This is a genomic window from Myxococcus hansupus (genome assembly GCF_000280925.3).
Lineage (GTDB): Bacteria > Myxococcota > Myxococcia > Myxococcales > Myxococcaceae > Myxococcus > Myxococcus hansupus.
In genome coordinates, this window is the sequence record NZ_CP012109.1 from 8,617,128 (window position 1) to 8,674,798 (window position 57,671).

The 57,671-nt window shown below is 68.1% G+C and carries 43 protein-coding genes; 24 read left to right on the plus strand and 19 right to left on the minus strand.

Annotation, left to right across the window (positions count from 1 at the left end; all coding sequences use genetic code 11):
* Nucleotides 1–17: 17 nt before the first annotated feature.
* Complete coding sequence (locus A176_RS33985; RefSeq protein WP_002637818.1) at nt 18–1,919, plus strand: extracellular catalytic domain type 1 short-chain-length polyhydroxyalkanoate depolymerase; 1,902 nt, start codon at nt 18–20, stop codon at nt 1,917–1,919.
* A gap of 22 nt (nt 1,920–1,941) precedes the next feature.
* Here the strand turns inward: A176_RS33985 and yjjJ are convergent, their stop codons facing one another.
* Nucleotides 1,942–3,252: a type II toxin-antitoxin system HipA family toxin YjjJ gene (gene yjjJ, locus A176_RS33990; protein WP_002637819.1), complete on the minus strand. Its 1,311-nt coding sequence runs from the start codon at nt 3,250–3,252 to the stop codon at nt 1,942–1,944.
* Nucleotides 3,253–3,480: 228 nt separating this feature from the next.
* Between yjjJ and A176_RS33995 the strand changes: the two genes are divergently transcribed.
* Nucleotides 3,481–4,284: a tRNA1(Val) (adenine(37)-N6)-methyltransferase gene (locus A176_RS33995; protein WP_002637820.1), complete on the plus strand. Its 804-nt coding sequence runs from the start codon at nt 3,481–3,483 to the stop codon at nt 4,282–4,284.
* A gap of 19 nt (nt 4,285–4,303) precedes the next feature.
* Here A176_RS33995 and A176_RS34000 read toward each other — a convergent pair whose 3' ends face one another.
* A complete protein-coding gene (locus tag A176_RS34000; RefSeq protein ID WP_002637821.1) occupies nt 4,304–4,564 on the minus strand; it encodes a hypothetical protein in 261 nt (86 codons plus the stop codon).
* Nucleotides 4,565–4,609: 45 nt separating this feature from the next.
* On the minus strand, nt 4,610–5,518 hold the full coding sequence (locus A176_RS38965) for a hypothetical protein (RefSeq protein ID WP_144429666.1): 909 nt from the start codon (nt 5,516–5,518) through the stop codon (nt 4,610–4,612).
* Nucleotides 5,519–5,751: 233 nt separating this feature from the next.
* On the opposite strand from A176_RS38965, the gene A176_RS34005 reads away from it, so the two are divergent.
* Nucleotides 5,752–9,090 (plus strand): bifunctional serine/threonine-protein kinase/formylglycine-generating enzyme family protein, encoded by a 3,339-nt coding sequence (locus tag A176_RS34005; protein ID WP_082282884.1) that lies wholly within the window; start codon nt 5,752–5,754, stop codon nt 9,088–9,090.
* Here the strand turns inward: A176_RS34005 and A176_RS38970 are convergent.
* The 4 genes from A176_RS38970 to A176_RS34015 all read right to left on the minus strand — a co-directional run bounded on the left by A176_RS38970 (nt 9,087) and on the right by A176_RS34015 (nt 13,150).
* A complete protein-coding gene (locus A176_RS38970; RefSeq protein WP_144429667.1) occupies nt 9,087–9,917 on the minus strand; it encodes a hypothetical protein in 831 nt (276 codons plus the stop codon). The genes A176_RS34005 and A176_RS38970 overlap by 4 nt on opposite strands.
* Before the next feature lie 69 nt (nt 9,918–9,986).
* Nucleotides 9,987–10,490 (minus strand): hypothetical protein, encoded by a 504-nt coding sequence (locus A176_RS38975; protein WP_144429668.1) that lies wholly within the window; start codon nt 10,488–10,490, stop codon nt 9,987–9,989.
* 32 nt (nt 10,491–10,522) lie between these two features.
* On the minus strand, nt 10,523–12,013 hold the full coding sequence (locus tag A176_RS34010; protein ID WP_021781315.1) for a sigma-54-dependent Fis family transcriptional regulator: 1,491 nt from the start codon (nt 12,011–12,013) through the stop codon (nt 10,523–10,525).
* A 213-nt stretch (nt 12,014–12,226) separates the two neighbouring features.
* Nucleotides 12,227–13,150 carry a hypothetical protein gene (locus tag A176_RS34015; protein WP_002637824.1) on the minus strand — a complete coding sequence of 308 codons (924 nt, stop codon included), beginning with the start codon at nt 13,148–13,150 and terminating at the stop codon, nt 12,227–12,229.
* A gap of 210 nt (nt 13,151–13,360) precedes the next feature.
* Here A176_RS34015 and A176_RS34020 point away from each other — a divergent pair, with 210 nt between their 5' ends.
* The 5 genes from A176_RS34020 (at nt 13,361) to A176_RS34040 (ending at nt 19,045) form a co-directional block, all read left to right on the plus strand.
* On the plus strand, nt 13,361–13,867 hold the full coding sequence (locus tag A176_RS34020; protein ID WP_002637825.1) for a DoxX family protein: 507 nt from the start codon (nt 13,361–13,363) through the stop codon (nt 13,865–13,867).
* Nucleotides 13,868–14,443: 576 nt separating this feature from the next.
* A complete protein-coding gene (locus A176_RS34025; RefSeq protein ID WP_044890269.1) occupies nt 14,444–16,000 on the plus strand; it encodes a CapA family protein in 1,557 nt (518 codons plus the stop codon).
* 225 nt (nt 16,001–16,225) lie between these two features.
* Nucleotides 16,226–17,461 carry an MFS transporter gene (locus A176_RS34030; RefSeq protein ID WP_002637827.1) on the plus strand — a complete coding sequence of 412 codons (1,236 nt, stop codon included), beginning with the start codon at nt 16,226–16,228 and terminating at the stop codon, nt 17,459–17,461.
* Nucleotides 17,462–17,556: 95 nt separating this feature from the next.
* The gene (locus A176_RS34035) at nt 17,557–18,561 is read left to right on the plus strand and encodes an alpha/beta fold hydrolase (protein WP_002637828.1); all 1,005 of its coding nucleotides are present in this window, start codon (nt 17,557–17,559) and stop codon (nt 18,559–18,561) included.
* 175 nt (nt 18,562–18,736) lie between these two features.
* Entirely contained in the window at nt 18,737–19,045 is a 309-nt protein-coding gene (locus tag A176_RS34040) for a hypothetical protein (RefSeq protein ID WP_002637829.1), read from the plus strand.
* 258 nt (nt 19,046–19,303) lie between these two features.
* On the opposite strand, the gene A176_RS34045 is transcribed toward A176_RS34040, so the two are convergent.
* Entirely contained in the window at nt 19,304–20,827 is a 1,524-nt protein-coding gene (locus A176_RS34045) for a M16 family metallopeptidase (RefSeq protein WP_002637830.1), read from the minus strand.
* Nucleotides 20,827–22,233, minus strand: a complete 1,407-nt coding sequence (locus tag A176_RS34050) for a M16 family metallopeptidase (RefSeq protein WP_044890240.1) — start codon at nt 22,231–22,233, stop codon at nt 20,827–20,829. The genes A176_RS34045 and A176_RS34050 overlap by 1 nt, the downstream gene beginning before the upstream one ends.
* Before the next feature lie 146 nt (nt 22,234–22,379).
* On the opposite strand from A176_RS34050, the gene A176_RS40375 reads away from it, so the two are divergent.
* Nucleotides 22,380–23,870, plus strand: a complete 1,491-nt coding sequence (locus A176_RS40375) for a DUF2267 domain-containing protein (protein WP_226994069.1) — start codon at nt 22,380–22,382, stop codon at nt 23,868–23,870.
* A 71-nt stretch (nt 23,871–23,941) separates the two neighbouring features.
* Nucleotides 23,942–26,041, plus strand: a complete 2,100-nt coding sequence (locus A176_RS39465) for an MXAN_5453 family MXYO-CTERM-anchored protein (protein ID WP_002637834.1) — start codon at nt 23,942–23,944, stop codon at nt 26,039–26,041.
* 122 nt (nt 26,042–26,163) lie between these two features.
* On the opposite strand, the gene A176_RS34070 is transcribed toward A176_RS39465, so the two are convergent.
* The 5 genes from A176_RS34070 to A176_RS34090 all read right to left on the minus strand — a co-directional run bounded on the left by A176_RS34070 (nt 26,164) and on the right by A176_RS34090 (nt 31,807).
* A complete protein-coding gene (locus tag A176_RS34070) occupies nt 26,164–27,975 on the minus strand; it encodes a HEAT repeat domain-containing protein (RefSeq protein ID WP_021781316.1) in 1,812 nt (603 codons plus the stop codon).
* Between the two features lie 137 nt (nt 27,976–28,112).
* Entirely contained in the window at nt 28,113–29,465 is a 1,353-nt protein-coding gene (gene dnaA / locus A176_RS34075; RefSeq protein WP_002637836.1) for a chromosomal replication initiator protein DnaA, read from the minus strand.
* Between the two features lie 260 nt (nt 29,466–29,725).
* Entirely contained in the window at nt 29,726–30,043 is a 318-nt protein-coding gene (locus tag A176_RS34080) for a hypothetical protein (protein ID WP_002637837.1), read from the minus strand.
* A gap of 70 nt (nt 30,044–30,113) precedes the next feature.
* Nucleotides 30,114–31,028, minus strand: a complete 915-nt coding sequence (locus A176_RS34085; RefSeq protein ID WP_002637838.1) for a LysR family transcriptional regulator — start codon at nt 31,026–31,028, stop codon at nt 30,114–30,116.
* Nucleotides 31,025–31,807 (minus strand): SDR family NAD(P)-dependent oxidoreductase, encoded by a 783-nt coding sequence (locus tag A176_RS34090; protein WP_021781318.1) that lies wholly within the window; start codon nt 31,805–31,807, stop codon nt 31,025–31,027. Before A176_RS34090 ends, A176_RS34085 begins: the two co-directional genes overlap by 4 nt.
* 387 nt (nt 31,808–32,194) lie before the next feature.
* On the opposite strand from A176_RS34090, the gene rpmH reads away from it, so the two are divergent.
* From rpmH to A176_RS34130, 8 genes are read left to right on the plus strand one after another with little or no spacing between them, the layout of a single operon-like run.
* On the plus strand, nt 32,195–32,347 hold the full coding sequence (gene rpmH / locus A176_RS34095; protein ID WP_002637840.1) for a 50S ribosomal protein L34: 153 nt from the start codon (nt 32,195–32,197) through the stop codon (nt 32,345–32,347).
* A gap of 12 nt (nt 32,348–32,359) precedes the next feature.
* Nucleotides 32,360–32,785 carry a ribonuclease P protein component gene (gene rnpA / locus A176_RS34100; RefSeq protein WP_002637841.1) on the plus strand — a complete coding sequence of 142 codons (426 nt, stop codon included), beginning with the start codon at nt 32,360–32,362 and terminating at the stop codon, nt 32,783–32,785.
* On the plus strand, nt 32,782–33,000 hold the full coding sequence (gene yidD / locus A176_RS34105; protein WP_002637842.1) for a membrane protein insertion efficiency factor YidD: 219 nt from the start codon (nt 32,782–32,784) through the stop codon (nt 32,998–33,000). The genes rnpA and yidD overlap by 4 nt, the downstream gene beginning before the upstream one ends.
* Before the next feature lie 49 nt (nt 33,001–33,049).
* Complete coding sequence (gene yidC, locus A176_RS34110) at nt 33,050–34,864, plus strand: membrane protein insertase YidC (protein WP_002637843.1); 1,815 nt, start codon at nt 33,050–33,052, stop codon at nt 34,862–34,864.
* Complete coding sequence (locus tag A176_RS34115) at nt 34,861–35,649, plus strand: KH domain-containing protein (protein ID WP_002637844.1); 789 nt, start codon at nt 34,861–34,863, stop codon at nt 35,647–35,649. Before yidC ends, A176_RS34115 begins: the two co-directional genes overlap by 4 nt.
* Before the next feature lie 47 nt (nt 35,650–35,696).
* Nucleotides 35,697–35,924 carry a hypothetical protein gene (locus A176_RS34120; protein ID WP_002637845.1) on the plus strand — a complete coding sequence of 76 codons (228 nt, stop codon included), beginning with the start codon at nt 35,697–35,699 and terminating at the stop codon, nt 35,922–35,924.
* Between the two features lie 52 nt (nt 35,925–35,976).
* Complete coding sequence (gene mnmE / locus A176_RS34125; RefSeq protein ID WP_021781319.1) at nt 35,977–37,311, plus strand: tRNA uridine-5-carboxymethylaminomethyl(34) synthesis GTPase MnmE; 1,335 nt, start codon at nt 35,977–35,979, stop codon at nt 37,309–37,311.
* Nucleotides 37,312–37,333: 22 nt separating this feature from the next.
* Complete coding sequence (locus A176_RS34130) at nt 37,334–37,993, plus strand: Uma2 family endonuclease (protein ID WP_082282885.1); 660 nt, start codon at nt 37,334–37,336, stop codon at nt 37,991–37,993.
* Nucleotides 37,994–38,041: 48 nt separating this feature from the next.
* Here A176_RS34130 and A176_RS34135 read toward each other — a convergent pair whose 3' ends face one another.
* On the minus strand, nt 38,042–39,289 hold the full coding sequence (locus tag A176_RS34135) for a GspE/PulE/PilB domain-containing protein (RefSeq protein ID WP_002637848.1): 1,248 nt from the start codon (nt 39,287–39,289) through the stop codon (nt 38,042–38,044).
* 344 nt (nt 39,290–39,633) lie between these two features.
* Between A176_RS34135 and A176_RS34140 the strand changes: the two genes are divergently transcribed.
* The gene (locus tag A176_RS34140) at nt 39,634–40,170 is read left to right on the plus strand and encodes a cysteine dioxygenase (protein WP_226994070.1); all 537 of its coding nucleotides are present in this window, start codon (nt 39,634–39,636) and stop codon (nt 40,168–40,170) included.
* A 66-nt stretch (nt 40,171–40,236) separates the two neighbouring features.
* On the opposite strand, the gene sppA is transcribed toward A176_RS34140, so the two are convergent.
* Nucleotides 40,237–42,027: a signal peptide peptidase SppA gene (sppA, locus tag A176_RS34145; RefSeq protein ID WP_002637850.1), complete on the minus strand. Its 1,791-nt coding sequence runs from the start codon at nt 42,025–42,027 to the stop codon at nt 40,237–40,239.
* A gap of 322 nt (nt 42,028–42,349) precedes the next feature.
* Between sppA and A176_RS34150 the strand changes: the two genes are divergently transcribed.
* Complete coding sequence (locus A176_RS34150) at nt 42,350–43,327, plus strand: aldo/keto reductase (RefSeq protein ID WP_002637851.1); 978 nt, start codon at nt 42,350–42,352, stop codon at nt 43,325–43,327.
* A 150-nt stretch (nt 43,328–43,477) separates the two neighbouring features.
* Nucleotides 43,478–46,318 carry a M16 family metallopeptidase gene (locus A176_RS34155; protein ID WP_226994071.1) on the plus strand — a complete coding sequence of 947 codons (2,841 nt, stop codon included), beginning with the start codon at nt 43,478–43,480 and terminating at the stop codon, nt 46,316–46,318.
* Between the two features lie 80 nt (nt 46,319–46,398).
* Here A176_RS34155 and A176_RS34160 read toward each other — a convergent pair whose 3' ends face one another.
* The 3 genes from A176_RS34160 to A176_RS34170 form a co-directional block, all read right to left on the minus strand.
* Nucleotides 46,399–47,130, minus strand: coding sequence for a hypothetical protein (locus A176_RS34160; RefSeq protein WP_144429669.1), 732 nt, complete (start codon nt 47,128–47,130; stop codon nt 46,399–46,401).
* 186 nt (nt 47,131–47,316) lie between these two features.
* On the minus strand, nt 47,317–48,096 hold the full coding sequence (locus A176_RS34165; protein WP_021781320.1) for an alpha/beta fold hydrolase: 780 nt from the start codon (nt 48,094–48,096) through the stop codon (nt 47,317–47,319).
* Nucleotides 48,097–48,184: 88 nt separating this feature from the next.
* Nucleotides 48,185–49,441, minus strand: coding sequence for a multidrug effflux MFS transporter (locus A176_RS34170; protein ID WP_002640363.1), 1,257 nt, complete (start codon nt 49,439–49,441; stop codon nt 48,185–48,187).
* Nucleotides 49,442–50,175: 734 nt separating this feature from the next.
* Here A176_RS34170 and mnmG point away from each other — a divergent pair.
* The 3 genes from mnmG (at nt 50,176) to A176_RS34185 (ending at nt 53,407) form a co-directional block, all read left to right on the plus strand.
* A complete protein-coding gene (gene mnmG / locus A176_RS34175; RefSeq protein WP_002640365.1) occupies nt 50,176–52,023 on the plus strand; it encodes a tRNA uridine-5-carboxymethylaminomethyl(34) synthesis enzyme MnmG in 1,848 nt (615 codons plus the stop codon).
* Between the two features lie 97 nt (nt 52,024–52,120).
* Nucleotides 52,121–52,774 (plus strand): 16S rRNA (guanine(527)-N(7))-methyltransferase RsmG, encoded by a 654-nt coding sequence (gene rsmG, locus A176_RS34180; protein ID WP_002640366.1) that lies wholly within the window; start codon nt 52,121–52,123, stop codon nt 52,772–52,774.
* A 450-nt stretch (nt 52,775–53,224) separates the two neighbouring features.
* Nucleotides 53,225–53,407, plus strand: a complete 183-nt coding sequence (locus A176_RS34185; RefSeq protein WP_002640367.1) for a DUF3592 domain-containing protein — start codon at nt 53,225–53,227, stop codon at nt 53,405–53,407.
* The last annotated feature ends 4,264 nt before the right edge of the window (nt 53,408–57,671 follow it).

Sequence of the window (57,671 nt, forward strand, 5' to 3'; positions counted from 1 at the left end):
CGGCCGGGGAGTCACCCATGCTCAAGCAGCGTCTTCGCCGTCCCTGGCCGTGGTCGCGTTTCGCCGGAGTGTCCCTCGCCGCGGGGTTGTCCGCGGCCATCGCGGGCTGTGGCCCCGCCGATGAATCCCCCGTCCCCCCCGCCGAAACCACTTTGGCCGAGCAGCAGAGCCCGCTCCTCACGCAGGTCACGAGCTTCGGCAGCAACCCCGGCAACCTGCAGATGTTCCGCCACGTGCCATCCGGCATGCCGGCCAACGCGCCGCTGGTGGTGGTGATGCACGGCTGTACGCAGCGCGCCGCGGGCATGGAGGGCGCGGGTTGGTCCAACGCGGCGGACGTCTACAAGTTCTACGTCCTCTACCCGCAGCAGCAGAGCGGCAACAACATGACCAGTTGCTTCAACTGGTTCGAGCCCGGTGACATCAACCGGGACCGGGGCGAGGCGCTGTCCATCAAGCAGATGGTGGACACGATGAAGGCCACGTACTCCATCGACCCGTCGCGGGTGTTCGTGGTGGGCTTCTCGGCCGGCGGCTACATGGTGCCGGCGATGCTGGCCTCGTATCCGGACGTCTTCTCCGCCGGCGCCATCCACTCCGGCGGTCCCTACCGCTGCGCCGAGTCGATGAACGCCGGCTTCAGTTGCATGAGCCCGGGGGTGAACCGCACGCCCGCGGCGTGGGGAGACCTGGTCCGCAGCGCGTACCCGGGCTACGCGGGTCCGCGCCCGCGCGTCAGCATCTGGCACGGCACCAGTGACTACACGGTGAACGTGATGAACCTCACCGAGGCGATGGAGCAGTGGACGAACGTCCACGGCATCGACCAGACGCCGGACACGGTGGAGACGGTGGGCGGCTTCCCGCGCAAGGTGTACCGGGACGGCGCGGGCAGGGCCCTGGTGGAGACGTGGGAGCTCACCGGCATGGGCCACGGCGTGGCCATGGACGCGCAGTTCCAGTTCCCCGGGGGCACGGGCACCGCGGCCTGTGGCTCGGTGGGGGCGTACCTGAACGACGTGAATCTCTGCTCCGTCTACCACCAGGCGCAGTTCTTCGGCATCACGGGTGGAGGCGGCGGCCCCACGGGGGACACGACGCCGCCCACCGTCAACGTGACGGCGCCGGCGAACGGGGCCACGGTGAGTGGCACGGTGAATGTCACCGCGGACGCGGCGGACGCGGTGGGTGTCACGCGGGTGGAGTTCCTGGTGAACGGCGAGGTGGTGTCCACGGACACGCAGGCGCCGTACGCGTTCGCGTGGAACAGCGCGGCGGTGTCCAACGGGCGGCACACGCTGGGGGCTCGTGCCTTCGACGCCGCGGGCAATCAAGCCACGGACAACGACACGGTGGTGACGGTGAGCAACTCGGGAGGGCCGCCGGCGCCGGTGACGGTGCAGTTCGCGAGCATCCTGGCGGATGACGGCTACCTGAAGGCGAACGCGGATGGCAGCGGGGCCGCGCTGGGCTTCATGACGAACCTGGCGCTCGGCCGAGGGACGGATGGGAAGTACAACCGGTCGTTCCTCTCCTTCGACACGTCGAGCCTCCCGGACGGGGCGACCGTCACGCGGGCATTCCTCACGGTGGGGTACTCGTCGGGTTCGGGGGATCCGTGGTCGACGCCCGTGGGGAACTCGCTGGTCATCGACGTGAAGACGGGGACGTTCAACGCGGCGAACACGGAGGTCGCGGACTGGGCGGCGGCGGCCACGGCGAGCCGTGTCGCCGTCATCGACCGGTTCAGCGCCGGGACGAAGAACTCCGCGGACTTCAGCGGCGCGGGGCTCTCCGCCATCAACAAGACGGGCAAGACGCAGCTCCGGCTCGGCTTCGCGCAGGCGCAGACGGCGACGCAGTACCTCTTCGTGCGTGATGGCGCGAACGCGGTGCTGACGGTCGTCTATACGCCGTAGTTGTTCGGAGGTGGGCGCTGGTTCAGACCGGCGCCCGCCTCACCAGTTCCGCCAGGGTGTCCCTGCACCGGGCACATTGTTCCCGGAACGCCTGGCTGAGTTCCTGGGTCTGCTCCAGCCGGTTCCAGTACGCGAGCGCGTGCTGGGCGGCATCGGCCCAGACGTCGAGCGTCTCCGAGGTGGGAGGCCGTGGTTCGAAGGTGCGCTCGACGATGCTCGTGCCCACTGGGGCGAACATCATCGGGAGCATGTCGTAGGCCGGTGTGAGCCGGAACTGCTTCGGCCCCTTCTCGAAGAAGGAGAGGTTGCCGAAGTGCCGGTCGGTGTTGGCCGTGAGTTGTCCGAAGGTGTCGAGCCAGCGAATCCTCCGGGCATCCTCCGCGCCGATGTACTCGCTCTGGAGGAGGTACCTGGCCGCGCTGGTCCAACTGCTCCCCTTGCCATCGTGACCGAGGTACTCGTTGTCGATGGCCTTGAGCGAGAGCAGCCCCTTGCGCCCGCGTTCGCCCACCCGGTCGAATCGCTCGACCTCGAGGAACTGGTAACCGTCGACGTTGAGGGAGCGTGTGGCCGCGGCCGGAATCCCCGCCGCGCGGACCGTGTCGAGCGCCAGGCCCTCGCAGATGAGCAGCTCTCTCCATCGCTGGGCCGCGGCACTGTCGTCACTGGCCGCGAACTTCACCAGGACATGGCGCCCTTCGACGTACGCGGTGAACTTGGGTTGCTCGCCGCCCGCGGAGGAGCCCGCTTCGCTCGTCATGGAGGACCGGGCGAGCTCCGGGTACTGCCCCTCGGTTGCCGGCCGAAGCGGGCTTGCGAGGAACCGGTCCAGGGAGGCCGCGCCGATGATGCGGTCCCCGACGCAGTCGTCGCCTCGGAGCGCGAGCGCAATGAGTTGGTGGTCTTCCGTCCAGTCCGTGATGCGAGGGGGAAGTCCCAGCTCCGGGTGGCGGAGAGCGAAGCCACGGCCGAGGTACCCCTGAGGGCTCATGTCCGCGGCGAAGGGGGGAAGCCCGATGAATCGCTCGCCTGTGCCATCTTCCTGCTCAATCCAGCAGCCACCGTTCCAGAGGGGATGGAGAGTCCCCTCTTCGTGAGGACGGCCCGCTTCGTCGACGCGGTAGAGCGGAATCTGCGTCCCCAGGGACGTGATGCTCCGAGCCCGTGCATAGCGCGTGGCGGGGCCCTGCCCCATCCGGCAGACGTTGGCTCCCGCCGACGCAAGGAGCCGCGACACCGTCGGGCGTGACACCCGAAGCTGTGCGGCCAGTTCGCTCCCTCGTATCTCGACCTGACGTCCGAGGACGGTCAGGAGCTGCTCCACGGTCGCCATGAACAGATTCCTGAAAAGGTTTCTGACGTGATCGGTGATCGGAATAATCCCGGTAACTATTTGAAATCAAATGGGAATATTCCGAATCTAGCGACTTGAATGATGGTGTTCATGACGAAGATGAACGAATCGGCATTTGGGTGAGGGCCCTGTTTTTTTGAAGGCGTGCTGAGGGAAAGGCCAGTTCTTGGGGCTTGGGCTTACGCTGGGTAGGAAACTCCAGCGCCTATGACCGAACCCATCCCTCCCGAGCTCGGACCGGACGAGACGCTCGACTCCATCGGCACTGCGGGGGTCGAAGTTCTCCAGCGGAAGACGGGCTACCGGTTCACCTTGGACGCGGTGCTCCTGGCCCACTTCGCGGCCACGGAGGGCGCGGGCGCCTCCGGGCGCATGCTGGAGCTGGGCGCGGGCAGTGGCGTGGTGTCCTTCCTGCTCGTGAAGCAGTTCGGCCTGGGGTCCGTGGATGCGCTGGAGCTCCAACCCGCGGTCCACGCACGGCTGTCACGGGCCGTGGCCCTCAACGCCTGCGAGTCCCAGGTGAAGCCGCTGCTCGGCGACCTGCGGCGGATCCGCGAACTCGTCCCCGGCGGCCAGTACACCCACGTCGTGTCCAACCCACCCTTCCGCCTGGCGGATGCCGGGGTTCGCAGCCCCGACGACGAGCGCGCCACGTCCAAGTCGGAGGTGGCTTGTGATGCCCCTTCCGTCGTGGCCGCGGCGCGCTACGCCCTGGTGCCTGGGGGCGGCGTCAGCCTGGTGTACCCCGCGGCGCGCGTGGCCGAGGTGCTCGGCCTGCTGACCCAGGCGAAGCTCCACCCCACGGTGCTGCGCTTCGTGCATGCGCGCGTGGAAGCGCCGGCCACACGCTTCCTGGTGCATGCCTTGAGGGACAGAGACCGAGGCCTCGCCGTGCGCCCCCCTCTTGTCGTTCACGGCGAGGCGCCCGGCGGCTACTCCGCGGAGGTCGCGGCGTTGATGGAACCACCGCGGGCCGAGTCAGCGCGGAGCGTGCTCCCTTCGACTTCGTGAAGGGCGGCCCGCCGCCTTTTTAGCGGCGGCAACTCCCCTGGTGGTTCGATGAGATCGATTCGCAGGTGAAGCTGCCATCGTCCAGCTTCTTGCAGTTGTTGACGTTGCACGCTTCGTAGCACGTCTTCAAACGGGCCGCCCGGCGCTCGGCGCGTCGCTCCGCCGCATCGCAAGCACTCTCACGCGTGGGACCATTTCCGTAATGATGCTCGCCAGCGAATGCAGGGGCAGCGACGAGCGCGAGCAGGACGAACAACGCCTTCTTGATTTGACGCTTCATGAGTACGGCTCCTGGGTAGGTGCTGCGGTGAAACAGAGATTGGGGTCAGGGCGTAGCGGCTTGGGCATTGAATCGGACGGGGTTGATCTGGAGGCACTTGATGAGCTCGGCATGAGCGCGGTCGAGATAGTCCTGTGGAGACGAGGTGACTCGAGTTGAATCAATCTTGGAGGGTGTTGGCTCGCAAAGCGCGGGAGTCAGGTCGATGATTTTATTGAGAGTCGATCTGGCCTGTTCGAGTTTTGATTTGTATTCTGCCGTTGTTGATGCGAGTGATTCACTCTTCTCGATGGACGTGATCTCGGATTGGATGGCTTGGAAGGTTAGAAGGCTGCCTTCCGGCTGGGCCTTGAGCTTCGCCGTCAGGTCATTAATGGAGTCTGTATCTTCGGATACACTCTTCAGCCCGATCAGTTCTTCGCGTAGGCGCTCCGTCAGAACTCTTTGTTCACGAGCCTTGTTCGCACATGTCAGGAGGTGGCTTGCATTATGTAAATGGGCGAGCCGCTGAGCAGCCAGAGATTGTTCGACGAAGGTCCGGTCATTGCAGTTCAGCCAGAAGTCAAACCCGGTGATCAGAGCGAGCGCTGCCGCGCCCGCGACACCGGCATAGGACCAGTGCCGCTTCACGACATCATTGGGTGTATTGGGGCCAATGCCAGAAGACAGGACAGTGAGGCCAGCGCTGGCCAGTTGTCCGAATTTCAGAGCGGCGGATCCGGCGAAGCACCACCTGTAGGAACCGCGTGCCTGGTTGTATAAAATTGCGCAGTTTCGTGCCTGGATGTTGAAGTTTTCATCTCTTAGTAACGGCGTAGGGATGAGCTGTGATGAGTCTTCCCCGACTTGCTTTTCTTCGTAAGTCGAATTGCCACTGGCGTTCAGCTTCGGCAGGCGGATCTGGGGTGCGCACGCGACAAGGGACAACAGCGCCACGAATGCTGGCAGCTTCATGTTTGGCTCGGTGTCGTGGGTTTGCGACAAGCATCGCTGCCCTCACTGTGAGGACAAGGTTGCCATGAGCAAGGCACATGCCTGAGAGGCCTTCAGGGCATGCAAGACGGAGCCAAGGAGGCGCCGCCAAGCCGTGCCGTCCACCGCCAAGGACATTTCATTCGGGGTCTGTCCACTGGGCTCGACACCTGACGACTTGCAAGAGAAAACCACCATGACGGACACTCACATGAATGTCGCGGAACCCGGCTACTGCTCAGCACGATGTGGATGAAGTCCTCGTCGAGAACGGCATCCAATTGGAGGGCTATCGTGTCCTGCGGCCCATCGGTGAAGGGGCCATGGGGCAGGTCTTCCTGGCGCAAGACCTGGCATTGGGCAGGCGGGTCGCGCTGAAGTTCCTGCGCATGGAGTTGCTGGGTGCCGTGAACCCGGAACTCCTCTTGGAAGAAGCCAGGACCACCGCGCGCTTCAACCATCCCCACATCGTCACGGTGCATGCGGTGGGCGTCTACGAAGGGCGCCCCTATCTGGTTTTGGAGCACATCGATGGGGAGTCACTCCGGCAAAGGCTTCTCCGTGAACGGCCTGGGCCCAACGAGGCCCTGCGCATCTGCCGGGCCATCGCGGAGGCCGTTGCCGAAGCGCACCGCCACGGCGTCGTCCACGCCGACCTCAAGCCCGAGAACGTGTTGTTGCCCATGGACGGACGGGTGCGCGTCGTCGACTTCGGGTTGGCGCGTCACGTGGGGGCGGAGCATGGCGCTGCTTCGGGGACACCGGCCTACATGGCACCCGAGCGATGGCATGGAGCGCTCCCCTCCCCCGCAATCGACGTGTGGGCGCTGGGCATCATCGCCTGGGAGTTACTGGAAGGCCGGCGCCCAATCGAGGATGCGCGGCTCGCCAGCTTCGCGTTCGCACCCAGGCCCGTGGAGGCGTCTCCCCGGCTGTCGGAGATGCAGGGCGGGTCACTGCTCCATGCCTGCCTCGCGATAGACCCCGCGCAGCGGCCCTCCGCCGATGAGGTCGCACGGGCCCTTCAGGAGGCGCTGGGGGCCCGAACCGTACGTGCCGCGGACCGCGCACCCTTTCGAGGGCTGCGGGCTTTCACCGAAGCGGATGCGGAAGACTTCTTCGGCCGCGAGGTGGAGGTGGATGCCTTCATGGAGCGCATGCGCCACGAGCCGCTCATTCCACTGGTGGGGCCCTCGGGAATTGGAAAGAGCTCGTTTCTTCAGGCGGGAGTGTTCGCCCGGTTGAGGCAGATGGACCAGTGGACGGTCCTCCAGGTGCGGCCAGGTCCCAGGCCCCTGACCCGGCTTGCGGCCCTGTTGACCGCCGGTCTGAGGGACGAGGCTTCGCCGGATGAAGTCGCCGCGGTGCTCGCCGCGCGCCCCGGCGACATCGTGCGGTTGCTGCGTCGTCGCAGCGAACTGGAGGGCGGCAATGTCCTGATTGCCTTCGATGCTTTCGAAGAAGTCTTCACCCTCGCTTCGCCCGAGGAGGCGGCGCAGGTGGCGGCGTGTCTGGCGGCGGCGTTGGATGCGAATGACCCCTGGCGCATCGTGGTCGCGCTTCGAGATGACTACCTGGGCACGTACTGCGCGTTGGCGCCGCTGCAGCCGTCGCTCCGCGCGGTCTTCGTGCTGGCGCGGCTGACGGAAACGGCGCTCCAGGAAGCCATTGCTGGACCGTTGCGGCGAGTGGGCTACTCGGCAGATGCGCCCACGTTGCTGTCCCGGCTGGTGGCGGATGTGCAGGCGCAGCCAGCGGGACTGCCCTTGTTGCAGTTCGCGTGCATGGCGTTGTGGGAGCGGCGGGACGTGGCGTCGCGGAAGCTGCTGACGGCTGTCTATGAGGCGCTAGGGGGCGTGGGAGGCGCGCTCGCGTCCCATGCCCAGCAGTTGCTGCGTCAACTCCCAGCGAACGAGGTTCATGCCGCTCGCGCGTTGCTGGTCAGGTTGGTCACCGCGGAGGGAACTCGCCGGCCACGCCCCCAGGCGGAACTGGTGGAGGACCTGGGCGAGGTGGGGGCACAGGTGCTCGAGAAGCTCCTGGCCAACCGCTTGGTGGTCGTCACGCGAGAGCCCCAGACGGACGAGGCTTTTATCGAGTTGGCGCATGAGTCGCTCGCGGCGACATGGCCTGATCTGGCGCGCTGGCTTGGGGAGACTCGCGAGGAGCGGGTGCTGGTGCAGCAGTTGGAGCAGGCCGCGCAGCTCTGGGAACAGCGCGGGAGGCCGGATGAGGAGACCTGGCCGGACGCGGCCCTGCGGCAGGCGCTTCAGCGCGTCGAGGAATGGCGCATCCACCTGCCGACTCGTCCCAGGGATTTCCTGGAGGCGGGCCGTCAGCGGGCGCTGCGCCGTGCGCGGCAGCGGAAATGGTTGATGGGGGCTGGCATCGTGGGGCTGCTTCTGGTGACCCTGGGCGCGGTGGTGTCGGCGCTGGCCTTCCGGGAGAAGCAGTTGGAAGCCGTTCGTCAGCAGGACCTCATCCGATTGGCATCGGCGGATATCGGTCAGTTTGAACTCGTGCTGGAGCCTTACGACTTTGATTCGGAACGGCAGCAGTGGTTGAAGGCCAGCAAGAGCGTGGATTTGGAGTGGGAGCTCTTGCCCGCGCAAGGGACGGATGACCCTTCAGAGGCGAGTCCCTACCCTGCCCTGGAACTTCGAAGGAGCCAGCGTCGGCGAGAGCCGGGAGGCATCCTGCGTGAGCACGTCGAGGCGCCCTCGAGGTCCGCCTGGCTCGTCGTTCGTCGTGGAGACTGCCCACCTTCCGTGATTCGCCTCGAGCGGTTGCCGGGGCATCAGGAGCGCGACCGTACGCAGCCTCAGGTGATTCGTATTCCGGTCCCGACCTGTGAGGCCTCACGCGAAGGGAGCGTGATGATTCCGCCAGGTCCTTATTGGAGGCCAGGGGATGATGAGGAGGGAACGGTGGAGCAACTCGTCGAGGTGAAGCGCTTCACCATCGACAGGACGGAAGTCACGAACGGGCAGTTCCACCTCTTCCAAGAAGAGGTCTTGGTGAGGACAGCTCACGAGCGAGAGCTTCCACCTGAGCTCCCTACCTTTGTTGGGACGCTGGAGCCTCAGAGACCGGTGACCGGGGTGGACGCCCTGACGTCGGAAGCTTTCTGCCGCTTCATGGGCAAAAAGCTTCCGACGATAGATGAATGGCGCAAGGCCTTCCGAGGAGGGCTCACCCTTGATGAGTCAGGGACGGTCATCAATCCGGATCCGCGAAGGAAGACCGTCTGGCTGGAGTCGAAGCGGAGTCCCCCGGCTAACATCGATGGAGATGATCCTTATCCGGGAGTCGCGCCTGTTGGAGCTTTCCCAGAGGATGTCAGCCCCTATGGCGTGCTCGACATGGCTGGGAACGTGTCGGAGTGGATCGAGGCCGAGGCCACGTCCGGTCGGTTCAGGACGCTGAGAATGCTGGCTGGCGGCCGGTGGGATTCTCCTGCGGAGCTGCGCCACCATGAAGTCGCCTGGGCGAACCATATGCCTCAGCGACGGTTTGACTTCGCCATAGGGATGCGTTGCGTAGCTCGGTACTAAGGCTCATTTAGTTCAGGTGGCGGAGCGGGATCCTGTTTAGACCATTGGTAAATCCAAGGAGTCTCTGACGGGTCACTGGTAACAGTGATGATGTGATTATTGCAGGCATATCTGAAAATGATTGTTTTGCTCTTGTCGTCCTTAGGTGGAGATGGATTTTCCGTCTCCATATGTATTTCATGTTCAGTTGTGGCTATGGGGTGGCCGAATCCAACGAAAGTGTATCCGTCTTGGAGGAATTTCTTGTAAGGGTCTGTGTTTGTTTGTACGGGGATGACCACGGGCCTTTTGGGGCTTGATGATTTCGATGAGATCAAATGGGTGAAACTTGTCCTTAATCCTCCAGTGTCAAAATCCTCCGCCCTGACTACGGTTGTGACACCGAGGACTTCCCGATTACCTAGTGCTCGTGACACAGATTGAATCATCCTATGTCCGGAAAGTTCAGATCCTGTAAAGCAACCGAGAAGTCTGATGATTGTACCTGGGTTTTCGTTTGTCTCCTCACGAAGTGTTCCGTCTAATATTTCTCTGATGTCTTGTTTTATGATGTTGTCTTCAATGATGGGGTATTTACCAAGAGTGAATTTCGTCCCGAAATTGCCATGTCCTACTAAGTCAAGGTGACTTAGTAACGTTCTTGATGATGCTGATGGGGTGGGGGTTGATCTGATTATGAAACGAAGTCGTTCAGCACCTGATTGGAATCTTTCATAATTAACTCTGGTTCTTTGCTGATTTGGACTGGGTCTGCGAGCGATGTTCTTCAATATTCGCTCGAAATGAATTTCTGGCTTTTCAGGATATGATACGATTATCAGGTTCATTGGACGTATGAAGTGAGGGTGTGGTGCTTTTATGCTTGAGATGGTGAGTCATCGTGCTTTTGTGATTATCTAACGAGTTTCTTTCTCGGGTATGAGTGGAGCGGATCCTGCGAGAGGCCACTTCCCACCACCGGATACATTTCTCCGGAGATCGAGCTTCTCGTCGCCTTCTTTGTATCTGCCATCTGGTCGTTGATGTTCGATTGAGATCCACGTGTCAGAGAGGAAAAGGAATCCATAGATTCGTTCTCCTGAATTATGAGCTGATTCGATTTCGGCTGAAGTCGGAATGGTTGATGGAAAATAAGGCCATGCTTGTTCAGTGGCATCTTTAAGATCGACTTCAAGTGAGGGGCCGTCAGGGTCGTGCACCAATTTGAAATTCAAGCAGTCTCTTGGAAGAGGTCCATTGGTGATGACTTCTCTACTGAGAAACTCTACTTTGAATGGATTGTACGACACGTCTATGTGGAGACCCCACCAGACGTTGAGTGCCGCCGGATCTCGTGTTGGCTCTGTCTGGGAAAGATAAAAACTATGTTCCATGCCTGTGTTGTCGACGTTTGATGACATTTTTCTCCTGAGGATTTTCTGCGGGTTTGTAATTAATCTATCTCTGAGAGTTTTATTTTGAAACACTTCGTGAGGTTGTATGCATGGGATCGCGCGATATCGAGACAACGAGCCATTTCACTGATGTTTCCTCCAGCCTTTGCTAACTCGCGGCGAATTAGGTTGGATTGGAATATCCGCGTTGCTTCGTGGAACGAGACGCAGCCTGATTCATTACCCTGCCGGGCCTCCATGAGATGGCGGGGCTCGATGTACGCGGCGACTTCCGCGGCCGCCCGGATGAGCGCGGCCTCCAGCCGGTGCCGTAACTGCCTCACGTTGCCCGGCCACTCCGTGGCTTCGCAGTACACGTAGAATCCGGGTGAGGGGCGGAGCCTGGGCAGACCATGCTCCTCGGCCAGTCGATCCAACAGCCCGTCCACCAGGTCGCCCAGGTCCTCGCGACGCTCGGCCAGGCTCGGCATGCGGATGGTGAAGACGTTCAACCGGTAGAACAGGTCCTCGCGGAACCGCTTCTCCGCCACGAGTTGCTCGAGGTCGGCGTTCGTTGCGGCAATCACCCGCACGTTCGCCTTCGCCAGCCGGGGGCTCGCGAGCGCGTAGTACTGCTTGGACTGCAGCAACTGCAGCAGCTTGCCCTGTGCCGCGAGCGGAATCTCCGCGATTTCATCCAGGAAGAGCGTGCCGCCCTCGGCCGCCTCCACCTTGCCCGTCGTCCTCCGCGCCCCTGGAAATGCACCCGGCATCGCGCCGAAGAGCTCGCTTTCGATGAGCCCTTCCGGAATGGCCGCGCAGTTCAATTCCACGAAGGGCCCTGCCCTGCGCTTGCTGTTGTCGTGGATGGCCTGCGCGATCTGTGTCTTGCCTGTCCCCGACGGGCCCGTGACGAGCACGGTGACGTCCAGTGGGCATGAGAGCGAGACCTGCTCGAAGACACTCGCCAGGGCCCGGCTGTGGCCCGCGATGCCGTCCAGACGCAGCCGTTCCCGAAAGGGACGTGTCGGGTCTGGGGCCGCGGAGCGGTTCCATGCCGTGGCCCGTTGCGCGGTCGTGCCGATGAAGCGCGCCACGTTCTCCACGACCTGGACGACTTCCGGAGCGAAGGGCCCCGCGCCGCGCCGTCCCTCCAGGTAGAGCACCCCGGGAGACGCGCCTTGCAAGGGCACGCACAGCACCGCCTCCAGGCGCTGCTGCTTGACGCTGTTCGAAGCGGAGAAACGCGGGTCGAGCAGCGCGAACGGCGTATGCACCGTCTGTCCCGACACAATCGCAGCCGCGACGATGCCTCGCGAGGTGACGGCGCGGATCTGCTCTTCCTCGCTCGTCGTGCAACCGCAGGACGTCGACCACCTGCGCTCCCCTGCGGTCTCGTCTTGGTAAAGCTCGATGTAGGCGCGCTCGGCCTCGGTCAGCGTCACCAGCCCCACCAGGACTTCTGTCAGGGGGCCGGTAGGGCTGTCATGGGCTTCCAGGAGCCGGAGCACGTTCAGGTACAGGTCGCGCTCCAGCGCGGTACGGTCCACGTGGCCAGTCATCCGGCTGACTGTAGTCCCCCACCTGGGGGAAGCGATGTGTTGGACCGGAGCGAGAGTCATTGTCGGAAAGACAAAGCATTTCGCGCGCCAACCCTCCCTTCGAGGAGCGCCTCACCCCCGACTGTCCACTCCAGTGGTCACTCCCCCTGAAACCGATTCCAGTGGATTGGACACTCTGCTTTGGAACGGCCGGGTCGGTTTCTACTCCCCACTCAACGGCTTCGTGTTCGTCACTTGGACCCCCGCGTCCTCGGAGGTGGTGATGAACAGCTCGTGGCTGGCGGGCACGTCCAACTTGGCGCGCCGCTGCTTCCCGCCCACCGTGAAGTCCACCTGCAGGTCATGCGAGCCCGGGGGCACGTCGCGGAGCGTCAGGTTCGTCGCGTTGCTCGTGCCCCGCCGCTGACCGTTCAGCGTCACGGTGCAGGGCTTGGTGCAGCGCACATGGAGCAGGGACGTCTTCGCCGCTGCCGCCGGGGACTTGGATGCCTGGACCCCGCTCAGTTCCTGCGTCTCCACGAGCTTCGCGCGGCCCTGTGAGTCCCCCTGCACGGTGACCTTCGAGCCTCCCGGCACGTCCACGTACCCCAGGAACTGCTGCCGGTCGAAGACGCCAGCGACCGCCTCCACGCGCCGGTTGCCCGGCGTCACCTGCTGGAACTCCCAGGTCCGCGTGTCCCGTCGAATCCCGGGCTTGTTGTCCACCAGCGCCGTACACGCGTCCCGGCACTTCACGATGACCACGCTCGGCGCCGTCGACGTGGAGGGCGATGGCGGAGGGGTTGGCTCGGCCCACTGGGGCGTGCCGGGCATCGTGGTGCTGCCGGGCTCGACGATGATGCGCTTGTTGCTGGCCAGGAAGATGTCCGCCGAGGCGACGTCGGGAATCGTGACGAAGCTGCCCGCGAGTGGCCGGGTCATCAGGCCGGTGGCGTCGATGCGGTGCGAGCCCGGCGTGATGCCCTTGAACTCCCAGGTGGAGTCATCCACCCGCCGCCCGGTCTTCTGGTCCAACGTCACCGTGCACTTCTCCGTGCAGCGGACCCGGACGGCGACACCGTCTTCCGCGAACGCCGGGGCGGACAGCAGCAACGACAAGGACAGGAACGGCCAGCGGAGGGACATGATGGGGTGACAGCCTCGTGCCAGGGGGTATTCACGCCCGGCCCCTCGACGCGTGTGCTTCCACGTCACCGAATCGGGGCCTACGCGGACGCCAGTATGCCCACCGGGCAAGGGCAGCGGAATCGCCACGGCGTGCCACACGCCCAGGCCGGCCCCACCCTATCCACGTTTCCGGCAACGGGCCTCGGCCCCCAGCAAGGAGTGGAAGGTATGAACGTGGCGACCCTGACCGAGCAGCCAGGCATCCTCAAGGCGGCGGCCCTGCTGCCCCCACGCCTGTCGCTCGGGTCCACGATGGTGGTGCACGGCCTGGCCAAACTCCGCCCCGAAGGCACCGCGCAACATGCGGGCTTCTTCGAGCAGTTGGGCTTCAAGCCCGGCAAGCCCTGGGTCATCGCCACCGGCGTGACGGAGCTGCTCGCCGGGGTGAGCGCCATCCTTGGCATTGCCACGCGTCCCGCCGCCCTGGCTGTCCTCGTCACGCAGGCCGTCGCCGTGGCCAAGGTCCATGGCTCCAAGGGCTTCGACAACACGAAGGGCGGCTTCGAGTTCAATCTGGCGCTGGGCGCCATCGCGCTCGGACTGCTGCTGCGAGGGCCGGGGGCGCTCTCCGTTCACAGCGCCATTGAGCGCAAGGTGAAGCGCAAGGAGCTGCGACGGCTGCGCTTGCTGCCGCGTCAGCGCCGCCGCTCGGTGCTGCTCGACGTGCTGGGCTGAGCCCCACACGGGTGGGACACACACACCATCACCCTGCCCGAGGTGGTGTGTGTCGCCTGTCCGCTTGCTGGTAGGCCGAGGCCCTCTCCCCTGTCACAGAATTCCGGGAGGCCTCTAAGATGGCGGGACATGCCTTCGTCCGTCTTTCTCCTGATGGCGCTCGCCACCACGCCGGGTGCCAGCTCGGCGCGTGAGCCTGCTTCCGCTCCGCACGCCTCGTCTTCGCCTGGCCCCAGCGCGGGCCTCGTTTCCACAGCGGGCGCCAGTGCGGTGAACGCCGCGGTCCGCGATGCGCTTCGCGTCGCGACGCTCCACGGTATGGGCACCTCGGCGTCCATCGTGAGAGAGCGCGCCTCGGATGCCGCGAGCCTTGCAGGCGCCGCGTCTGTCCGCGCGGCGCTACTGGAGAACGGCGAGCGCGCCTCGGCTGCTGCGGGTCTCGCGGGTGCAGCCTCAGTTCGTGCGGCGCTATCGGAGAACGGCGTGGGCGTCTCGGCGCAGGGCAGCGCGGCGGGATCAAGGGCTGCTGTGGGACACGCCCAGCACACCGCGTTCCAGAATCACGCCTCCGGGACGATGGTGGCCTTGGCCCAAGGAAGCACGGTGGCCCCGGCTCAAGGCAGCACCGCGGCGCCGGGACCTGCGGATGCCGCGACACCCGAAGCGCAAGGTTCCCAGAACACGTCGCCCGCTCCAGCGACCGTCCTCACCGACCTCAACGCCTACCCACCGGCCGGCGCGGTGACGGACCTGGGACGCGCCGCCGCGGAGGCGGGTGCCGCCGCCCTTCGCGCCGCCGCCCGGGCCATGCGCACACTGGCCGACCCGGACACGAGCTACGCCCGGGGCATGGAAGCGCTCAAGGCGAAGGACGCACCCACGGCCATCACCGCGCTGTCCGCCTGCGTGGAGGCCGCGCCGTCGCGCGTGGACTGCCGCTGGGAACTCGGCTGGGCCCACTCACTGGAGAACCAGTGGATGGAAGCCTTCACGCAGTGGACCGAGGTGCAGAAGCTCCAGCCAGACCACCCGGACCTCGAGAGCGCGCTGGCCCAGGCCCGTGGGCAGGCCATGCTCCAGGCGAAGCTGGCCCAGGGGCCGCGGTTCATCCACCGTCCTCCCCCGCCCGCCGACGCGAAGGTGCGCATCCGCGCGGTGGGTGACGTCATGCTCGGCACCACCGTGCCCGAAGACCACCTGCCTCCCGATGGCGCGGGCAGCGTGATTGCCGAGGTGCGTCCGCTGCTGGAGGACGCGGACCTCACCTTCATCAACCTGGAAGGCCCGCTGTGCGACACGGGCGAGACGAAGAAGTGCCGCTCGTCGAGGAACTGCTACGCGTTCCGCTCGCCCACCGAGTACGGCCAGTACCTGAAGGATGCCGGGGTCGACCTGGCGTCCACGGCCAACAACCACTCGGGTGACTTCGGCGAGGAGTGCCGCCGCGCCACGGAGTCCACGCTGGACACGCTGGGCATCGCGTGGAGCGGCGCGCCGGGCACGGTGGCCACGGTGGAGCGCAACGGGCTGCTCATCGGCATGGTGGCGTTCCACACCTCGCCTTCGTGCAACCACCTCAACAACCACGACACGGCCGCGGGGCTGGTGCGCGTGGCCGCGGCCGAGCACGACATCGTCATCGTGTCGTTCCACGGCGGCGCGGAGGGCGGCAAGGCCCTGCACGTGCCCAGGGGCCGCGAGAAGTTCCACGGCGAGGACCGGGGCGACCTGCGGGCCTTCTCGCGCGCGGTGGTGGACGCGGGCGCGCACCTGGTCATCGGCCATGGCCCGCACGTGGTGCGCGGCATGGAGTTCTACAAGGGCCGGCTCATCGCGTACTCGCTGGGCAACTTCGCCACCTACGGCCGGTTCAACCTGCGCGGTCCGCAGGGCCTGGGCGCGGTGCTGGAGGTGGAGCTGGACCGCCTGGGTGACTTCACCACGGGGCGCATCCTGCCCACCAAGCAGGTGGACCGGGGCATCGCCGTGCCGGACCCGAAGGGCGCCGTCATCAAGCTGATGCGCGAGCTCACCGAGGATGACTTCCCCGACACGGGCGCGCGCATCTCCGACGACGGCGCCGTGAAGGTCCGCGGCAAGAGCCCCGTCTCCGCGGTCTACCGAGTGCGGTAGCCGCGGCGCTTCACGCACACACGAGCGGGTTCGCGCTGCTTCACCCACGGCGCGAATCCGGGAAGCTCCGTCATGTCCGCCAGGCGCCTGACGTCCAGGCCCCGTCACCTCCCGTGGGGTGAAGCGCGGCTGCTGGATGCATCGTGGCTTCCGTCATAGCGGCTCAAAGCAACGGACGGCCGCTCCAGGCACGTCGCGGCGCCCCGGGATACAAAGGTCCTCGCCGTGCGCACACTCCGACTGCCACGTCTCTCGTCGCTTCGCGCCTTCGACCACCCCGGCTACTTCGCGGTCTGGGTGGGCGCGCTGGTCTCCACCATCGGCACTTGGATGGAGACGGTGGCCATGGGGGTGTACGTCACCGAGGCCACCGGCCGCGCCGAGTGGACTGGTGGCATCGTCGCCCTCACCTTCCTGCCCGCCGTGGTGCTGTCCCCCGTGGGCGGCGCGCTCGCGGACCGCTTCGACCGGCGCACCTACGTCGCCCTGGGCACGCTGGTGCAGCTCGTGCTCGCGGCGGTGCTGACACTGCTGGCCTTCACGAACCGGCTCAGCGTGCCCGTGGTGGGCGTCATCTCCTTCTTCCACGGCTGCGCGAGCACGCTCATCAACCCCGCCTTCGCGGCGATGCTCGCGGAGCTCGTGCCGCCTCGCGACTTGCACAGCGCCATGAGCCTCAACTCGGCGCAGTTCAACCTGGGGCGCATCATCGGCCCGGCGCTCGCGGCGTTGGTGTTGAGCATGGGCGGGACGTCGTGGGCGCTGCTCGTCAACACGCTGTCCTTCGTCGCCGTGCTGGTGGCGCTGGCGCAGGTGAAGGCGCTGGCTCGCAGGACGGCGGAGGCGCGGCAGGGGCTGTGGAAGCAGATTGCTCACGGCTTCTCCGTGGCGCGGGGGGACCCGGAAATCTCGCTGATGCTGTGGGGCACGTTCCTCGTCGCGGGCCTGGTGGCGCCCTTCATCGGCCTGGTGCCGGTGTTCGCCATCCGCGTCTTCGGCCAGGGCGCGGCGGCCACGTCGCTGCTCGTCACCTGCCAGGGCGCGGGCGCGGTGACGGCCGCGCTGCTGGTGGGCACGTTGGTGGACCGGTGGGGCCAGCGGAGGCTGCTGGGCATCGTGGCGACATCCATCGGCGTCGTGTCCACGCTCTACTGGCTGTCACCCACGTTGCAGATGGCGGCCGTCGTCATCTTCGTGCTCGGCGCCAACTACATGATGCTAATGAGCGGGATGCACGCGTACTGCCAGTCGCGCGTGCCGCGTGAGCTGCAAGCGCGGATGAGCAGCCTGTACAGCATGGTGCTCGGCGGCGCGTACGCGGCCGGCGTGTGGGGCCTGGGCGCGCTGGCGGACCGGCTGGGCATCCGCTTCGTCACCGTGAGCGCCAGCGTGTTGTTCATCGCGTTGGTGCTGACGCTGCGCCTGCTGCGCCCGCGGCGCTTCGATACGGCCGAGGCCTAGACACCTTTCACCGAAGAACGACCTGCACCGGCGACCTCCGCGCGCTAGAGACGTGTCTCCACCCGTAGACACCTTTCGCACGAGGAGTGAGTCCGATGCCCGTCCGCAAGCCCGCCCTGGCCCTCGCCGCCCTGATGTGGGCCAGCTCGCCCGTGCTCGCGCAGGAGCGCCGTCCCGCCGAGCCGCTCGGCATCGCCCTGGAAGGCTACGCGTACCCCTTCCCCGTGCAGTACCTGCCCCTCACGCTCGAAGGCCAGGACGTGCGCATGGCCTACATGGACGTGAAGCCCACGGGCCGCGCCAACGGCCGCACCGTGGTGCTGCTGCACGGAAAGAACTTCTTCGGCGCGTACTGGCAGAGCACCATCCGCGCCCTCACCGGCGCCGGCTACCGCGTCGTCGTCCCGGACCAGATTGGCTTCGGCAAGTCATCCAAGCCCGACATCCACTACAGCTTCCACACGCTCGCCTCGCTGACGAAGCGGCTGCTGGACTCGCTGGACGTGAAGCAGGTGGCGGTCGTGGGCCACTCCATGGGCGGCATGCTCGCCACGCGCTTCACGCTGATGTACCCGGACACCGTCACGCAGTTGGTGCTGGAGAACCCGATTGGGCTCGAGGACTACCGGGAGAAGGTGCCCTGGGTGTCCACCGAGGACGACTACAAGAACCAGCTCAAGGCCACCGAGGAAGGCACCCGCAAGTACCACCAGACGTACTACGTGAAGTGGAAGCCCGAGTACGACGTCTGGGTGCAGCTCGCCGGCCGGCAGATGCTCAGCGCCGAGTACCCCCGCCTCGCGTGGGTGTCCGCCGCCACGGGCACCATGATTTACGAGCAGCCCGTGGTGCACGAGTTCCCCTTCATCCAGCCGCGTACGCTGCTGTACCTGGGGCAGGAGGACCGGACCTATATCGGCCGGGGTCGGGTGCCCGCCGCGGACGCCGCGACGCTGGGCCAGTACCCGGCGCTGGGGAAGAAGGTGGCGAAGGCCATCCCCAACGCGACGCTGGTGGAGCTGCCCGGCGTGGGCCACATCCCGCACTTCGAGGCGCCGGAGAAGTTCCACGCGGCGCTCATCGACTTCCTCGGGAAGTGACGCGCGGGAGGATGGCCCGCCTGTGGGCAACTTGGGGATGTCCGAGGGCATCCCCACCTCTCTCGTGAGCCGAGCGGCCGGGCGTGCCCACGACGTGCCGTGGGGACCTTGGTGCTCAGGGGACGCGCTCCGAGATTGAAGCTGGGCGCAGCACCCACTCAACGAGGAGCGAGCCATGCCCAACAGGAAGTACGACCCGTATACGGGTGGCAAGGAGGCCGCCAAGAAGCCCCCCTACGCTCCGGACCGCGTGGAGCGCGGACTCGAGGCCGACGACACCCTGCCGCTGTACTCCGCGGACTCCATCCGTGGCACGCGTGAGCAGAAGTTCGCGCTCGACAGTGACACCGAGGTGGGCGGCTACGTCCCCGACATCCGCAGCCCCATCGACGAGGCGGACGAGCTGGAGCGCGAGCGCCTGGGCCGCGAGCGGGCCGAGGAGCGGCAGGTCTCCGACGAGGACGACGAAGAACGCAACCGCTGAGGCGCAGCGTCGCCAGCGGCGTTGCCCTGGCGGTGGTGCCTCGAAGCGTAGGGGAGTGAAGCGGATGCGCCGTGGCTTCAGCGGGGCACGGCGCGCGTCGTGGCATCCGAGCCGCCTCGCGGTCGCGGATGCCACTGACGAGGTGCCTGGGACAGTGTCACGTCGGCCACGCCCAGTTCCGGTGCCTGCGTCAGGTGCGCGCGCCGGGCCGCGGCGTCAGGCGGGAAGCCTGTCCACGGCCCGGTCTTTCGCGCGGTGCTACTTCGCCGCGCGAGGCGTGCCCGGCTTCGCGGCCGGTGCCTCATCCGGCTCCACGGGCACCAGCTTGCCCAGACCGAGCGGCGTCACCTGCTCCTGAATCGTCGCCGGGTCTCCCACGAGCACAATCTGCATCGACGCGGGGTCCAGGTACTGCTCCGCCTTGCGCTGGACGTCCTCGGCGCTGGCGTCACGCAGGCCCTCCACCGTGCGGTTGAACTCGTCCAGCGGCCGCCGGGTGATGTAGAGCGCAGCGGCGCTGGCGCCCAGGCCCTCCACCGACTCGAAGGCGCCCGGGAAGGCGCGGATGAGGCCCTCGCGCGCGGCCGCCAGTTCCTCCTGCGAGATGGGCTTCGTCTTGAGCCCGCTCAGCTCGTTCATCACTTCCTGGAGCGCCGGGCCCGTCACGTCCTGGCGCACGGAGCTGTACGCGGTGAGCGGACCCACACCCAGGCGCGGAGACAGGCTGGCGCCCGCGCCGTAGCTGTAGCCCTTGTTCTCACGCAGGTTCATGTTGAGCCGGCTGCCGAAGAAGCCGCCGAACACGGTGGTGGCCAGGTCCAGCGCGTACTCGTCCGGGTTCCCCGAGGCGATGCCCGCGCGGCCCACCAGCACCAGCGTCTGGTCCAGGCCCGGCTTGGGCACCACGTACACCTGCTGACGCGGTGACGCCTGGGTGGCCTTGGGCGGCGCGGGCGGCGTGGCCTTGCCCTTCCATCCACCGAAGTACTTCCTCGCCAGGGCCACGCCCTCGTCCAGGGAGATGTCTCCCGTGAGGATGATGGCCGCGGCGCCAGGGCCCACGTGCTTCTGGTAGTAGCCGCGCACGTCCGCCAGCGTGAGCGTCTGCACCGACGCGGGCATGCCGTCGGACAGGTGCCCATAGGGATGGTCGAGCCCGAAGACCGCCTCCAGGTACGCCAACTGCGCGAGCACCCCCGGCTGGCCCAGCGCGCGCACCAGGTCCGCGAGCTGCTGCTTCTTGCGGCGGTCGAAGGCCTGCGCGTTGAACGTGGGCCGCAGCACCACGTCCGACAGCAGCGACATCGCGCTGTCCAGGTTGCGCGTCAGCACCCGCACGCCCACCTGCGCGCCGTCCGCCTGCACGTCCATGCCAGGAGACACGCCCAGGTCGGCGAAGGCGTTGTCCAGCACCACCGTGTCCCGCTTGCCCGCGCCTTCCAGCAGCATGCGGTAGGACAGCTCGGCGAGGCCTTCCTTGCCCTTGGGGTCCTGCGCGCTGCCCGAGGAGAAGGCCACGCCCGCGAACACCAGCGGCAGCTCGCGCCGGGTGCTCACCAGCACCGTGAGGCCGTTCTCCAGCTTCGCGCTCTGGAAGGTGGGCAGCACCAGGTCGGGAGCCTTGCCGGGCTCGGGGGGCTTGGCGCGGAAGGACTCGGCGTCCGGCGCGGCGTCGGGCGGCGTGGCCTTCTCACCCAGCGCGGGCGAGTCCGCCGCGGGCTTCGGGGTGCTGGCGCAGGCGGTCAGCAGGGTGACGAGCAGTGCGGAGAAGAGGCGGCGCATCAGTGGCGCTCCTTCGAGTCGAGGGGCGCCTGCCGACGTGCGGGCGGCACCGCGTGGAGGATGACGCGCGCCCCGGGGCGCAGCGTGTCCTGGGCGAACTTCTTCACGGCTTCCGGCGTCACCGCCTCATAACGGGCCAGGTCCTGGGCCACGTAGTTGGGCTCGCCGACGAAGTGGTTGTAGCTCTGCAGCACGTCCGCCTTGCCGCCGAAGCCGCCCACGGACTGGAGGCCCGCCAGCGTGCGCGTGTCGTAGCGGGTGCGGGCGCGGGCAATCTCCTCCCGCGTGACGCCGTCGCGGCGGACCTCGTCCAGCACCGCGTCCACCTCCTGGAGCAGCGTGTCCGTGGACACACCGGGCCGGGCCACCACGTCCACGCTGAAGACGGACTGCGCGCCCTGGCTCTGCTGCGAGGCGCTGACGCTCTGGGCCAGCTCCTTCTCCAGCACCAGCCGGCGGTACAGACGGCTCGCCTTGCCGGTGGACAGCGCCGTGGCCAGCACGTCCGCGGTGGCGTCGCCTTCCTCCAGGTACGCGGGCGTGAGCCACTGGATGGACAAGAGCGGCAGCCGGGCCACGCGCTCCTCTTCGCGGAGCACCACGGGCGCGGTGAGGTTCACCGGCGCGACCTCCGGCCGCTGCGGCCGGGCGTGGCTGGGCAGCGTGCCGAAGTACTTCTCCACCAGCGCCTTCGTCTTCGCCACGTCGAAGTCACCGACGATGGCCAGCGTGGCGTTGGACGGCGCGTACCACTTGCGGAAGAAGTCCTTCACGTCGTCCACGGTGGCCGCGTTCAGGTCCTTCATCGAGCCGATGACATCCCCGTGGTACGGGTGCGGCAGCGGGAAGAGCGCGTGCCAGGCCTTCTCGCGGGCGGCGCCATACGGAGCCGTCTCGGTGGACTCGCGGCGCTCGTTCTTCACCACCTCGCGCTGGGTCTCCAGGCTTTGGGGGGTGATGGCATCGAGCAGGAAGCCCATGCGGTCGCTCTCCAACCAGAGCGCCGTCTCCAGGTGGTTGCTGGGGACCGTCTCGAAGTAGTTGGTGCGGTCGAAGCTGGTGGTGCCGTTGAGGTCGGTGGCGCCGAGCTGCTCCAGCTTGGAGATGTGCACGTCGTCGGCCACGTTGCGCGAGCCCTGGAACATCATGTGCTCGAAGAGGTGCGCGAAGCCGGTGCGGCCGGGCTGCTCGTGGTACGCGCCCACGTGGTACCAGATGTTGACGGCCACCACCGGCAGCTTCCGGTCCACGGAGAGGATGACCTCCAGGCCGTTGGGCAGCGCGTACTTCTCATACGGAATGGCGAGCGCCTCACGGCCGGGCTCCAGCGGCTTCGCCTCCTGGGGTGTCTGCGCAAGCGCCGGGAGCCCGCTGGACAGCAGGGCCGCGGTGACGAGGGCCTTCATTCGGAACAAGGTGCCTCCAGGTTTCAATGCCAATGACTCACGTGACGCGCTTAGCACGCACGTCCGGCGCCGTGGGTGGGGAATGGTGGCCAAACGCAGCCGCGCCCCGGGATGTTGGTTCCTGGTCAGCATGCGAGACTGAAATCATGTCCACCGAAGTCTCCTCCGGTGCCCTGCCCCTGTGCGCCTTCCATCCGGAGGCGTCCGCGGGTGCCACCTGCCTGCGTTGTGGCAGCTTCGTCTGCACCCCCTGCACCACGTGGGTGATGGGGCGGATGTATTGCCCCCCCTGCGCGGCGCGTCCGGAGGTGAACTACCTGGAGGCCTTCCGGCTCCGGTTGTGGGGGCGGCGCGACGCGGGCGCGTGGATGGTGGGCCTGGGCACGGTGATGCTGGGAGGCCTGGCCGTCACGGCGGTGGCGGTCGGGGACTTCGCCACGGGGCTGGTCCTGCTGGCGAGTGTCGGCGTGGGCACGGCGTTCTTCCTGGGGAAGCCCTGGGCGCGCCTCGCCCTGCTCGCCACGCCTCTGGTGGGAATGCTGCTCACCGCGCCGTCGCTGGGGCCGGCCGCGCTGCTGTTCTTCGTGCCCTTCGCCATCGCGCTGAACTTCTTCCGCGACACCCGCAGCCGGCTCTTCTTCCGCTTGGACGTCCCGGAGCGGGAGCTGCACCGGCTGTGGAACCGGGAGGTCAACAACCCGCTCGCCAAGCATGCCCTGTCGCTGGGCGTGAGCTCGCTGTTCCTGCCCGTGATTTCACCGATGTTGTTCCTCTTCAGTGCGTCGAAGCTGATGTCGCTGGCGTTCGCCCCCATGGGGATGCTCGCGGTGGTCCTGGGCCTGGTGGCGTTGTGGCGCGTGGACCTGAAAGCACGGCCCCCCATTGGCCGCCGCTGGGAGGCGCTCGGGGGATGGGTTTGGGGCTGCTCTCATTGGGGTTCTGGGGCTCGTTCTACGTGCCTCGCTTGCTGGAGTTGCTCGGCATCGCGTCGGACTGAGGACGGGCGTTTGTTCGCCCGAAGCGGTGGGCGCTTTCAGCGCATGGCTTGCTTCCCGCCCCGGGGCCCCAGCACGCGGGGGGCGAAGGGTGCCTGGGGGAGCGGGGGTGTCCACGCTCAGGGGAGACCCAAGCCCGACACCGAGGAGGCCACCGTCATGGCGAACATACGTGAGGAACAGGGAGCGGCAGGGGAGCGCCAGGGCGCTACGCCCAGCATCCAGGAGCAGCGCAGTGAGGCTCGCGCGACGCAGACCTACGTGCTCTTCCTGAAGGACCTCGAAGCGAACGCGGGCATCGTGCGCGAGCTCGCGGAGAAGGCCGCGCAGTCGGTGCTGTGCTTGTTGGAGCAGCGCCTCATGGACACCGAGGTGAAGCACCTGGAGGCCCAGCTCCCGCGCAAGGTGAAGGACTTGCTGAAGCGCTGTCCCCGGCACGAGGGCAAGGTGGCCAAGAAGTTCAAGCTGGAGCAGTTCCTCGCCATGGTGGCCGAGGAGCTCGACACCACGCCCAACGAGGCCGAGCGACTGGCGCGCGCCGTCTTCACCACGGTGCGTGAGCACATCAGCGAGGGCGAGGCGGACGACGTCATGGGACAGCTCCCCGCCGACCTGCGCGCGCTGTGGGTGCCGGAGGCCTGAGCCGGTGACCTCCGGCCGCGTCTGAACACGGTGATAGCCTGCCTTCCTTTGAATTCAGGGAGGCAGCATTCATGGCGGTCGCGGAACGGAAGTGGAGTGCGCGGGCATTCTGGCCCCGAGGCAGGGCGCTGGCGCTGGGGGTGCTCACGCTGGCCACGCCCGCGTGGGCGCAGTTGCCCGACTACCACCTGGAGCTCCAGGTGCGGACGAACCTGCTGGGGAACGCGTCCGGCGCGTACAACGTGGGGCCGGGCAACCTGCTCTCGGGCAGCTACCAGATTCCCATCAGCGCGGATGGGCAGATTGCCTTCCGGCTGGCCATCACCCCCGAGGGGCGCTCCGCCGTGTGGTGGGGGCACGGTGGCATGGGGAGCCGCATCTACCTGCTGCCCCAGTTGGGTGAGGATGCCCGGACGGGGGACCCGGGGGTGAATTCGCAGGGGGACATCGCGTTCGCGGTGACGTGGGCTTCGCCGGCGACCCAGAACGGCATCTACCTGTTGAACGTCGCCTCGCCGGAGCAGGTGCGCATCATCCGGGGGCCTCCGGGGGCCTCGGATTGGAGCAGCCTGTGGCTCAACGAGGCGGGGCAGATTGGCTTCCGGGCCACGTACAGCGGCGTGGGCCGGGCCTACGCCATCGCGAACGAGCGGCCGGATGGCACCTTCTCGACGACCATCGTGGCCGCTGAGCAGACGGTGGACCCCGGCAGCCCCTACCAGTTCCTGTACTCGCCGACGCTGAACGACCTGGGACAGATGGCGGGCGTGGGCGATGTCGCGACGGCGTCGTCGGAGTTCTTCCAGGACCTGCGCATCTTCGAGCCGGATGGGATGTCGTCACGGCTCATCGCGCAGTCTCGGGGGCGTGACGCGACGTCACCGGTGTACCGCTTCGCGTCGGTGGCGCCCGCGCTGAACAACATGGGGCAGGTGGCGTTCCTGGGGACGGCTCGCAACGCCCAGAGTGGCAACGTCACCACGCTGTGGCTCTGGGATGGGGCCGCGCTGCGCGTGCTCGCGCAGGACGGCGTGGGCGACATCCGGACGTTGGAGTTCTTCGCGCCCGATATCAACGACACCGGCTGGGTGGTCTTCCGCGCCATTGACTCCGCGAACATGCGAGCGGTGTGGGTGAGCGATGGACAGTCGCTGAAGCGCGTGGCGACCGAGCACGACATCGTGTCCTCGGATTTGGGGCCGGCGCGCATCGACCAGGAGACGCCGTCGAACCCGGTGTTCGGGGGTCTGGTCAGCATCAACGGGCGGGGAGAAATCTCGCTGGCCGCGGGCCTGGCACCGCCGGACAACGACCAGGTGGAGTGGGGCACCGCCGTGTTCATCGCGCGGCCGGTTGTTCCGCAGCAGGACGGTGGTACTGGGGGCCCGGATGGGGGTCCCGGTCCGGGTGTGGATGGTGGCGTGGATGGCGGTCCGGGGGAGCCTGATTCCGGCGTGGACGGTGGGCCTGGGCCCGGCGTGGATGGCGGGCCGGGGGAGCCTGATTCCGGCGTGGACGGTGGTCCCGGTCCTGGCGTCGATGGCGGCGTGGATGGTGGTCCTGGTGAGCCGGACTCGGGCGTGGACGGTGGTCCCGGCCCGGGCGTCGATGGCGGTGTAGATGGCGGTCCTGGTGAGCCGGACTCGGGCGTGGACGGTGGTCCTGGGCCCGGCGTGGACGGTGGTCCGGGCGAGCCTGACTCCGGCGTGGACGGTGGGCCCGGCCCGGGCGTCGACGGTGGGCCGGGTGAGCCGGACGCAGGTGTCGACGGTGGTCCTGGGCCCGGCGTCGATGGTGGCTCGGGTGATCCGGATGCCGGCGCCGACGGTGGTCCCGGCCCTATCGTCGACGGTGGTGCCGGTGAGGATCCGGATGCGGGAACGGATCCGGATGCAGGTTCGGGTGAAGATCCAGATGCAGGTCCTGGAACAGAGAACGACGCGGGTCCGGGTGAAGAGCCGGGCGCGGACGCCGGCTCCGGGGAGGAGCCGCAGTCCGACGCTGGCGCGGACGCTGGTCCCGGCCAGCCTCAGGACTCGGGAACCTCGCCGCCGCCGCCTCCCGCCGACAGCGGTTGTGGTTGCCAGTCCTCGTCTCCTTCGGCCGCACTGCCTTGGATGCTCGTGGGCCTGATGCGAGCCGTCATCGGCCGCCGCCGTAAGGCGGAGTAGTCGCTGGAGCATCAAGGGGCGCCGGGCCAGAGCATCGGTCCGGCGCCCTGCCTTGCTCACCCAGCAGCGCCTCCATTTCGCGCAGGTGCGGCGCTGCGAGCGGTCATCGTCAGTGCCCCGCCCTACTCACCCAGCAACGCCGCCGCCAACTCCCGCACCTTCGAGGACGCGTCGTGCTCAGCGGCATCACGAAGCAGTGCCTGCGCCGGGGCATCCACATGCTTCACGGCGCCCAGGACCCGGACCACCTCCATGCGCACGGACACGTTCCGCTCCGTTCGCAACACCGTGGCCAGTGCCTCCAGGTGCGCCCCGACGACTCGGTGAGCAAGCGCCTTCACCGCGTTCGCGCGCACGTGCGCACTCGAATCCTTCAGCATCATCTGGTCGAGCAACGCGTCCGCCGGAGCCCCGGGAAGGGCCCGCAGCGCATCCGTGGAGGCACCGCGCACGGTCGCATCGGGATGAAGCATCGCTGACCTCACGTAGGTCATCCCAGTCGGTGAACCCGCCCGAGCAAGCGCTGCCAGACACACCCTTGGACCCGGAGTCCCCGAGCGGCAGTACCGCAGCAGTTCGTCCACCAGCGCCTTGCTCCGGCCCGGCTCCGCCAACGCGAGCCCCTTCGACAGCGCTCCCATCGACAGTGCCGTCGCATCCCTCACGTTCGCGTCAGGTGCCTCCTCCAACGCACGGCTCAGCGCGTCCGCGAGCAACAAAGAGGGATGCTCCATCGTCCCCACGGCGCGAACCGCCTGCGCGCGAATCCCAGGGCGAACGCTCGGTGCTTCGAGCACCGACATCAGCGCCCGTTGCGCGTCCGGCGTTCCCGCGCGGGCGAGCGCCGCCACCATCCGCTCCGAGAGCGCTTCCTCCATTTTCCCCTGCCGGAGCAACTCCGCGGCCCGGTTCACTTCCGTGGAGTCATGGCGGAACAGCATTGCCAGCCGTTCCGGCGTCGCCTCCCGGGCGTTGCGCGTCGCCATCAACCGAATCAACGTCTCCCCACGCAGAGGCACGGGACCCGGCTTCAACTTCGCCACGGAGTCCGTCAGCCGCTCGGCCTGCAACACGGTCCGAGCCACATGGAACGGCCTCAACGATGAAAGCTGATAGTCGACCCCCACGTTGAGCAACGCCACCCGCGTCTCCTCCCGACTCCGCGGAGCCCCCTCCTCCCCTCCCCCCCACTCCACCACGTCCGAGCCCGCCGCCTCCTTCACGTGTCCGTCCGTGAAGAGCGTGAAGGCCAGGTGCCCCTGCAGCCGAGGCGTCACCGGCGGCGCGGCTCGCAGATACCGCCGCTTCGTCTTCACGTAGGTGTTCGCGCTGCCACCGGCGCGGTACTCGGATTCGAAGTCACCTCGAGTGTCCGACTCCTCCGTGCTCCAGCGCGCGCCGTCCTCCGCCACGAACTGTGTCGCCGCGAGCAGCCGTCGCACGAGCCGCCGGGCCGTCATGTCCTGCGCGGCATCGAAGTGCACCGCCACCACCTGGCCACGCGCATCCTGGGCCACATAGAACGGCCGCTCGAACATGACCTCGAGCGCCCGCGGCTCACCGCCCGCGAGCTCCACCCGAGTGGGCACGATGAGTCCCGCGAACAGGTGCTGTTCTCCCTCCACTCCCAGGTATGTGAGCTCGAACAGGCCACTCCAGCCGGTGTGGATCAGTGTGCGTGCCCCCGCCACCGGCTGCGTGCTGGTCCGGACGTCCAGGTCGAACGTGTAACGGAGCCGGTGCCCCACGGTGAGCACGCGCTCCGAACCCTTCACCCCCTGACGGAGGTCCTCGGGCTGAGGCGAAGACGCCGCCGTGTCCCGTGGCATCCCTGGCGTCGGCGCACGCGCGTCGGGGGAGCCCGCACGCCACAGGCCGATGACGCCCACCAGGACGGCGAGCAGCAGCACCAGGCTCTTGAGGCGCGAACTCACTCCCTCGGATACGTGCCCGCGAAGGAATCCTGGCTGCTGGAATCCACGAATGACACAGGGCTCCAGCCGTTTCACGGAGACTTGCGCCTCCACGCGTCACGGCGAGCCGTCTGCTTTGAAACAACGCTACGGCTGTTTCACGGATGGCCGAGCTTCAACTCCAGCTCGGCCAACTCACGCTGCACGGTGGCATCCGTCAGTCGCAGACCCTCCATCTTGCGCACCGCGGAGATGACGGTGGAGTGGTCCTTGCTGAAGCGCGCGGCGATCTCCGGGAAGGAGCTCTTCGTCAGCTTGCGGCTGAGATACATGGCCACCTGCCGCGCATGGGCCAGGGCCTTGTGGCGGCGGTCTTCCTTCAGCGATTCGACGGTGACCTTGTAGAAGCGGGCCACCTCGCGCTGGATGGACTCCACGTCCACCGCGCTCTGAGCGGGGAGGATGTCGCGCAGCACCTGCGACGCGAACTCCTCCGTCACCGGCTGACGCGTGAGGCTGTGCACGGCGGACAGCTTCACCAGCGCGCCTTCCAGCTCGCGCACGTTCTTCTGGATGTGCTTGGCGATGAAGTGCGCCACCGAGTCCGGCAGGTCCAGGTTCTCCGCCACGGCCTTCTTTTGAAGGATGGCGACCCGCGTCTCGTAGGTGGGCTCGCGGATGTCCGTCATCAGGCCCATGGCGAAGCGGCTGCGCAGCCGGTCCTCCAGGCCCGGAATCTCCGCGGGCACGGTGTCGCTGGTGAGGACGATGGCCTTGTTCAGCTCGTAGAGCGTGTTGAAGGTGTAGAAGAACTCCTTCTGCGTCTCCTCGCGCTTGCCCAGGAACTGGATGTCGTCGATGAGGAGCACGTCGCACTCCTCACGGAACTTGCGGCGGAAGTCCGCCATGCGGTGTTCGCGGACGCTCTCCACGTACTCGTTGGTGAACTGCTCGCTGGAGAGGAACACCACGCGCTGGGACGGGTCGCGTTCCCAGATGAGGTTGCCCACCGCCTGGAGCAGGTGCGTCTTGCCCAGGCCCGTGCCGCCATAGATGTAGAGCGGGTTGTAGTGGTGGCCCGGCTTGTCGGCCACGGCCTGCGCGGCGGCGGCGGGGAGCTGGTTGCTGTCCGCCACGACGAAGGTGTCGAAGGTGAAGCGCCCGTTCAGCCGCGAGGGCCGGGTGGCGCTCGCCTTGACTGCGGGTACGGGCGGAAAGTGGGGATCCGGCTCCAGGCCTTCCACCACTTCGTACGCGATGGAGACCAGCCCCTCGCCCATCCGGGCAATCTGCGCGTCCAGCAAGGGGCGGTAGTGGTCATCCACCCAGTCGCGGAAGAAGCGGTCCGGAACGCCCATCACCAGGGCGCCGTCACGCACCTCCAACGGGCGCATCCGCTCCAGCCATCTCAGCGCGTAGTCGAACTTCTCCTGGCGGATGCCATCGAGCATCCGAGCCCAGAGAATTCCAGCACTTGGGAGGGGGGTGGCGGCTTGGGCGAGGGCGTTCACGCGTGTCTCAAACGTGCAAAAGCAGGGGGAACAACGGGCGTTCGGCCGTGCTAACAGACGGTTCCAGGTGGATCAAGCAACCGGCCAAAACCGCCGCCACCTCAAGGGTTTTTCCGGACACGGCGGATCCACTGGGGACGTACCTGGTGGGCACGGTTGTGGATCCTGCCCTCCCCTACCCCCACCACTGGGGGATGGATCCACCCGACTTGACTGTGAGTGTGTTCCGCAAAGCCGAACGACTTTGCATGCCCATCACGTCACGACGACCGAGAGCGCGGCTGCTTCCCGAGCCTCGCGACGTAGACGAGGTACAGGGCGAGGCAGCCCACGGGCACCAGATGCCACGCGTTCGACAGCCACGAGGCGCGCAGCCGGTAGCCCATGATGAGCAGCGCCGCGGTCGCGCCCGAGATGCCGGGCAGAAGCCACATGCAGGTGTTCAGGATGTTCGTGTGTCCGCGCGACAGGTCGCGGGTGTTCATCGTGCCGGCCGCGGAGAACACCACCAGCATGAACTGCATGAAGGCGAGCACCACCTGCGCCGCCACACCCACCACCAGAACCGTCATCGACATCGACCGAGAACTCCCTGCCGGACATTCTACATGAGGCGTCCGTGCTGTCTTCCCGGCGCCGCGCGCGGGCTCAGCCGTCGGCGAGCCGCTGACCCTCGAGGTACGCGTCGAACATCTCCGTGAGGGCGCTGACCACGGCGCGGACGCGGGGCACCTTGCGGAGCTCCTCGTGCATCACCAGGCAGAAGGTGAGCGAGGGGCCAGGCGTTTCCAGCCGCACGCGCTCCAGGCCCCGTTGCTCATCCACCGCGCCAATCGCGCCGATGACGAGCCCCATGCCCGCGCGCGCGGCGTGCATCCGGGCCGCGACGGAGTTGGTGCGCAGGGGGAAGCGGTGCGCGCCGCGCTGGAGGAGCCAGTCCGTCATGCAGGGCCGGCGCCCCACGTACTCGTCGACGATGAAGTCATGCGCGGAGAAGTCCGCGTCGGCCAGCTTCCGTGAAGGCAGGTGCTGGTCCAGGTAGTCACGGCTGGCGAAGAGGCCGGAGACGATGTCACCCAGCGGCTTCTCGATGAGGACGGGGGATGCGTCGGAGCGGGTGCGCGCGCCGACTGGGGAGATGGCGCGCAGGCCGATGTCCGCCTCGCGGGTGGAGAGGTCGGCGTAGCGCTGCTCGGTGACGATTTCGACGTGGATTTCCGGATGGACCCGCCGCACGCGGACGGCGGCCTCGGCGATGTAGGGCGCGAAGCCGTCGGACACGGAGACGCGCACCGAGCCCGCGAACGGAGACGCGGCGGCGTCGCGAACGCGGGCGGCCAGGGCATGCTCGAACTGCTCGGCCATCCGGGCCAACTCCTCCGCCTCGGGCTCCAACCAGACACCGCGCGCGGTGCGGTGGACCAGCGTGCGGCCCAGGTCCTCCTCCAGCTTGCCGATGCGCCGCATGACGGTCGACGCGGAGAGGCCCAGGCGCACGCCCGCCGCGAGGAAGCTTCCATGCCGGCGCAGCTCGAGGAGCAGCCGGTAGTCGTCCCAGCTCATGGGGCGAGTGTCGCGGGTGTGGGCCGCGGTGCAAACATCCGCGCGCCCAGGCGGGCGACGAGCGCGCGCGGGAAGAGCCTCCCAAAGGCGGTGAGCAGGCGGTTGCCGCTCCCGTGGATGACAGAGGCGCGGCCCTGGGCGAAGGCCTCCAGGCCCAGGCGCACGACGTCCTCGGGCCGGGCTTTGTGCTTCTGCTGCTCCAGCCCGACGGCGCGGTCGAAGAAGGCCGTCTCCGTCTGCCCCGGGTTCAAGCACAGCACTCGCACGCCGCGGGGCTGGTACTCACCCCAGAGGGCTTCCGAGAAGCTGAGGACGAAGGCCTTGGTCGCGCCGTAGACGGCCATGTACGGCGTGGGCAGGTAGGCCGCGATGGAGGCGACGTTGATGACGCCGCCCTGGCGCAGGGTGATGCCGTCGATGAACAGGTGGGTCAGATCCACGAGCGCGCTCACGTTGAGGGCCACCTGGCCATGCTGCTCCTCGAACGGGAGCGACTCGAAGGGGCCGTAGCGGCCGAAGCCCGCGTTGTTGATGAGCACGTCCACCGCGAACCCCCGGGCCACGACGGCGTCGTGGATCCGCTTGGGAGCGCTGGGCTCGGCCAGGTCGAACGCGAACACATGGGCGTTGCCCAGCTCGGCCGCCAGGGACTGGAGCTTCGCCTCGCCGCGAGCGACCAGGAGGAGCGTCGCGCCCCGCCGGGACAGCTCCCTCGCGAAGGCTTCGCCAATGCCCATGGACGCACCGGTGATGAGGACCGTCTTTCCGTGAAAGTTCATGGCCAAGGCTGTAGCCCCCGTCCGGATGCGCAACCACGCAAATCCCTGGAGACCTCTTTTGCAGAAACGCAAAGCCAACAGGGCCAGGTCCCCTGCCCGCCCAGCCGCCGCCGTGGAAAAGCGCCCAGGAAACAGACGGCTGCGCTGTTCGTGATTAAACTGCCGCCGCCGTGCGTTGGGCGGTGGTCGTCACCGTCAGTATTCCCCAGACCTTCACGCACCTACCCCCGTGCGGGCCATTTGGCCGCCGCGGAGGTGGGCTCTCGGGTGGGCCTGGGTGATCCAACGTTGACTTACCCTGGAAATGGGGGTACGGACCCGCCCCTTTCCTCAGTTCAGGTCGCGCCGGAGCGGTAGGAGGCGCCGCCACCATCAAGGAGTCGAGCCGTGTCCAAGCGCACGTACCAGCCGTCGAAGGTCCGCCGCAATCGCGCCCACGGGTTCCGCAAGCGGAACGCCACCAAGGGCGGCCGGGATGTCCTCAAGCGTCGTCGTGCGAAGGGCCGTAAGCGGCTCGTCGTGTCCGCTCCCAAGAAGTAGGCGAGTTCGCTTGTGAGGGCCGAGGGTGCGACGCCGGGCGAGTCCCACCCGGCAGACCAGCGCTTCCCCAAGGCCCTGCGCCTGCTTCAGCGGCGCGAGTTCCTCGAGGTCCAGGAAGGCGGGCAGAAAGTCCCTTCGGACTGCCTCCTGGCCCTCGTGAAGCGCAATGGCCGACCGTACTCCCGTGTTGGCCTCACCGTGTCGAGCAAGGTGGGCAACGCTGTCGTCCGTGCGCGCTTGCGGCGCGTCTTGCGAGAACTCTTTCGCAAGCGCCGCGCGCAATGGCCCGTCGGTTTGGACGTCGTCTTGGTGGCGCGCTCTTCCGCGAAGGATTCTTCCTTTCCGGCGCTCGCGCGGGCCTTTGATGGTGTCACCCGGAAGCTCCAACGGCTTCCGCGGGCAGTGGAGACGAAGCCGAAGAAAGAGCCTCCAGCATGAGCCCGCTCGCCTTCGTCATCTCGCTGCCCATCCGTTTCTACCGGAAGTTCCTCGGACCGTTGCTCCCTCGGGTGTGCCGGTTCCACCCTTCGTGCTCCACCTACGCCATGGAGGCGCTGGAGAAGCACGGCGGCCTCAAGGGGTCGTGGCTCACGCTCTGGCGGCTCCTTCGCTGCCAGCCCTTCCACCCCGGCGGTATCGACCCGGTGCCGTGACGAGGGGTTCCACCCATTGCCGCCCTCTCCCTCGCGGAGGGGGGAGTCTATGAACGATCCGCTCTCGCCCCAGTCGAACGATTCGCAGAAGCGACTGCTAGCGGCCCTGGCCCTCTCGTTCGCGGCCACTGCTGTCTACACCTTCTTCTTCGCTCCCACCCCGCCCGGCTCGGAAACCCCCGATGCGGGCATCGTCGCCACGGCGAGCCCCGACGCAGGCTCCGGCCAGCCCGCCGTGCAGCCGCCAGCGGGAACTCCCGGCGAAGGGACGGAAACCGCCGCCGCGGAGGCCCCGCCTCCGGCGCGCAAGGCGGAACTGCTCCGTGACGAGTCCGTCTACACCTTCTCCTCCGAGGGCGCCGGCCTCACCGCCGCCGTGCTCAAGGGCGCGAAGATGCGGGAGCAGCAGGAACTCTCCGTCGCCCAGGGCTTTCAGAAGCTGGTCGGCAAGGAGATTCCGCCCGCGCCGCAGATGGACCTGGCGCGCCCCACCCCGGGCCAGCCGCTGCCGCTGTCCGTGGCCATCACCGGCACCAGCCCGCTGCCCGCGGACCTGAACTACGCCATGGACGAAGGCGCCCCTGGCAGCGCCGACGGCGTCACCTTCACCGGCCGCCGTGGCCCGTGGGAGGTCGTGAAGACGCTGAAGTGGCCCAAGGACGGCTTCGAGCTGTCCTACACCATCCAGGTGCGCAACACCTCCGGCCAGCCGCAGAGCGGTGAGCTGCAGGTGAACCACAACCGCGCCATCGACCCCAACTTCGAGCACGCGCCGTCCTTCTTCGGCGGCGTGGGCAACCTGAGCCGCTCCGCGTGCTGGGTGGGTGACAAGCTCCAGAAGATGAACCCGGGCGACGACCACCCGGACGCCGAAGACGTCCGCGGCCCGATTCAGTTCTTCGGCATCGACCAGCAGTACTTCCTCTCCGCGCTCTACCCGCTGGAGGGGCCGCGCCTCGGCTCGTGCCACTTCGAGGCCACGCCCAACCTGCGCAAGGTGACGGCGGCCTTCCCGATTTCGGCCGCCCCGGGCGAGACGGTGACGCTGCGCTTCGGCGGTTACTTCGGTCCCAAGGATCCGGACATCCTGGCCCTGGTGCCCGGCGCCTCGCTGCGCGCGTCCACCGGCCTGACGGACGCGACCTTCCACCCGCCGCTGGCGGAGACGGTGGACTTCGGCATCTGGGCCGTCATCTGCAAGGTCCTGCTGATGGTGATGAAGTTCTTCCACGGCATCACCGGCAACTGGGGCGTGGCCATCATCCTGCTCACGGTGGTGGTGAAGCTCGTCCTGCTGCCCCTCACCTACCGCTCCATGGTCAGCATGGAAGAGGTGAAGAAGCTCCAGCCGCGCATGGAGGAGATCCGCAAGAAGCACGCGGACAACCGCGAGCAGCAGAACCTCGAAATCATGAAGCTGTACCAGGAGGCCAAGGTGAACCCGCTGGGCGGGTGTCTCCCCCTCCTCATCCAGATGCCGGTGTGGATCGCCCTGTTCACCGCGCTGCGAAACAGCTTCGACATCTACGGTGAGCCCTTCATCGGGCCCATCTGGCGAGACCTGACCTACAAGGACCCCACGTACCTGTTGCCGCTGGCGCTGGGCGTGTCCATGGTCATCACCCAGAAGATGCAGCCGCAGATGATGGATGCGGCCCAGGCGAAGATCATGACCTGGTTCCTGCCCATCATCTTCACGCTGACGCTGCTCCAGTACCCCGCCGGCCTGTCGCTCTACATCTTCACGAACAACATCCTCTCCATCGCGCAGCAGTACGGCCTGCGGAAGTGGCTGGACCGGAACAAGCCCCAGTCGGGCGGTGGGACGCCGGCGGTGGCCGGTGCGGGAGGCAAGCGCAAGTGAGCGAGCAGGTTCCCCAGCAGACGCCGTCCGCCCCGGCCCCGGATGCTTCATCCGGGGAGTTCCGGGGCCGCGTGGAGAAGCTCCTCGGCGACATCCTCGGCCTGATGGGCTTCCCGGCCCGTCTGGACATGAAGGATGCCGCCGATGGCAGCCTGTCCGTGGCGCTCCACTTCGAGCCCACGCCACCTCCGGGTGTGGAGGTGGGACGGCGCAGTCAGGTGGTGGACTCGCTCCAGTTCCTGCTGAACAAGATGCTGCACCGTCCCGGCACGGAGCGCCGCTGGGTGATGCTGGGCGCGGGTTCGCACCCGGAGCCCCGGCAGCGCCGTGAGCCGCAGGCCGCCCCCGCGCAGGCGGCGGCCCCGGCGGCTCCCACACAGGCGGCGCCTCGGGCGGCGGCCCCGGCCCAGGCCGCGGCCCCTGCCCAGGCGAAGGGAGCCCAGCGGGGCGCGCAGGCCTCCGCCGCCAAGGCCGCTCCCGCACCGAAGGCCGCCTCCGAGGGCGACGAGCGCTCGGTGGCGGTCGACGAGGATGCCGCGCTGAAGGCGGCGGTCCGTCAGCTCGCGGAGAAGTCGGCCGGCCTGGGCCGCTTCTATGCGATTGCCGCCATGAAGCTTGAAGACCGCGCGCGCGTCCTCACGTCAGTAGAAGGAGTGGGTGGCGTGAAGGTGACGGCGGAGGGTGAAGGCCGTAACCGCCGCGTGGTGTTCACTCCGGACAAGCCCGCCCCGCTCCCCAAGCGGAGCATGCTGCCGGACGACGACGAGGACGACTTCGACGCGTGAGCGCCGTCCGCGCACCGCGCGCCGGAGCTCCCGAAGAGAGACGAGGGATGGGCAAGGCGAAAGCTCTGAAGGACAAGTTGTACGGCGCGGCGGTGCTCAAGATGAGCTTCCGCCTGCGAGGAGACGAGGAGTCTCCCGCGTTCCGTTTCGTCTACCCGGGCGTCCTGCGGGACCTGGAGCTCGAGGACGAGGCGGTGGAGCGGTACATCGAGGAGAACCGCGAGGCCGTCGAGAAGGCTGCTCGCGGTTCCACGCCTCCCGTGGGCAACCGCTGACGCGGAAAGCCCCGCTGTCGAAGTCGAGGTGGAAGCGCTCCACCGGCCGCGTATGACGTCTTCCTCCTTCACCATCGCCGCCCTGGCCACCGCGCCCGCCGCGGGGGCCGTGGGCATCCTCCGGCTGTCTGGCCCCGAAGCCCTGGACGTGGGCCGGAGGCTCGCGCCGGGCATCCCCGAGCAGCCCACCCCGCGTCACGCGTACCTGGCCACCTTCGTGGACGCGGAGGGCCGGCCGCTCGACGAGGGCCTGTTCCTCTACTTCCGCGCGCCGCGCTCCTTCACGGGCGAGGACGTGGTGGAGTTGCAGGCCCATGGCAGTCCCCGGCTGCTGCGGCTGCTGCTGGCGCGCGCGCTGGAGGACCCCCGCGTGCGCCATGCCGCGCCCGGTGAATTCACCCGCCGGGCCTTCCTCAACGGACGGCTGGACCTCACGCGCGCGGAGGCCGTCGCGGACCTGGTGGCCGCGGATTCCGAGGCCGCGGTGCGCGCCGCCGCCGCGGGGCTGTCCGGGGCGCTGGCGGCGCGAGTCCAGGCGCTGGAGGCCCCCCTGCGCGAGCTGCACGCGGACATGGAGGGCGTGCTCAGCTTCCCCGACGAGGCGGAGGGCGCGGACGCGGAGGTGGCCGAGCGCGTCGCCACGCTGCGCGGACAGGCGGAGGCGCTGCTTTCCGAGGCGGGCCGTGGCCGACTGGTCCGCCGGGGTGCCCGCGTGGCGCTGTTCGGGCCCGTGAACGCGGGCAAGTCGACCCTGTTCAACCGGCTGGTGGGCGAGTCCCGCGCGCTGGTGGATGACGAACCCGGCACCACGCGGGATGCGCTGGAGGCCCGCGCGGAGTGGGACGGGCTGTCGGTGACGCTCTTCGACACCGCGGGGCTGCGTGAGACGCCGGGCCGCATCGAGGCGCTGGGCATCGCGCGGACGCGGGAGTTGCTGTCGGGCGTGGACCTGGCGGTGCTCGTGCTGCCCCCGGGTGGCACGCCGTCGGAGGCCGAGGCGTGGCTGCGCGAGGCGGGCGGCACGCCGGTGCTGACGGTGGACGGCAAGTGCGACGTGGTGGCCGCGCCCACCGAGGGTTCCCCGCGCCGCCGCGTGAGTGGGCTCACCGGTGAAGGTGTGGACGCGCTTCGCGCCGACATGCTCGGGTTGCTGTGGGGGGGCGGTACACCCTCTGCGGTGGCGCTCGTTTCGGAGCGGCATGCCGATGCCCTGCGTCGCGCTTCGGAGGCGCTGAGGAGCGCGGAGCAGGCGTCGCGCGTGTCCACCCTGGAAGTCGTCTCCGGCGAGGTGGGGCTCGCGCTGGAGGCGCTCGGCGAAGTGTCCGGAACCGTGGTTTCGGAGGCCCTGCTGGACGCAATCTTCCAGCGTTTCTGCATCGGGAAATGACGTCCGCCAGCCCTCGGGGGACATGTCAGACGCCTCCCTAGACTGCCCGCCTCAACCGGTGATTTTCGGAGGCGCTGTGATTGAAGGCACCATCCCCCTGGCGAACCACTCGATGCTCTCGGCCCTGCCCTCGGGCTGGGTGGGGGAGATTCTGGACGAGGAGCTGGTCGCCTCGCCTCGTCCGACCGCCGCGCAGACCCGCGCGGCCTTCATGCTGGGCGTGGAGCTGGGAGAACAGCTCGACAAGCGCCGTGGCGGCAGTGGCCGCTGGTGCTTCCTGCGCGCGCCCGAGCTGCACCTCGGCCACGACATGCTCGTGCCGGACATGGCCGGTTGGCGCCGCGAGCGCCTGGACGTCCCGTTCGACCCGGACGTCCCCTTCCTGACGCTGGTCCCCGACTGGGTGTGCGAGGTGCTGACGCCCTCCACCGCCGCGCTGGACCGGGCTCGCAAGCTGCCGCTCTACGCCCGCGCGGGCGTGTCCCACGTGTGGCTGGTGGATCCGGCCGCGCGCACGCTGGAGGCGTACCAGCGCGTCAAGCGGGGCTGGTTGCTGACGGCGAGCTACGAGGACGACGCGCTGGTGCGCGCCGACCCCTTCCCTTCCTCGGTGTTGGAGCTTGGCTCCCTGTGGCTGCCCGAGGGCGCCGAGAAGCCCACGCTGCTGGTGGCCGTCCCATGATCCGCGCCGAGGCGGCTGGAGGGCTTCGACGAGCCCTCGCCGCCGTGCTCAGCTCGCGCGCTTGAGATCCGCCTCCGCCGTCGGACGCGCCAGTCGGCGCACCGCGCGCAGGAGCAGGTCCGGATCCACGGGCGCGGCGAGGAAGCCGCGGGCGCCCACCGCCTGGGCACGGGGCAGGTCCTGCTCCGGCGTCTTGCCCGCCACCAGCACCCGCGCGTGGACCGGCCGGGGCAGCGCCTCCATCGACGGCAGCGGCGCCACCACGACCTGGGCCTCGTTCGAAGCGAGCAGCTCCTCCGTGCTGGCGACGCGCGTGCTCAGCCCCGCCTCGGACAGCACCCTCACCAGCCCCGAGGTGGCCTCGGCGCCCCAGCCGTACACCAGGACCTGGGCCACGGGCACCGGCTGCGCCGCGGTGAGCAGCGGCACCGCCGTGGCCGGAGCCACCGTCGCCGCCGCCACGGTCCGCGTGGGGAACGGCACCTTCGCGGACTGCGCCGCCCTGGCGGAGAATGGCGCCTTGGGTGCCTGGGGCCGCGTCATCGGCGCCCCACGTAGGGCCTCCACGGCGGCGGCCCCCGCGGCGGTGGCGTCCAGCGCGGCTGGGACTGGCTGCGGATCCGGCATGGCCCGAATCGCCTGCACCAGGCGCTTCATCTCCACGGGCAACGCCTGATCCGGCACCACCACGTCATCCAGCGAAGCCAGGAGCGGCAACCCATCCTCCAGGGACATGGACGGCGCCTCCATCGTCGTCAGCTCGGCCATGCTGCCCCCCAGCACCATGGGCACATCCTCATCCGCCTCCGGCAGCGAGAAGCCCTCCATCCCCGGACGCCGGGGCGTGGCCTCCCCCGTCTCACCCCGGTAGATCCGCCCGATGGCACGGTGGATGGACGCATCCGTGGCCAGCTTCGCCACGATGCGCGGCTTGCCGGACACACTCTTCACCGCATCCAACGAGGCCAGACTGGCCGGCGCGGCGATGGCCACCACCAGCACCGAGTCCCGCGTGCCTTCCAGCTTCAGGGGCACCACGCGGTGCGTCTCCGCCACCCGCTCCGGAATCAGCCAACGGAGGCTCGCGTCCGGCGGCTGGGCCTCCAGGTCCACCGTCTGCATCCCCGCCTGGAACGCCAGGGCCTCCAGGACCTGCTGCGCGGTGCTGAAGCGCTGGTCCACGACCACCTGCCCCAACGGCACGCCCCACTTGCGCTGGTAGGCCAGCGCCGAATGGAGCTGCAACGCATCCACCACACCCCGCTCCAACAGGATGTCGCCCAGTCGCTTCTTCATCGCATCCCCCTCACGCCTTCCACCCTGGCCGCCAGCCCCGTGGGGCAGCCTGAGTCCAGGAACGTCACAGTGTCTCTACGCCTTTGCCCGGCGGGGAGCTTCCCGGCAGGCGACAGATGCTTCCGTCGCCGCGCCACTTGCAAGGTGGGGTCCGCTCCCACGACCCACGCGCGGGCGTTGGGTATCCGATGAAGGACCTGTCCTCAAGTGCGCTGCGTCATTCGGATGCGTCGCCCGCCGGACAACCCGGAAAGCACGGTGTCGGTGCATTGCCTAGCTTCACGCCCATGCGCGCCATGTGCCTCGGCGAATGGGTGGAGCTCCTTCGGGAGAAGGCCGGCGGGATGCCGGGTCTGGTCGGCGTGGGGGAAGGCCTGGCGGGGCTGGTGCTGAAGCCGTCCAGTCTCCAGCCCTACCTGCATTTCCGGCGGGGGCGCTACACGCGCAACCTCGTCTACCGGGATGCCCAACTGGAGGTGCTGCTGAACTGCTGGGACGCCGGCGCCGTCTCGCCCATCCACGACCACGATGGCCAGGAATGCTGGTTCAGCGTCCAGTCCGGGGCCTTCCTCCTGGAGAACTACCCCCTGGAATCCGGCGGCCTGAGCCCGGGTCCAGCGCGGCTCGGAGCCCCCACCGCGGTGGGGCCAGTGGGCGCGGGGCACGTCGACTTCCGCTGTCCCGAGGCGCCCATCCACCGCGTCACCGCGACCCAGGGCCCCGCCGTCTCGCTGCACGTGTACGCGGGGCCGGTGGACCGCTGTCTCGTCTTCGACCCACGCCGGCAGCGCTGCGTCTCCCGGGAGCTGCGCTACCACTCCGTCTTCGGACGGCCGCTCGCGCCCCTGGAGGGCACGACGCAGCCCCCTGCCCTCTTCTGAAGCCCGACAGCGCGCGTGGCACCCGGAGCGTCCCGGTGCCACGCGGCCGCGTCCACAATGGACGCGCTACCAGCTCGCCTCGGGCATGGGCGCGTAGAGCTCGCCCCGGTGCCCTTCGACCAGGCCCAGCTTCGCGCCCACCGCGTACACCTGCCGGAGGCCCGCGACCAGACCGCCCCACGGGGACAGGGCGCTGACGGTGACGGCGTCGTCCTCGCTGTTCTCGCCCCGCTGACCCAGCAGCTCGGAGAGGACGGCGGACGCGGGCTTCTTGCGCGGGTACACCTGCACGTTGACGCGGGCATCGGCGGGGAGCTTCGCGGCCTCCTTGGCCAGCTCCAGCGCCTTCGGGTAGCCGCCCAGCGCATCCACCAGCCCGTTGGCCAGCGCGTCCTCACCCGTCCACACGCGGCCCTTGGCCAGCGACTGGAGCTTCTCCAGCGGCAGCTTCCGGCCGGCCGCCGCGCGCGTCGTGAAGTCCTCGTAGATGCGGTCCAGCGTCGCGTCCAGCCGCGCCTGCTGCTCAGGCGTGAAGACCGCGTCGCTGCCGTACATCTCCGCGTTCTTGCCCACCGACACGGTGTCGAAGTTCACGCCCAGCTTGTGCCAGAGGTCCGCCGTCACGAACTTGCCCGCGTAGACGCCGATGCTGCCCGTCAGCGTGCCGGGCTGCGCGACGATACGGTCCGCCTCCATGGCGACGTAGTAGCCGCCGCTGGCGGCGTAGCCCCCCATGGTGGCGATGACGGGCTTGCCCGCCTCCTTCGCGCGCTGCACCTCGCGGCGGATGGTGTCGCTGGCCACGTAGCTGCCGCCGGGGCTGTCCACGCGGAGGATGATGGCCTTCACCCGCGAGTCCTCGGTGGCCTTGCGCAGCGCCGCGGCCACGCTCTCCGCGCCCATGCCCTGGCCGCCGGAGAGCGGGTTGGACCGGTTCTTCCCGCGCGCCACCTCGCCCACGCCGTACACCAGCGCGATGGTGTCGCCCACCACGTGGGGTCGGCCGGCGCGCTCCAGGTACTTCTCCACATAGAGGAAGCGGGCCCCGTCTCCGGCCTGGGCCTTCAGCTCGCCCATCACCTCGTCGCGGTAGCGCAGCCCCGTCACCAGCTTGCCCTCCAGCGCCTCGGAGGCCATCAGCGGGGCCTTGTCGATGAGGCCGCGCACCACGTCCTCCGTCAGCCCGCGCTCCTCGGCGATGCCGCGCACCATCTGCTCGAAGAGGCTCTGGGTGAAGCGCTCCGTGGCCTCGCGGTGCGGCGCGGTGAAGTCCTGCTCGGTGAAGCTGTTGACGGCGTTCTTGTACTCGTAACGGGCGCTGTACTGCGGCGTCACGCCCAGCTTGGCGAAGGCGTCGCGGGCGAAGGGCAGCTCGAAGGCGAGCCCCGTGATGTTCAGGTCACCCGACGGCTGGATGTAGATTTCGTCGAACGCGGAGGCCAGGTAGTAGCTCAGCGTGCTGTTGCCCAGCTCGCCGAAGGTGTCCGAGTAGGCCACCGTCTTCTTGCCCTTGGCGCGGAAGGCCTTCACCGCGTCGCGAATCTCCTGCGTGGCGGCGGGCGTCCCCGTCTGGCCGATGCGGACCACCAGCGCCTTCACGCGCGCGTCGCTCCCGGCTTTCTCCAGCGCGTCCACCACGTCGCGCACGGTGGCGGGCTCCTCGCCAAAGGCCCCCGCGAGCGAATCCCCCGCGCTGTTTTCCGGCAGCGGGTTCTCGAGGTCCAGCTCCAGCACGAGGTTGGAGGGCACGCTGGGTTTGCTCGCGGAGGCGAGCACCATCAGGCCCACGAGGCCCACCACGAAGAGGACTGACAGCGCGCCCACGAAAGCCAGCGCGCCGATGAAGAATCGTTTCATCCGAAGGGACTCCTGGTGCCGTGAGAGACAGGGAACGGCCCTGGCAGGCGGTGCTTACTATTAACGCGCCTGAGGGACGATGCTTGTGCGTCCGTGCGCTTTCCCACGAGGCCACGGGTTGGCGGACAGGCCGGGAACGGCTCCGGCACGCCCTCGCCGGGCGGAGGAGCAGCCATGACGGGCCCTCCGGCGCGGAGCGTCACCATGCTTCCCGCGAGCGGGGATGTCCGGCTGGCACGGGCGCCGCGCTCCAGGCCCATGGCCCCATCGCCGGTGCGGGAGGGGCCCTGGCGGCCCGTGACTCGCACGACAGGAGGCAGGCATGCAGACGCGGCGGTTGGGAAACTCCGGCATGGACATCACCCGGCTGGGCTTTGGGGCCTGGGCCATTGGCGGAGGCGGCTGGCAGTTCGCCTGGGGACCGCAGGACGACGCGCAGTCCATCCAGGCCATCCGCCACGCCGTGGAGCGGGGCATCGGGTGGATTGATACCGCCGCCGTCTACGGGCTGGGGCACTCCGAGGAGCTGGTCGCCCAGGCGCTCGAAGGCATGTCCCAGCGGCCCTACGTCTTCACCAAGTGCGGCATGGTCTGGGACGCGCGGGGGCGCATCACCCGCTCGCTCAAGGCCGACTCCATCCGCCGGGAGTGCGAGGCCTCGCTGCGCCGGCTGAAGGTGGACGCCATCGACCTGTACCAGATTCACTGGCCAGTGGAGTCCCAGGCCGAGTGCGAGGAAGGCTGGTCCACGATGGCGGCGCTCCAGCGCGAGGGCAAGGTGCGGTGGATTGGCGTGTCCAACTTCGACGCGCGGCAACTGGAGCGCATCCACGCGATTGCACCGGTGACGTCCCTGCAGCCGCGCTACTCGCTCATCCACCGCGACATCGAGTCCTCTACCCTCCCCTTCTGCGAGCGCAACGGCATTGGCGTCATCGCCTACTCGCCCATGGCGTCGGGCCTGCTGACGGGGAAGATGACGCGGGAGCGCGTGGGGGCCTTCCCCCAGGATGACTGGCGGCGCCACAGCGCGGACTTCCAGGAGCCGGGGCTGACGCGGAACCTGGTGCTGGCGGAGCTGCTGCGCGAGGTGGGGCGCCGGCTGGGGCGCTCGCCCGCGGAGGTGGCCCTGGCGTGGGTGCTGAGGCACTCCTCCATCACGGGGGCCATCGTCGGCGCGCGCAGCGCGGAGCAGGTGGATGGCTTCGTCGGCGCGGGGGACCTTCGCCTGTCGCCCGACACGCTGCGGGACATCGAGGCGCACCTCCAAGGCGCATCGCGGGGCGATGCCCACGCCTGAGCCCCCGTGAGGGCACGGAGGCCGGCGCCTTCGTGCCCCACCTTGTCGTTTCCGCGACGCCCGCTGGGCCGGAGTGCCACCGTTCGGGATGGCCGGGGAGCCATCTCGGGTTAGAAGCCGGTGCATTCCAAGACGACCCGCGAGGACCGCATGAAGCGACGTACGCCGCTCTCCCTGGTGGCGGCCCTGATGATGGTGGCCGGCACCCCGGTGTGGGCCCAGACTCCCTCCCCTGCCCCCAAGGCCGCGCAGGCCACCGCCTCCAAGGCCGCTGCCCCGCAGAGCAAGGCGAAGGGCCGTGCGCCCGCCGCCGTGAACAGCGTGGAGGGCATCACCGAGTACCGTCTCCCCAACGGGATGAAGGTGCTCCTCTTCCCCGACCCGACCAAGCCGACGGTGACGGTCAATGTGACGTACTTCGTGGGCAGCAAGCACGAAGGCTACGGCGAGACGGGCATGGCCCACTTGCTGGAGCACCTGATGTTCAAGGGCACGCCGACGACGCGCAACGTGCCCCAGGCGCTCACCGAGCGCGGCGCCCGGCCCAACGGCACCACGTGGCTGGACCGCACCAACTACTACGAGACGCTCCCGGCCTCCGACGCCAACCTCCGCTGGGCCCTGTCCTTCGAAGCCGACCGCATGGTCAACAGCTTCATCGCGAAGAAGGACCTCGACAGCGAGATGACGGTCGTCCGCAACGAGTTCGAGTCCGGCGAGAACGACCCGCGCGGCATCCTCTTCGAGCGCGTCATGAGCGCCGCGTACATCTGGCACAGCTACGGCAAGGCCACCATCGGCGCGCGCTCCGACCTGGAGAACGTGCCCATCGACCGGCTCCAGGCCTTCTATCGGAAGTACTACCGGCCGGATAACGCCATGCTGGTGGTGGCGGGCCGCTTCGACGAGGCCAAGGCCCTGTCGATGATTCAGGACACCTTCGGCAAGCTGAAGAAGCCCGCGCAGCCCCTGCCCGCGACGTACACCGCCGAGCCCACGCAGGACGGCGAGCGCGAGGTGCAGTTGCGCCGCGTGGGTGACACCGCGCTGCTCACCAGCCTGTACCACGTGCCGGAAGGCGCGCATGAGGACTTCGCGGCCATCGACGTGCTGACGCTGGCCATGGGCAACAACCCGTCCGGCCGGCTCTTCAAGGCGATGGTGGAGACGAAGAAGGCCGCGCGCGTGGGGGCGTCCAACCTGCAGCTTCGCGACCCGGGCGTGCTCGTCTTCAACGCGGAGATGCGCGAGGACCAGCCGACGGCCGCGGCCCGCGAGACGCTGCTGAAGACGGTGGAGGAGGCGTCGCGCACGCCCTTCACCGCGGAGGAGGTGGACCGGGCCAAGGCCACGCTGTCCAAGTACATCGACCTCACCATCAACAACTCCGAGCGCGTGGCCATCATGTTGTCGGAGTGGGAGGCCACCGGTGACTGGCGTCTGCTCTTCCTGCACCGGGACCGCATCGAGGCGGTGAAGCCCGAGGACGTGACGCGCGTGGCGGCGGAGTACCTCAAGCCGTCCAACCGGACGCTGGGCACCTTCATCCCCACGCCGAAGCCGGACCGCGCGGAGCTGCCGGCGCCGGTGAACGTGGCGACGATGATGGAGGGCTACAAGGGCCGCGCCGCGGTGGCGCAGGGCGAGGCGTTCGACCCCTCCCCCGCCAACATCGAGTCGCGCGTACAGCGCGGTGAGCTGCCGGGCGGCGTGCAGTACGCGCTGCTGCCGAAGAAGACGCGCGGCAACATGGTGAACGTGTCGCTCACGCTGCGCTGGGGCACGGAGGCCGCGCTGCGCGGCCAGGCGGACGCGGCGTCGTACGCCGGACGCATGCTGATGCGGGGCACGAAGCACCGCACGCGGCAGCAGCTCCAGGACGCGTTCGACAAGCTGAAGGCGCGCGTGGGCGTGGATGGCAGCAGCACGGGCGCCAGCGCCTCCATCGAATGCCCGCGCGAGAGCCTGCCGGAAGTCCTGAAGCTGGTGACCGAGGTGCTGCGCGAGCCCGCCTACGACGAGAAGGAGTTCGCCATGCTGAAGCAGGAGCGGCTGGCGGCGTTGGAGTCGGAGCGCAGCGAGCCGCAGACGCTGGGCAACATCGCCTTCTGGCGCGCGGTGTCGGGCCACTACACCAAGGGCCACCCCTACTACGTGGCCACGCTGGACGAGCGCATCGCCGGGGTGCGCGACACCACGCTAGAGCAGGCCCGCGCCTTCCACAAGTCGTTCTACGGCGCGTCCAACGGCGAGCTGGCCGTGGTGGGTGACTTCGAGCCCAAGGACGTGGTGCCGGTGGTCAGCGAGCTGCTCGGGAAGTGGAAGAGCCCGGCGCCGTATCAGCGCGTGCCGCAGGTGTTCTCGGACGGCAAGCCCACGTCCGTCGCGCTGGAGACGCCGGACAAGGCGAACGCCTATTACATGGCGGGCCAGGCGCTGAAGCTGCGCAAGGATGACGCGGACTGGCCGGCGCTGACGCTGGGCAACTTCGTGCTGGGCGGCGGCTTCCTCAACTCGCGGCTGGCGACGCGCATCCGTCAGCAGGATGGCCTGTCCTACGGGGTGGCCAGCAGCCTGGACGCCAGCGACGTGGACGAGGTGGGCAGCTTCTTCACCTATGCCATCTACGCGCCGGAGAACGCGGCCCGTCTGGAGACGGCCATGCGCGAGGAAGTGACGCGCGCGGTGCAGAAGGGTTACTCGGCGGAGGAGCTGCAGAAGGCGCGCTCGGGCATGCTGGAGTACCGGCAGTCGGCGCGGGCGCAGGACGGCACCCTGGCGCGGCAGCTCGCCAGCTACCTGTTCCTGGGCCGCACCCTGGCCTTCGACGCGGAGTTCGAGAAGAAGCTGGCGCAGCTCAAGCCGGAGGATGTTCGCAAGGCGATGGAGCGCCACTTCAACTGGGACAAGGTGACGCAGGTGCGCGCGGGTGACTTCGCCACCGCGCAGAAGAAGGCCTCGGGGGCCGCGAAGGCTCCCGCGGCGCCGTGATGTCGCGGTAGCGCTGTTTCAACGCTTTGGAGCACGGAAGCCCCACGGTGCGCACTGGCGCCGTGGGGCTTCTGCTTTTCTCAGTCGTTGTACCAACTGGCCACGTCCACGCTGATGCCTACCACCGTGCTGTCCCGTTCATGGGGAAGGGCCTCGCCGCCCAGCTTGAAGGACCACGCGCGCTGGGCGTAGAGCTTCACCCACTTGTAGCCGCCTTTGACGGTGAGGGCCGGCTCGGCGAAGAGCCACACGGGGCGCGTCACGTCCCGGGCCACGAGGAACTCCTGGGTGCGCTCCGCGTCGGTGTAGCCGTTCGCGTTGAGCGAGACGTACTTCACGGCGGACAGCCGCACGGAGCCGGCGACCTCGAAGTACGGCGTGACGTAGCCCAGGTTGGGTTGGATGAAGGCTCGCACGGCGCGGGCCGTGAAACCGACATCGCGAGGCGTGGCGCTGTTCAGGTCGAGCCGGTCGCTCGCGGTGGATTGGCCGTAGCCCAGGCCGCCATAGGTTTCCCAGACGGCGTTGTCGAGGAAGGTGCCGTAGAAGCCGCCACCCACTTCACCCAGCGCGCCCGTGGCGCGGCGCTCCCCTTCCGCGTACCGCTCGTAATACCCCTGGGCCAGCAGGCCCACTCCCTCGGTGGGTGACCAGGCGACCTGGAGGTTGTTGTTGCCCAGGGTCCCCTTCACTTCACCTTTTTCACGCAGCAAAGGCGCGCTGACTTGATTGGGTTTGTACAGCGTGGTGGTGCATCCCGTGGCGGCGAACACAATCACTGACGCAAGGCACGTGCGGCGGAGTTGTCTCATGGCAGCCTCCTGCACATGAAACGTAGCAATGCATGTGCCTGAATCCCTGACGCATCGGGCCACCCTGCCCTGTCGAGGAGCAGGGTTTGGAATTTTCTGACGCCAAGCGTTTCACGTGGGTATTCCAGCGCGAAACCGGGGAGGCAGTGCGTAGGGTGTGACGCGCCCTCCCCTTCTGTTCAATGTTCAGCGCTGCGGCAGCGTGGCGAGGAATGCATCGAGCGCGGCGTTGAAGCGCTCTGGGTCATCCATCATCAACCAATGGCTGACGCCGGAGAACACGGTGTGCGGCGTGCCCGGGTACATCAGGTGGTAGGCGTTGGGTTGGATGAAGGCATCCACGACGAGCGTCTGGAACGGGCCCTTGTAATGCGCGAGCACTCGGTCGGAGTCATACGTGAGCATGCTTTCCAGCGCGCCCACGACGACCTCGCGCGGCGTGGTGTGCAGCCAGCGCATCACGGACTCGTGCGTGTGTGGCTTCGCGTTCTGGAGCGGGGGCGTGTACCAGGCGTCCATGAAGGCGCGGTAGGACTCGGGACGCGTGCCTTGGTGGAAGCCTTCGAGTTGTTCGGGCGGCAGCGGCGGCATCGTCCCCGCGGCGTCCACGATGACGAGCCCGGCGAGCCGTTCGGGCCAGCGGCGGGCGTACTCGCCCACGACGTTGCCGCCGAAGCTGTGGCCCACGAGGACGAAGCGCTCCAGGCCCAGGGCGTCGGCCACGGCCTGGACATCCTCGGCCACGGCCTCGGCGCCGTAGCGTCCCTGGTCGTCGAGGTCCGATTCGCCCACGCCGCGCAAATCCAAGGACACGGAGCGTTGCTTCAAATGCGCCTGCTGCGCGGCCCACTGCTCACGTCTGCCCGCGTTGCTGTGGACGAAGACGACGGGGAGTCCGCCGCTGCCGGTTTCCGTGACAGCGAGCCGGCCCGCGGGACCCTGAACGGTGCGTGAGTTGGAAGTCATGGCATCGGTGAGAATGGCATGACTTTCAATCCGCGTACCGTAGACCCCTCCCCTCTCACGACACCGTGTTGGATTGTGGGAACGGCTTTCACCCTGCTCGCGCCGAACCCTGCCCTGACGCCATGCCGCTCGCCTCCCCTGCCCCCTGCTGGCGTGTGCGCAGCCGGAGCCCGAAGAACGCGGCGAGCCACGCGAGCATCGCCATCGCGGCCATGACGCCCGCCATGGGCATCGCGGTGCCATTGTTGAAAGTACTCACCGCCCACGACGCGCCCGCCGCCGCGGTGAACTGGAGCGCGCCCAGCGCCGCGGACGCGATGCCCGCGCGCGTGGCGTGACGCTCCAGCGCAATCGCCGCCGCGTTCGGTCCCACCAGGCCCATGGCGGACACGAAGAGGAACAGCGTCACGGCGATGCCCCACAGCCCCATGAAGCCCGTCCACGCCACCGCCACCACGCCCACCGCCGTAATCACACACAGGCTCAACGCCAGGCGCAGCACCCGGTGCAACGGAAGGTGCGTCACCAGCTTGCGGTTGAGCTGCGCCACGGCAATCAAGCCCATCGCATTGGCGCCGAAGAACCAGCCGAAGTGCGCTTCCGGAACGCCATACAGCGAGATGAACACGAACGGCGAGCCCGCGATGTACGCGAACATGCCCGCCTGCGCGAAGCCGCCCGCCAGCGCCGGACCCACGAAGTCCGGGTCCTTCACAATCGCGCCCAGCCGCGACAACACCGTCTGCGAACCCGAGTGCGGCGGCGCCGTCTCCGGCAGCGTCTTCAACACGAAGGCCAACGCCACCGCGCCCACCGCGGCGAGCACCAGGAAGATGGCTCGCCAGCCGGAGTACTGGAGCACGAAGCCCCCGAGCAGCGGCGCGAGGATGGGCGCCACACCCATCACCAGCATCAGCCGCGACATCGTCCGCGCGGCGTCGGCGCCGGACCACAAGTCACGCACCACCGCTCGGGGCACGACCAGGGCCACCGAGCCCCCGAGCGCCTGCACGAAGCGCATGGCCACCAAGGCTTCCGCGGTGGGCACCAGCGCACAGCCGAGCGAGCCCAGCACATACAACGCGAGCCCCGCATAGAGCGGGCGCGTCCGGCCGAAGCGGTCGATGAGCGGACCGGTGAAGAGCTGGCCCAGCGCCAGCCCCGCGAAACACGAGGCGAGCGTGAGCTGCACCACGGGCGCGCTGGAGCCGAGGTCCTCCGCGATGCGCGGCAGCGCCGGCAGATACATGTCGATGGACAGCGGCGCGAACGCCGTCAGCGTGCCCAGCAGCAGCTCGAGGCCGAGCGTGCCCCGCGCGGAGGGTGTGTTCGAAGACGTGGTCATGGACTCCTGAGGGACGAGCCCCGGCGAATAACCGGCGCGGCGCCGCCGCACCCAGAATGCGCTCCGGACCCAGAAGCACGATTGCTGGAAGGGAACGCCGGGACTGTACGCCGCAGCCACTTGGCGGCCCTGCCAGCGCCCACCGGCATGTCAGACCCCCGCGTTATTCATATCCCCGTCGCGCACACGAGGGTGTCGGGCCCTGGCGGCCCGAGCTCGATGCTTCCGTTGCGCCCTCACCGCCACGGGGCAGATCCACCCGCCCGTGTGTGCGACACCCCATTCCCCCGCGCGCGGCGGCGACACGTCGCGCGCGGGGGAAAAGCGCGGTGCCCAGCCATGGGGGTTGGGGCCGCGTCAGCGTGGGGCGGGTCTTCGGGCCCGTTGAGCGGGAGAGGTGCCGTCAGCCCGGGGGGGTGGGCGGCACCAATCTTCTCCCCACGCCGTGAATGACTTTTGCCGCCCATGCCCGGGGGCGAAGTCAGGCTCGATGCCTGGCTCGACCTTCTGGAGGGCGGCCGGTGCGCGCGAGGCAGACAGCGCCGAACCCCTCCCACTGACTGCCTCGCGCGCTTCCGTGAAATCTCGAAGAGGGAAGGGGAGGGCGCTCGCTCCACCGGGTGCCTGCCCCCAAGGGCCTTTGCTTGCCAAGGGCCCGGCCGGGAGCCATACGAAGGCGCGAATCGGCGGCGGACAGGTCAGCCTGCCCAGGCCGCCCGCGACCTTCGTGAGACATGGGACTCCGGTACGACGTCATCGTGGTGGGGCTGGGCCATGCGGGCTGTGAGGCGGCACTCGCCTGCGCGCGGATGGGATTGGCCACGTTGGGCCTGACGCTGAAGCGCGAGCGTTCGGCAGTGATGAGCTGCAACCCCGCGGTGGGGGGCACGGCCAAAGGCCACCTGGTGCGCGAACTCGACGCGCTCGGCGGCGAGATGGGCCGCGCGGCCGACAAGGCGGGCACGCACTTCAAGACGCTGAATGCCTCCAAGGGCCCGGCGGTGCAGGCCTCTCGCCTGCTGTGTGACCGCGACGCGTACGCGGCGGGCATGCAGGAGGTGCTGTTCTCGCAGCCGAACCTCACCGTGCGCGAGGGCGAGGTGGCCCAGGTGGTGGCGGGCGGCGGGCGCGTGGAGGGCGTGGTGCTGAAGGATGGCACGCAGGTGGCGGCCTCCGCGGTGCTGCTCACCACCGGCACCTTCCTCCAAGCGCTGATGCACGTGGGCGAGCAGAAGGAAGTGGGCGGCCGGCTCGGAGACGAGGCGGCGCGTGGCCTGTCCGAATCCCTGCGCGCGTTGGGCTTCACGCTGGGCCGTTTCAAGACGGGCACGCCGGCGCGGCTGGCGCGCGCGAGCATCGACTGGGCCGTGCTGGAGCCGCAGCCGGGTGACACGGTGGTGCGGCCCTTCTCGTGGCGCACGAAGCGGGAAGGGGAGGGCGGCATGCCGTTCCCCCGTCAGCCCGAGGTGATGTGCGCCCTCACGGCGACGACGGCCCGGACGCACGAGGTGCTGCGCGACAACCTGCACCGCTCGCCGCTGTACCAGGGAGACATCGTCGGCCGAGGGCCGCGCTACTGCCCGTCGCTGGAGGACAAGGTGGTGCGCTTCGCCGCGCGCGAGCGGCACCAGGTGTTCCTGGAGCCCGAAGGGCCCACGTCGCCGCTGGTGTATCCGGCGGGCCTGTCCACCAGCCTCCCGGCGGACGTGCAGCTCACCTTCCTTCGCACCATCCCCGGACTGGAGCAGGTGGAGGTGGTCCGCTTCGGCTACGCGGTGGAGTACGACTACGCGCCGCCCACGCAGCTCAAGTCCACGCTGGAGACGAAGGCCATCACCGGTCTGTATTTCGCGGGGCAGCTCAACGGCACCTCGGGCTACGAGGAGGCCGCCTTCCAGGGGCTGTGGGCCGGCATCAACGCGGCGCTCCAGGTGAAGGGCGAGCCGCCGCTGCAGCCGGGCCGCGACGAGGCCCACGGCGCGGTGCTGGTGGACGACCTGGTGACGAAGGGCGTGGACGAGCCGTTCCGCATGTTCACCAGCCGCTCCGAGCACCGGTTGAAGCTGCGCGAGGGCAACGCGGACTTGCGGCTGGCTCGGCATGGTCACCGGGTGGGGCTGCTGCCGCGTGAGGCGCTGGAGCGGGCCGAGGCGCGAGGCCGCGCGGTCACGGAGGAAGTGGCGCGGCTGAAGCGCACCGGCCTGGCGGCGAAGCTGCGCCGTCCCGAGGTGACGTATGCGCAGTTGAGCGAAGCCCAGGAGGCGTGGCCCCGACTGCCGCCCGACGTCGCCGAGGAGGTGGAGGTCGAGGTGAAGTACGAGGGCTACATCGCCCAGGCCGAGCGGGCGGCGGCGCGCGAAGCCGAGTCCACGGACCGGTGGCGGATTCCAGAGGGCTATCGCTTCAGTGAAGTGCGAGGCTTGGGGGCGGAGGCGGTGGAGAAGCTCACCGCGCATCAGCCGGGGACGGTGGGGCAGGCCCGCCGGATTCCGGGAGTCACGCCGGCCGCGGTGTCGCTGCTGCTGGTGGCGCTCAAGCGCGGAACCGGTGCACCGGAAGTCTGCTCGCAGCCCGAGAAGTGATCAAGAAAGGGGCTGTGGACAACGTGTGGGAAACTCTGGGGATTGCCATCTCCTGAATAATTCCAGTGGTTTGCAGGTGGTTTGACGTGGAGGGCTTGTGGATAACGCGCGGTTCGTGGATCGGCTCACGGCGGGGTGCCAGTCGCTGGGCGTGACGGTGGCGGAGGACGTGGGGCCCCGGCTTCAGCGGTTGATGGCCGAGCTGCTCAAGTGGAACGCGAAGGTGAATCTCACGGCAATTACGGCGCCGGAGGAGGTGCTGGAGAAGCACTTCCTGGATTCGCTCGCGGTGCTGCCCGAGGTGACGGGCGCGGCGACGCTGCTCGACCTGGGCGCGGGCGCGGGCTTCCCAGGGCTGCCGTTGAAGCTGGCGTTGCCCTCGATGGGCGTCACGTTGGTGGACACGGTGGGCAAGAAGGTCGCGTTCATCAAGGCGGCGGCGGCGAGTCTCGGATTGCAGGGCGTGCGCGGACTGCACGCGCGCGCCGAAGGCCAGCCGGAGACGGAAGGGATTCCGCGCGCCGAGGTGCTGATTGCGCGCGCCTTCATGGACCTGCCGGACTGGCTCGCGCTGGCGCCCGCGTATGTGGAGCCGGGCGGACGTGTGGTGGCGATGCTCGGCAAGCAGCAGACGGACGCGGAGCTGGCGGCGCGCGCGGCGGAGCGGCAACTGCGCGTCGTGTCCTCGCGGTCGTACCGGTTGCCGTTCTCCGGCGCCGAGCGTCAGGTCGCCGTGTTCGCGAAGGAGTAGGGCAGGGGAGGGGAGCGTCTCCTCCGAGCGAGCGGCCCGTGAGTCATTCCGGGCCGCCGCGTGAGACGCGAAATCACATCCACTTCCGCTTCGTTCGGGCGTGGCCCGCCGAGGGCTGCGTGTCTCGCCGTGCGCTCGAGGCAGTTGTGTTCGACGCGGGATGGGTCGAAGGAGTTGGGGGCTGTCGGGTCGCTGTGTTGATGGCGCCTGCTCGGCTCTTGGCTTGGACGGTCCTGCTGGCGGTCGGAGTGCCCATGCAGGGGCTCACCGTCTTCCTGGTTGCGTGCACGCTCGTGTTCTTGAAAGGGGCCTCGCGCACTGGGGGCGCCGTGTTGATGACTTTCGAGATGGAGGATCTCTCGGGGACCTCGGGGCGGAAGCTTGAAAGGACGATGCATCCGCCAGTCGTTCACTTCGTCACCGAGGGTGGTGAGTCCGCGTGGGGAGGGCATGGCCAGCAGCGAGCCCGAGTACCCGCAGGGCGCCACCGTGCCCGTGCTCTACCTGCCGGATGCTCCCGAGGAAGGACGCATCGGTTTGTTCTCTGAACTGTGGTTGGGCTCGTGGGTCTCCGGACTCGTGACTGTGTTGCTCCGTGCCTTCACGTTCGTCGCGTGGCACTTCGAACTCTGAGCGCCGCTGAAGCGGTGCGGTGACGTGTGCGTGATGCATGGTGTCTCGCAGTGGCGTGAAGGGTGAGGACGGGCTGGTGTCTGCTCAGTGGTCTCGTGGGTGGTGGCTCCCCATCAAGACGGCTTGCTCAAGACCGAGTTGGAGTGATGCACCGAGGATCCTCCCCGGAGTGGACCCACGCGCACGCGCAACTCAGGGAGGTCATCGCTGTCGTCTGGGGCGGGGCGGTCCACCTTCGACATGCTCGGACTCGACGACATTCGCATCGCGCACCTTCCGTCGCTTCATCTCGGAATCGACGTGGAACGGGGCTCGGAATGCGTTCTGGCTCGGCGTTCCAAGCGCAGCTTCGTCAACGGGAACGACTGCGATGTGCTGGAGGTGGGGTAGGGCGCTGGGTGACCAGCAGCCCATCGAACCGCTGAGTCAGTCGCCGGACTCCGATTGGGTGAAGGGTGCTCCGACGGACGTCTCTGTCTTCCGCCATCGTGGGTCACTGGCGCAGTGGTTCGTGCCTGTTCATCCCGGTGAGCGTGAAGACGTCGCGGGACACCTCTGGGGGCTGTTCATCCAGATGCAGCGGGGTGAGCGGTTCGCCGTCTGCTCGCGTGAGATGCCCGAGTGCCCCTGATGCATTGTCGGTGCGCGTGGTGAGGATGAGCCCATCATGCACTGGCTCCCCTGACACCTCTGCTGGTCCGCACAATGCGAACGGGCCGATGCAGATGCGTTCACCATTCATCTGGAGCACCCCGACGCATCGATGGACCCGCCTGGTGAGAACAGGCTCATGCGGATGCGTTCATCATTCATCTGGAGCACCCCGGCACATCCATGGACCCGCCTGGTGAGAACAGGCTCATGCGGATGCGCTTCATCATTTCCCGGAGTCCCTGACGCAGTAGCGGGTCCGCGTGATGACGACAGTCCTCCGCGCTGAGTGCTCCGCTTGAGGCTGGAGCGGACTCGCGAGTGACGCACCTTCATCGGTGGTGGCGTAAGAAGGGGAGGGCGCCACGCCTGCTCGTCGTGTCGCCTTGCGAGCAGGATTTCGGGTGCCAGGTCGCTATCAAGGCGCACTGGCCTTCGAGGGCTCGCAGTCACACCCGACCAGGCTCAGCAAGCGGTTGGCTGAATCGACTCGCGCGGGCGGAGTGACGCGCGACGCATCACGCTGACCCTTCAGGGATACAAGGGCCCGGAGTCTTGGGCGAGGTGCGTCGGGGGCATGCTGCCTCTACGTTCCATCGGTTGAGCGATGCCTACGCGGTTGCTGTGGCGACTCTCCATGCTGTGCTGCGCACGTGGCTTTGCTGTGCTGGCGCGAGGACGCGGTCATCCGAAGTGCTGCGGCGGAGCCTCCCGGTAGCCGGAGCTTCGGATGCGGTGAACTTGGGCCGCGTTGGCGATGTGGAGCGAAGTTCTTCGCTGCGAAGTCATCGGCGTGGTCACGGCTTGAATACATGTCTCCGGCGGAAGCGCTTCCTGTCAGTCCCGTGGGTCGGTTGAACCGTCGCGCATGGGCGAAGTCCTCGTGACCGCGGTGCTCGTATCCTCTTCGAGGTTCTCGGAACGTCCGTTGTCGTGGGGCGGAACGCAGCGAAGGCGGCATCGGAACCGAGGCTGCTGTGATTCACGTTCCATGTGGAGCAGGGGAGGGGACCGGACCTCTCCTCGAGTTTTCATGGCACGCGTGCCGGAGTGAACGTCACCTTCCTCCGTGGTCGATTCGAAACTCCGTCCTTCGTGGCCGACTCGAAGCGCCGTTGATGCGAGCTGCGCGAGAGCCACTTCGCCTCCGTGGTCGATTGGTAACTCCGTCCTTCGTGGCCGACTCGACGCGCCGTTGATGCGAGCTGCGCGAGAGCCCTTCCGGTCCATGCTTCACGTATCAGGTGGAGTCAGGCGCGCGGCATGGTTGGGCTTCTTCGCGGAGTCGAGGGGGAGGGCTCGCTACTCCAACGGGCTCAGGCCCGATGCGAACGAGCAGCGGTGTGGTGGATGCCGCTTCGCATGACCAGGTCTTCATGCGGGCTGCGCGCAGGTCCCTGCAGCGCACCGTTCGCCACGGCCCGAGCGATGGTGTGTGGCGGATGGGAGGTTGGACTCATCGACCCGGCGGAGGTTCCGGTTCCACGTGGAACGGGGAATGGCGTGCACCGCCGCGCGGAGCTGGAGCCGCACCACTGCTTGAGTGAACTGCTCCTGGTCTCGGCGCATGGAATCGACCGGCGCTGCCATGGCTTCGCGGAGAACCTCCGGTGCGCCGCTTTCTTTGGGCCGTGCTGCCTCAGGTGAGTGCGGAGCATGAGGTGTTGGCGGCGCAAGGGCAGCGACGCGCGCGGCCTGAGCGCATGGAGGCATGCCCTTGAGCACCCGGGATGATGACCGCGAGGAATCACCGTGGGCCGAGTTCTGAGTCCGACGCTCGTTCCACGTGGAACACGGTGCCGCTTGGCCGAGGTGAAGACGTCACCCGGTCGAGGACGCATCGGTCTTCTGCGTGGTGCTGGACTTGAGCCGGTGCTCGCGGTGCGGTCACTCCGGCGAACACCTGCCACCCGTTCCATCAAGACCGCGTAGGACGCGAAGCCACGAGACGCGGATGGGCCCGGATGAACGCGCGATGCGCGTGCACGGGGCAGCCACGGGTCGCTTCGCATGGAGAAGTCGCGAAGCCGCGAGACGCGGATGGGGCCGGATGCGCGAGCGATGCGCGTGCATCCGGTAGCCACGGGGCGCTTCGCATGGGGAAGTCACGAAGCCACGGAGTCGCGTGGCCCGGATGAACGAGCGATGCGTGTACACGGGGCAGCGACGGGTCGTTCCGCGTAGAGAAGTCGCGAAGCCATGGATGCGCGCGTGGGCGGGATGAACGAGCGGCGAGCGTTCGGGTACCGCGTTCGCTGATGGCGAGTTCGTGAAGGGGACGCGAAGCCATGGATGCGCGCGTGGCTGGGATGAGCGATGCGCGGCGTCCGTGGGGCGTCCTGCTTGAACCCTGGGGCAGGCGCGAGTCCGTGGTGGAGCGATGCGCATGGCTCGTTGGTTCGCGGCCCATGGCCGGTCGACATGGGGATGCGCGAGCGCGCCGTCACGGACTGGAGCGCATGACGTGTTCACGCTGCCCGTTGAACTCGAGCCCATCGGAACGTCGGTGCGGAAGATGCGCGGAGGCGTGACGCACGGGCGGGTGCTCAGACCTCCAGGGGGTTCCACGTGGAACACGAAGAGGCATGCACGCCGATGCTGAGCGGATGGCGTTGAGAGGTGCGCTCAACGCCTCGCCAGTTCCACGTGGAACACGAAGAGGTGCGCACTCCGAGGTGGAGTGGATGGCGTGGAGTGCGCGCGCTCAGCCTTGTGCCGGCGCCATGCGGAACACGAAGACGATGCGCGTGGCTCATGGGCGCGGGTGGTTGTGAGCACTGCCTCAGCCCTTCATGGGTTCCACGTGGAACACGAAGAGGTGAGCACTCCAAGGTGGAGCGGATGGCGTGAGGTGCCTGCGCTCATCTCGACCTGGGTTCCACGTGGAACACGAAGAAGCGAACTCGCCCACGCTGAACGGGCGATGGGCAGTGCGCGCCCATTCCCTCATGGTTCCACGTGGAACGCGAAGAGACACCCGCGCGCCCATGCCGAAGAACTGGTGTGGAGTGCTCGGGAACGAGCAGCGGCCCGTTCCACGTGGAACACGAAGAAGCGAACTCTCGCGTTGAACGAGCGGTGTGGAGTGCCTGTTCATCCCTTCCTTGGTTCCACGTGGAACGCGAAGAGGCACGCGCGTGTTCATGCCGCAGCGCCGGTGTGCAGTTCATGGCAACGGCCTTGGCCCGTTCCACGTGGAACACGAAGAGACGCGTGCGCTCATGCCGAAGAGTCGGTGTGGAGTGCGTGCGCATCCCTTCGTTGGTTCCACGTGGAACGCGAAGAGGCACGCGCGGGTTCATGCCGAAGAGTCGGTGTGGAGTGAGTGCCCATCCCTTCGTTGGTTCCACGTGGAACACGAAGAGACGCGTGCGCTCATGCCGAAGCGCCGGCGTGGAGTGCCGGCGCATCCCTTCCTTGGTTCCACGTGGAACACGAAGCGATGCGTGCGCTCATGCCGAGCAGTTGGTGTGGAGTGCGCGCCCATCCCTTCGTTGGTTCCACGTGGAACGCGAAGAACCGATGCATGCGCATGTTGAGCAGGTGCTTGGGGAACTCGCTCAACTCGACATCGGTTCCACGTGGAACACGAAGTGGTGTGCGCGCGATGCGT

Bases quoted from the DNA above. Each gene is read 5' to 3' on its own strand.
- mnmG (WP_002640365.1), top strand. From the start codon at position 50,176: ATGGGACTCCGGTACGACGTCATCGTGGTGGGGCTGGGCCATGCGGGC.
- yjjJ (WP_002637819.1), bottom strand. From the start codon at position 3,252: ATGGCGACCGTGGAGCAGCTCCTGACCGTCCTCGGACGTCAGGTCGAG.
- A176_RS33985 (WP_002637818.1), top strand. From the start codon at position 18: ATGCTCAAGCAGCGTCTTCGCCGTCCCTGGCCGTGGTCGCGTTTCGCC.
- A176_RS34035 (WP_002637828.1), top strand. From the start codon at position 17,557: ATGCCCGTCCGCAAGCCCGCCCTGGCCCTCGCCGCCCTGATGTGGGCC.
- A176_RS38975 (WP_144429668.1), bottom strand. From the start codon at position 10,490: ATGTCATCAAACGTCGACAACACAGGCATGGAACATAGTTTTTATCTT.
- A176_RS34170 (WP_002640363.1), bottom strand. From the start codon at position 49,441: ATGACCACGTCTTCGAACACACCCTCCGCGCGGGGCACGCTCGGCCTC.
- A176_RS34155 (WP_226994071.1), top strand. From the start codon at position 43,478: ATGAAGCGACGTACGCCGCTCTCCCTGGTGGCGGCCCTGATGATGGTG.
- A176_RS34160 (WP_144429669.1), bottom strand. From the start codon at position 47,130: ATGAGACAACTCCGCCGCACGTGCCTTGCGTCAGTGATTGTGTTCGCC.
- A176_RS34135 (WP_002637848.1), bottom strand. From the start codon at position 39,289: ATGAAGAAGCGACTGGGCGACATCCTGTTGGAGCGGGGTGTGGTGGAT.
- A176_RS38965 (WP_144429666.1), bottom strand. From the start codon at position 5,518: ATGAAGCTGCCAGCATTCGTGGCGCTGTTGTCCCTTGTCGCGTGCGCA.
- A176_RS34085 (WP_002637838.1), bottom strand. From the start codon at position 31,028: ATGAGCTGGGACGACTACCGGCTGCTCCTCGAGCTGCGCCGGCATGGA.
- A176_RS34150 (WP_002637851.1), top strand. From the start codon at position 42,350: ATGCAGACGCGGCGGTTGGGAAACTCCGGCATGGACATCACCCGGCTG.
- A176_RS34165 (WP_021781320.1), bottom strand. From the start codon at position 48,096: ATGACTTCCAACTCACGCACCGTTCAGGGTCCCGCGGGCCGGCTCGCT.
- A176_RS34045 (WP_002637830.1), bottom strand. From the start codon at position 20,827: ATGCGCCGCCTCTTCTCCGCACTGCTCGTCACCCTGCTGACCGCCTGC.
- A176_RS34040 (WP_002637829.1), top strand. From the start codon at position 18,737: ATGCCCAACAGGAAGTACGACCCGTATACGGGTGGCAAGGAGGCCGCC.
- A176_RS33995 (WP_002637820.1), top strand. From the start codon at position 3,481: ATGACCGAACCCATCCCTCCCGAGCTCGGACCGGACGAGACGCTCGAC.
- A176_RS34000 (WP_002637821.1), bottom strand. From the start codon at position 4,564: ATGAAGCGTCAAATCAAGAAGGCGTTGTTCGTCCTGCTCGCGCTCGTC.
- A176_RS34185 (WP_002640367.1), top strand. From the start codon at position 53,225: ATGGCCAGCAGCGAGCCCGAGTACCCGCAGGGCGCCACCGTGCCCGTG.
- A176_RS34140 (WP_226994070.1), top strand. From the start codon at position 39,634: ATGCCGGGTCTGGTCGGCGTGGGGGAAGGCCTGGCGGGGCTGGTGCTG.
- A176_RS34050 (WP_044890240.1), bottom strand. From the start codon at position 22,233: ATGAAGGCCCTCGTCACCGCGGCCCTGCTGTCCAGCGGGCTCCCGGCG.
- A176_RS34120 (WP_002637845.1), top strand. From the start codon at position 35,697: ATGGGCAAGGCGAAAGCTCTGAAGGACAAGTTGTACGGCGCGGCGGTG.
- A176_RS34025 (WP_044890269.1), top strand. From the start codon at position 14,444: ATGGTGGCCTTGGCCCAAGGAAGCACGGTGGCCCCGGCTCAAGGCAGC.
- mnmE (WP_021781319.1), top strand. From the start codon at position 35,977: ATGACGTCTTCCTCCTTCACCATCGCCGCCCTGGCCACCGCGCCCGCC.
- A176_RS40375 (WP_226994069.1), top strand. From the start codon at position 22,380: ATGTCCACCGAAGTCTCCTCCGGTGCCCTGCCCCTGTGCGCCTTCCAT.
- A176_RS34020 (WP_002637825.1), top strand. From the start codon at position 13,361: ATGAACGTGGCGACCCTGACCGAGCAGCCAGGCATCCTCAAGGCGGCG.
- A176_RS38970 (WP_144429667.1), bottom strand. From the start codon at position 9,917: ATGAACCTGATAATCGTATCATATCCTGAAAAGCCAGAAATTCATTTC.
- sppA (WP_002637850.1), bottom strand. From the start codon at position 42,027: ATGAAACGATTCTTCATCGGCGCGCTGGCTTTCGTGGGCGCGCTGTCA.
- A176_RS34015 (WP_002637824.1), bottom strand. From the start codon at position 13,150: ATGTCCCTCCGCTGGCCGTTCCTGTCCTTGTCGTTGCTGCTGTCCGCC.
- A176_RS39465 (WP_002637834.1), top strand. From the start codon at position 23,942: ATGGCGGTCGCGGAACGGAAGTGGAGTGCGCGGGCATTCTGGCCCCGA.
- A176_RS34090 (WP_021781318.1), bottom strand. From the start codon at position 31,807: ATGAACTTTCACGGAAAGACGGTCCTCATCACCGGTGCGTCCATGGGC.
- A176_RS34130 (WP_082282885.1), top strand. From the start codon at position 37,334: ATGTCAGACGCCTCCCTAGACTGCCCGCCTCAACCGGTGATTTTCGGA.
- A176_RS34080 (WP_002637837.1), bottom strand. From the start codon at position 30,043: ATGTCGATGACGGTTCTGGTGGTGGGTGTGGCGGCGCAGGTGGTGCTC.
- yidD (WP_002637842.1), top strand. From the start codon at position 32,782: ATGAGCCCGCTCGCCTTCGTCATCTCGCTGCCCATCCGTTTCTACCGG.
- yidC (WP_002637843.1), top strand. From the start codon at position 33,050: ATGAACGATCCGCTCTCGCCCCAGTCGAACGATTCGCAGAAGCGACTG.
- A176_RS34005 (WP_082282884.1), top strand. From the start codon at position 5,752: ATGTCGCGGAACCCGGCTACTGCTCAGCACGATGTGGATGAAGTCCTC.